This window comes from Amycolatopsis sp. cmx-8-4 (assembly GCF_046548675.1).
GTDB lineage: Bacteria > Actinomycetota > Actinomycetes > Mycobacteriales > Pseudonocardiaceae > Amycolatopsis.
Genome location: NZ_JAEBDZ010000025.1, coordinates 1 through 54,001 on the forward strand (window position 1 = coordinate 1; position 54,001 = coordinate 54,001).

Sequence of the window (54,001 nt, forward strand, 5' to 3'; positions counted from 1 at the left end):
GCAATGCCTTGGTGGGTCCGGACAACGGCGCGGCGGGACGCAGGCGGTGGATCCGCACTCGCAGGTAGTCGGCGATCACGTGCGCGTCGCCGGGGTCGGATTTCGCGCCGGAGAGAACCTCGGCCTCGCGCCAGGACTTGATCGCGGTGGGTTTGACCGGCAGCACCGGGTATCCGGCCTCCAGCAGTGTGTCGAGCAGGCGGCCGTCCGGGCGTTCGATCGCGACGGGGATCTGCTCGGGCTGGGCGAGCTTGCCCAGCCGGGTGGCCAGCCGACTGAATCCGGCGGCGGTGTGGTCGATGGTGAACGCGGAGATTTTCCGGCCGGTCTGGTCGAGTACGCACACGGCGTGCTCGGTGGCGGCCCAGTCGATCCCGACGAAGAACAACGGCTTGTCATGTTGCGGCAACGATGTCACCTTCCCACTCGCGATTACGGGCAGGGGTCAGGCGCTGGCGAGGGGACCGAGGGCGCAGTGGTCACTAACCGGCGCTCTGGGGCGCGTCCCTTTGTCATCGCTTCACGGTTCCGGGGAAGCCGGGGGCGGCAGTGTCATGCAGGCCCACGAAGGGCTACCGCACCAGGCCGTCACCCCGGCTTCCGCCTGATTCCTACCACAAGCCCCATCCAAGGACTCGCAGAGAAGAGGGTGCACTAGTGACCGCGGTCGACGTGCTCGCCGAACCGGACTGGCTGGCCCGGGAGGCGGCGCACGCCGACCGGGTGCGCCGGTGGACGGTCCCGCACCAGGACCGCAAGTCCCGAGGTGAGAAGCACCCGGTGCTGGACTTCCTGTTCACCTACTACTCGCACCGGCCGGGCCACCTCGAACGTTGGCAGCCGGGCCCTGGCGTCGCGCTCGCCGGGCCCGCGGCGCGGCGCTTCCTCGACCGGAAGGGCTACGTCGAGACGAGCGATGGCGTCGTCCTCGACCCGGCCGGGTTCACCGAGCGCAAGGCGCAGACGGCGGAGTTTGTGCTCGGCCTGCTCAGCGCGACAGCGTCCCGCGCGCCCCGGCTGAGCTGCTTCGGGCTGCACGAGTGGGCGATGGTCTACCGCGAGCCGGCGGATTCCGTGCGCCACGACCAGGTCCCGCTGCGGCTCGGGTCGACGGGCACCGACGCGGTCGTCGAGTCGCTGGACATCCGCTGCGGGCACTTCGACGCGTTCCGGTTCTTCACCCCGCCGGCGCGGCCCCGCAACGAGCTGGAGCCGACGCGGGCGACGCAGGTCACCCTCGAGCAGCCGGGCTGCCTGCACGCGAACATGGACTTGTTCAAATGGGCGTACAAGCTCGACCCGTACGTCCCCTCAGAGCTCGTCGCCGACTGTTTCGAGCTCGCGGCCGAGATCCGGGAGCTGGACATGCGGGCGAGCCCGTACGACCTCGCGGCTCTCGGCTACCCGCCCGTGCGGATCGAGACCGCCGAGGGGCGGGCCGAGTACGCTCGCGCGCAGGCCGGGTTCGCCCGCCGTTCGGCACCCTTGCGTGCTCGCCTGATCGCGCACTGCCATAGCCTGGTCAGCCCAGCTGGGCGGCCTCCGCGAGCGTGACACAACTGTGAGTTAGATTATTCCCGGCCCGTTGCTCACCTGTTAGGGTGATAACGGTTTGATTGCATAGCAGCGCGTGCTTGACGTGCTCTTTAGGCCGAAAGGATGACGATGGGGCGACACGCCCGGCCCGACGAGCCGGTGCCACACCCGCTGGACCGCGCCGGGGCGAAGCGTGCCCCCGCCGAGGGTCCGGGTGCCGTCCCGCAGCGTCCGAACCCGGCCGAAGCCCCCGCGTCCCGACGGACCGGGCGCGGCGAGCCGGCCGGTGCCGCCCGGCCGGGCCGGCGCGGCAGCACGAGCGCCCCCCGAGCCGCCGGCCCCACCGAAACCACCACCGTCATCCCGGCCACCGGCGCCACCCCTGTTCCCTCCCCGGCCTCCGGCCAGAGCGAAGATTCCGGGTGGTTCCGCAAGCCGACCGAGGATTCCGGGGCGTTCCGGACCGCCGCGCGGACCGAGGCCCCTGGAGCCCCGCGCGCTCCCCGCCGCGGCGAGAACACCGGCGCTTTCCGCAGTGAAACCCCCGAGCCGCCGCGTCCCCCCGGCCGCGGCGAGGATTCGGGCCGGTTCCGCACTGCCACCCGCCGCGGCAAGAACAGCGGCACCTCCCCCGCTCCCGACGGAACGGAAGCGCCCGGGCCCCCCGGTGCCACCCGTCGCGGCGAGGATTCCGGCATGTTCCGCGCCGCCGCCCGTCGCGGAAAGAACAGCGGCACCTTCCCGGCCCCCGACGAAACGAACGCGCCCGAGGCCCCAGGCGCCACCCGCCGAGGCGAGGACTCCGGCATGTTCCGCGCCGCCCGCCGCGGGGAAAACACCGGTTCCTTCCGCGCCACCGGCCGGTCCGAGACCACCGGCACCTCCCGCGTCCCCGGCCGGAGCGAGAGCACCGGCCCGCACCGGAGTGACGACACCGGCTCCCACCGGACCGCCGCCCGGAGCGAGGACACCGGCACCCAGCGGACCCTCGGCAAGATCGCCGAGGCGACCGGCTCGCACCGCATCGTCGGCAAGAAGGCCCCGCGTCGCAAGATCGCGGGCTGGCCGATCGCCTGTCTCGTGCTCGCCGCCCTCATCGGGCTCGGCATCGTCGGCTGGAACTGGGCCGACAGCGAGCTCAACAGCCGCGCCGAGGCCCAGGCCGCCAGCTGCTCCAGCGGCACGTCGCACATGCGCGTGATCGTCACCCCGAGCGTGCAGAAGCCCCTGGCCGCCGCGGCCGACCGCTGGAACCAGGCCGCCACCGTCGTCCACGGCCAGTGCGTGAACGTGACGATCGAGGCCAAGCCCTCGGCGCGGGTGCTCGACGCGCTGGTCGGCCGGGCCAACCTGGACTCGATCGGCGGGCTCCCCACCGCGTGGCTGCCCGAGTCGACGTACTGGATCAGCGAGCTGACCACCAAGAAGCCCGAGATGATCGGCTCCCCCGCCCAGTCGGTCGCCACCGCGCGGTCGGCGGACTACCCGTTCGTCGGGCTGACCGGGCCGGGCATCGACGACACCCTGCTGCGCGCGGCCCAGACGTTCCGCGAGTACCTCGAGCAGCCCGCCCAGCAGGCCGACTTCACCGCCGCCGGGATCAAGACCGCCTGATCCTCAGGCCGGGCCGACGCGCGTGCCGTTGTCGAGCTCGGCCAGCACGGCCAGGTCGTCGTCGGCCAGCTCGAAGTCGAACACCCCGAAGTGCTCCCGGGTCCGGGTCGTGGTGGCCGAAGCCGCCACCGCGACCGTGCCGCCCTCCAGGTGCCACCGCAGGACGATCTGGGCCGGGGTCTTGCCGTACTTCGCCGCCAGCGCGGTGACCGTCTCGTCGGACAGCAGCGCGCTGTTCGCGGCCGGGCTCGACGCGACGGTCAGGATGCCGTGCGCGTCGTGGAACTCCCGCAGCGGCAGCTGCTGCAGCCACGGGTGCAGCTCGACCAGGTTGACCGCGGGGACGGTGCCGGTGGCGTCGATCAGCCGGCGCAGCTCGGCCGCGCTGAACCCCGCCACGCCGATCGCGCGGGCCCGGCCGTCGGCGCGCAGCCTCGACAGCGCGCGCCAGGTGTCGGTGAACGCGCCGTTCGTGCCGGCCACCAGGATCAGGTCGACGCGGTCGGCCTGCAGACCGGCCAGCACCTGGTCGGCCGCGCGGCGGGCGGCGTCGTACCCCTGCACGGGGACCTTGACGCTGACGAACACGTCCTCGCGCGGCACGTCCGACGCGGCGAGGACCGCGCCCACGGCCTCCTCGGTGCCCGGTGCGGTGTCGATGCCGCGGTAGCCGGTGTCGAGGGCGATGCGGACGGCGCGGCCGGTCTCGGAGGCGCTCAGGCCGGTGACGCCGAACAGCAGCTGGGGGATGCGGACTCCGTCGGACAGGGCTAGCGAAGGCGGAACGGCCATCAACCGGTGATCCTCACTTCGGGTGCTGCGCGGGGATCTCCATCATTCCACCCGGGTCGCCCGCTCGCGCAGGTACGCGGCCGTCGCCGGGTCGGCCGGGAAGAACGACTCGATCACCAGTTCCGCCACGGTGACGTCCAGCGGGGTGCCGAACGTGGCGACCGTGCTGAAGAACGTCAGGTCGGTGCCCTCGTGGCGGAAGACCAGCGGCACGAAGATGTCACCCGGTCCGGGGACCTCCACCTCGGGCACCGGCTGGTCGCAGGGGTAGCCGCGCAGCTCGGCCAGCAGGTCGGCGAGGCCGGTGTCCGCGGTCTGGCCGACCTGGCGCCGCAGCCGGCCGAGCAGGTGGGCGCGCCACTCTCCCAGGTTCCGGATGTGCGGCGCCATGCCCCGCGGGTGCAGGGTCGCACGCAGCACGTTGGCCGTCAGCTCGGGCGCCAGCCCGGCGACGAACAGGCCGGTGGCGGCGTTGGCGTCGACGAGGTTCCAGTTCCGGTCCACGACGGCGGCCGGGTACGGCTCGTGCCCCGCGAGCAGCTGCCGCACGGCCTGGCGGACGGCGGTCATCTCGGGATCCCCCAGCGCGCTCTCGGTGTAGGCGGGCGCGAACCCGGCGGCGAGCAGCAGCCGGTTGCGGTCCCGCAGCGGCACGTCGAGGTGCTCCCCGAGCCGCAGCACCATGTCCCGGCTCGGCCGCGACCGCCCGGTCTCCACGAAGCTGAGGTGGCGGGTGGAGATGTCGGCGGAGATCGCCAGGTCGAGCTGGCTGATCCGCCGCCGGTCGCGCCATTCCCGCAACAGCTCACCCACCGGCCGCTGCCGCGCGGCCGCCTGCACCGAAGTCGTCACGGGACCGACGCTACGACGATCACCGCGGCGCTGCCATTACTTCGGGGGTAATGCGCTGCGGTAAAGGCCGTGCCGGTGCGGGAGTCGCCTGCCGCGATCGGTTCACGACCGCCGGTTCCGCTCGCCCTGGCCGACGACATCCGAGTCGTCGCGCGCCTCGTCCGACACCCCTCCGTGGCACGGGGTGGTCGGTCTGCGCCGGGCGGCCGCCATGGCATTACCTCGCGCGTAATCGACGCGCCGCCGCCCGGGCGCCACAGTGGATCTCAGCGACGGACGACGACAACCCGTTGTCCCCCAACGAAAGGGAGCATCCCATGACCGACGTGCGGACCATTGTGGAGCAGTACATCGCCGTGTGGAACGAGACCGACGCGGACAAGCGGCGGGCGCTCATCGCCGACGTCTTCACCGAGAGCGCCGGCTACACCGATCCGCTCGGCGCCGTCCGGGGACACGACGGGATCGACCACTTCGTGGCCGGGGCGCAGGCGCAGTTCGGCGGGCTCACCTTCAGCCTGCCCGCCGAACCCGACGCCCACCACGACCTCGCCCGGTTCCAGTGGTACCTCGGCACCCCCGGCGCCGAGCCGGTCGCGATCGGGTTCGACGTCGTGGAACTCGAAGACGGCAAGATCGCCGACGTCCACGGCTTCCTCGACAAGATGCCCGGCTGAACGCGCAAAAGGGCGGGCTCCCCCGCGAGGAGGAGCCCGCCCCGGCCCGGCTCAGCTCTTGAGCGCGCCCCGCCAGCGGACGGTCGGGCGCAGCTTGTCCATGTTCACGCGGTGCTTGTTGGCCCCGACGATGTCGAACATCGACTCGATGAGCGTGTCCGACAGCAGGTGCGGCTCCAGGCCGAGACCGACCAGGCCGGTGTGCTTGACGTTGTAGTAGTGCTCCGGGGCCTCGGTCCGCGGGTTCTCCAGCTGCTCGATCTGCACCGGGCCGGGGAACCGCTCGGCGACGAGGTCGGCGATGGCGGCGACCGACATGCTCTCGGTCATCTGGTTGAAGACGCGGAACTCGCCCGCCTCGGCCGGGTTCTCCACGGCGAGCCGGATGCACTCCACGGTGTCGCGGATGTCGATCAGGCCGCGGGTCTGGGCGCCCTTGCCGTACACCGTCAGCGGCTGCCCCAGCACCGCCTGGATGACGAACCGGTTGAGCACCGTGCCGAACACGGCGTCGTAGTCGAAGCGAGTGGCCAGGCGCGGGTCCAGCGCGGTCTGCGGGGTCCGCTGGCCGTACACGACGCCCTGGTTAAGGTCCGTGGCCCGCAGCCCCCAGGCGCGGCACGTGAACTCGATGTTGTGCGAGTCGTGGACCTTGGTCAGGTGGTAGAACGAACCGGGCCGTTTCGGGAACAGCACGCGGTCCTTGCGGCCGTTGTGCTCGAGGTCGAGCCAGCCTTCTTCGATGTCGACGTTCGGCGTGCCGTATTCACCCATCGTGCCCAGTTTGACCAAGTGGATCGACGGGTCGATTTCGGCGATCGCGTACAGCAGATTCAGGTTGCCGACCACATTGTTGTGCTGCGTGTACACCGCGTGCTCGCGGTCGATCATCGAATAGGGCGCGGACCGCTGCTCGGCGTAGTGCACGACGGCGTCGGGCGCGAAGTCGCGGACGGCGTCGAAGAGGAAGTCCGCGTCGAGCAGGTCACCTTCGTAGCTGGTGATGCGCCGTCCGGACACCTCCTCCCACGCGGCGATCCGGTCCGGGAGCGTCTCGATCGGGACCAGGCTTTCGACACCGAGCTCGACGTCGTAGCCACGGCGGGCCATATTGTCGAGAACGGCCACCTCGTGGCCTTTGTCCGATAAGTGCAACGCGGTGGGCCAGCCCAGATAACCGTCACCGCCGAGAACCAGCACTCGCATTGTGCCGCCTTTCCTGCTCGTTTACGCGGCAAGCATGCTGATTCCACTCAGTAGCAGAGGCTTGCAAGAACCCGACGCTATCGATCACGTGCTGATGAGCACCTGGCAATGAGCTGTGAATCTCCTATGCATAGGGGGGTCGGACGGCGGCGCGCGCGACCCGCGGGGAGGATGGGGGCATGACGACCGTAACCGGCGATGTGCGCCAGCGCACAGCGGAGACACCGACGCGACGCCGGGGCTGGGCCCGGCTGGGCCGCGCCGCGGTGACGTCGGTCGCCGCCACGGTCCTCAGCCAGGTCGTCCTGCTCGCCGTGCTCGCCACCGGCGGCGTGCCGGTGCTGGCCAGCACGCTCGCCTGGGCCGCCGGCGCGGTGCTGAACTTCGTCGTCACCCGCCGCTGGGTGTGGGGCCGCACCGGACGCCCCCGCGTGCGCCGCGAGCTGCTGCCCTACCTCGGCGTGATCGGCCTGGGCGGCCTCGCCTCGGTCGGCCTGACCACGCTCGCCGGCTCGCTGCTGACCCCGCTGAACCTGCCGCACGTGTGGTGGGTCGTACTGGTCGACGGCGCGTACGTCGCCAGCTACGCGCTGGTGTTCGTCGTGAAGTTCACGCTGCTCGACCGGCTCGTGTTCGGCCGCGACGCAGCTCGAACGGCCGCCACCGCGTCCGCGTCGTAACCGGCGGGTCGGTCCGGTCCCCCGCACCAACCCCGTGTCGTCCCCCTGATCACGCGTGTCGACCCTGCGATCACGCGCGTCGTCCGTCGGAGTACGCATGTCGTCCGGCCGGCACCGTGATCAGAACGCCGACACTCGTGATCAGAGTGCCGACACGCGTGATTGAACGGACGACACGCGTGCCTGGGCGGACGACACGCCGTGGGCCGAACACCGTTCGACCGCGACGTAGCCAACGGCTACGCGTTCGTGCCCACCCCGCTCGACAGGCCCGTCTTCCGGCCGCGGCGCAGGACGTAGCCCCGCCACCACGTCCCCGTCATGACCCTCGCGTAGTTGGCGCCGTAGACGACGCTGCCGCCCTTCTTGCTCTTGCCCGCCTTGCGCAGCCGCATGCTCATCGGCAGCTCCACGACCCGTGAGCCGCGCGCGGTCACGCCCAGCAGGAGTTCCGACGACTGGTACTGCGGCTCGTTGAGCGGGACCGAACAGGCCAGGTCGGCGCGCATCGCCCGGAAGCCGAACGACGTGTCCGTGATCCGACGGCGGGTCAGCACCGACGCCAGCACCGCGAACACCCGGACGCCGAGCCAGCGGACGCGGCTGTCCGCTTCCTCGTGGCCCAGGCGGCGGGAGCCGGTGACGAAGTCCGCCGTGCCGTCGACGACCGGGCCGACCAGGGCCTCGAGCTCGCTGTTGTCGTACTGGCCGTCGGCGTCGGTGGTCACGATGTACTCGGCGCTGGACTCCGCCGCGAGGTGGTAGCCGAGGCGCAGCGCGGCGCCCTGGCCGCGGTTGCGCGGTGCGACGCAGACGTACGCGCCGTGGTCCTCGGCGATGGCGGCCGTGTCGTCCGTGCCGCCGTCGACGACGACGAGCACGTCCACCGGCCGGCCCAGGCACTCGTCCGGCATCCTCTCCAGCACCCCGCCGATACCGCCGGCCTCGTTGTAGGCGGCGATGACCACGACCAGTGACGACAGCCGCAGGTCGGGGTGGCGGCCGCGGAAGCCGTCGAGCGCGCCCGTGTCGACGTCGTCGGGGAAGGCGGCCAGGCGCTTCCGGCTGGCCGAAGTCAGAGTCGTGAAGCCGAGCGCGCCCGCGACGGGCAGCAGCACGAGCGCCGGGATCTGGTAGCGCCACGAGAACTGGAACACGGCCGAGGCGAACAACAGGACCAGCCCGCTCGTCGACGCCAGCAGCGCGCCTGCCCGCGCCGCGTCCAGCGGCCGTTTCCGCCGGACGACCGTCAGCAGCCCGAGGAGCGCGCCGATGCCGAGCACCGCACCCGGGACGTAGCCGCCGTTCAGCTGGTAGTCGCGCAGGAAAGCGGCCAGTGGATCGTCGACGCTCGCGACGACGCCGTCGTTCTGCTGCGTGACCAGGTCGATCAGGGACTGGTCGGCCCACTGCGGATAGGTGAGCTGGAACTGCCAGCGGTCGAGCGGGACGTCGGTCGGGTCCTGCTCGCGGGTCCAGGCGAAGCTCTTGGCGAAGTCGTTCAGCATCGCGCCCGCGACGTCGCCGGGCTGGGCCTCGAGCACCTCGATCGCGAACTGGTGCGCGAGCGCCGCCTTGTCCGCGCCGGGCGGCAGCGGGCCGGGCCAGTTCGGGTCGAGGTCGGCGTGCGTGTAGTTGTCCACGAGCCGCGTCTCGCGCGGTTCGGCGGGGCAGAACACCTGCAGTTCGGGCGCCAGGTGCAGGTTCGCGCAGTCGGCGACGGCGGCGGCGCGGCCGTAGAGCATGTTCCCCGACGGCCCGGTCAGGCCCCACTTGCCGGTCTCGGCGTGCACCCGCGCGGAGTACGGCAGGATGACGACGAGGATGCCCAGCAGGCCCACGCCCGCGCGGCGCCAACCGGCCCAGTGCCGCCACGCGCCCCCGGCGGCGACCAGGTAGATCAGCAGCGGCAGGGCCAGCGAGATCCCGATCAGCCGCACCAGCACGGCGAACCCGACGAGCAGGCCGGCGATCCCGGCGCGCTGCCAGCCGGGGGCACCGCGGCCGAGCAGCACCCACAGCAGCCCGAGCAGCACCGCCTCGAAGACGACCTCGGACATGATGTTCTGCTCGATCTGCAGCTGGTAGGCGTCGAGCAGCACCGGGGCCGCGGCGAGCGCGCCGACCCACGGGCGGCCACCGAGGCGCAGCACCAGGGCGTAGACACCGATCGCGATCAGCAGGCCGCCGACGTGCTGCACCGCCGCGACCCACGCCAGGCCGCCGACCGCCAGCAGCGGGCGCAGCACCAGGTCGTAGCCGATCGGGTCGAGCTGGTCGGCGCGCAGTGCGTGCAGGTTGTCGATGTAGCGGAACGAGTCGATGTAGAGCAGGGCCGGCCGGTAGGCGAGCCAGGTGAGCACCCGCAGGACGATCGCGGGGAGCAGCAGCAGGAGCAGGAGCCAGTGGCGGCGGAGGAAACCGGACACGCCCGCGGTCACTCCGTCGCGTTCGGACGCTCGAGACCGGAGAAGTACTTCCACGCCGTGGCGAGCCCGTCGGTCAGCGACGTCGACGGCCGGTAGCCGATCGTCTCCGCGCTCCCCGAGACGTCGACGACCACCGCGGGCATCTCCCCCGCCGGCGCCTCGATGTGCTCCACCGGCAGCTCGGCGCCGGTCACCTCGCACACGGCTTCGACCATCTCCAGCACCGAAACCGACTTCCCGGCGCCGACGATCGCGGTGCCGGAGTAGCCGCTGCCGACGGCGAGCGTGATGGCGTTGACGACGTCGTCGACGTGCACGAGGTCGCGCCGCTGCTGCCCGTCGCCGTAGACGCGGACGCCGGTGCCGGTCAGCGCCGCGCGCATCATCCGCGGCACGAAACTGTCCTTGTGGGACATTCCCGGACCGTAGACGTTGGTGAACCGCAAGGCACACGTCTTCATCCCGTACGCGCCCGCGTAGCCGGACAGCAGCATTTCGCACGCCGCCTTGGTGGCGCCGTAGGGCGTCAGCGGCCGCGGCGGCAGGTCCGGCGTGATGGTCGCGCCGCCGACGTTGCCGATCACCGCGTTCGTCGACGCGAGCACGAAGCTCGGCACTTCGAGGCGCCGGGCCAGCTCCAGCAGTTCCTGCGTCACGAGGACGTTGTCGGCGAAGGTCTGCTCCGGCAGTTCGACCGAACGCAGCACGGAAGTCAGCGCGGCGAGGTGCACGATGGCCGCCGTTTCCGACGTCACGGCCTCTTCGCGGACGGCGGCGTCGAGCAGCTCGCCGGTGACCACGCGGACGCCGGCCGGCTCGTCGGGGAACGGGACCCGGTCGACGACGGTCACCGGAACGCCTCGCTCGCGGAAGGCACGCACGACGGCGCGGCCGATGAAGCCGCTGCCCCCGGTCACGACCACGGACGTCCGATCCGGACCACTGCCACTCGCCATGGCGCCAACCTACCTCCCGCCCCTGTGAGGCCGGCGCAAGCCCGGACCTAGGCGAACGCCTCCGGCGGCGGGCACGAGCAGACCAGGTTCCGGTCGCCCGCGGCGCCGTCGATGCGGCGGACCGGCGGCCAGATCTTCGCGCCGCCGGTGCCGGCCGGGAACACCGCCGTCTCGCGGCTGTAGGGGCGATCCCACTCGCCCGTGACGCAGCGCGCGGTGTGCGGCGCGTGCCGCAGCGGTGAGTCCGCCAGGGCCCACTCCCCCGCCGCGACGCGGTCGATCTCGCCGCGGATCGCGATCATCGCCGCGCAGAAGCGGTCCAGCTCGGCGAGGTTCTCGCTCTCGGTCGGCTCCACCATGAGCGTGCCCGGGACGGGGAACGACATCGTCGGCGCGTGGAGCCCGTAGTCCGCCAGCCGCTTGGCGACGTCGTCGACCGTGACCCCGGTGGCCTTCGTCAGCGGGCGCAGGTCGAGGACGCACTCGTGGGCGACGAGTCCTTCGTGGCCGGCGTAGAGCACCGGGTAGTGCTCGCCGAGCCGCCGCGCGACGTAGTTGGCGTTCGCCACGGCCACCAGCGTCGCCCGGCGCAAGCCTTCGGCGCCCATCATCCGGACGTAGGCCCACGAGATCGGCAGGATCGACGCGCTGCCCCACGGCGCCGCGCTGACCGGGCCGACGCCGGTCGCCGGGCCGGCCGCGGGCTGCAGCGGGTGGTTCGGCAGGAACGGCGCGAGGTGCGCGCGGACGCCGATCGGGCCGACCCCCGGCCCGCCGCCGCCGTGCGGGATGCAGAACGTCTTGTGCAGGTTGAGGTGTGAGACGTCGGCGCCGAACCGGCCGTACTGCGCCACGCCGATGAGGGCGTTGAGGTTGGCGCCGTCGACGTACACCTGGCCGCCCGCGTCGTGCACCAGCGCGCAGACCTCGCCGACGGTGTCCTCGTAGACCCCGTGCGTCGACGGGTAGGTGATCATGATCGCCGCGAGGTCGGCCCGGTGCTCGTCCACTGTGGACCGCAGGTGCGCGAGGTCGATGTCGCCGCCGTCGTCGCACCGGACGACGACCACGCGCATGCCCGCCATCACGGCGCTCGCCGCGTTGGTGCCGTGCGCGCTGGCCGGGATCAGGCAGACGTCGCGCTCGCCCTCGCCGCGCGAGCGGTGGTGGGCGCGGATGGCCAGCAGCCCGGCGAACTCGCCCTGGCTGCCGGCGTTGGGCTGGAGGGAAACCGTTGCGTAGCCGGTGATCCGGGCCAGCCAGGCTTCGAGGTCCGCGATGACCGCGAGCAGGCCGGCCGCGTCCTCGGCCGGGGCGAACGGGTGCAGCCCGGCGAACTCCGGCCAGGTGACGGGCTCCATCTCCGCCGCGGCGTTGAGCTTCATCGTGCAGGAGCCGAGCGGGATCATGCTGCGGTCGAGCGCGACGTCCTTGTCCGACAGCTCCCGCAGGTAGCGCAGCAACGCGGTTTCGGAGCGGTGGGCGTGGAACACCGGGTGGGTGAGGAATCCGCTCGTGCGCCGCAGCGGCACCGGGAGCGCGTCCGCCGTGTCCTCGTCCAGGCCGTCCACATCGGACACCGAGACGCCGAAGGCCTTCCACACCAGCGAAAGCCGTTCGCGGGTGGTCGTCTCGTCGCAGGCGACGCCGACGTGGTCGTCGTCGATCCGCCGCAGGTTCACGCCGAGGTCGCGGGCCGCCGCGACGACCGCGGCCGCGCGGCCCGGTACCGCCGCGGTGATGGTGTCGAAGAACTCGCCGTGCACGACCTCGACGCCGCCCTCGCAGAGGCCGGCCGCGAGCACGGTCGCCATCCGGTGGGCCCGCAGCGCGATCTTCCGCAGGCCGTCGGGGCCGTGGTGGACCGCGTACATCGAGGCCATCACCGCCAGCAGGACCTGCGCGGTGCAGATGTTCGACGTCGCCTTCTCGCGGCGGATGTGCTGTTCGCGGGTCTGCAGCGCCAGCCGGTACGCGGGCGCGCCGTCGGCGTCCTTCGAGACGCCCACCAGCCGGCCGGGCAGCTGCCGCTCCAAGCCCCGGCGGACCGCCAGATACGCCGCGTGCGGGCCGCCGAAGCCCATCGGGACGCCGAACCGCTGGGTCGAGCCGATCGCGACGTCGGCGCCGAGTTCGCCGGGCGGCCGCAGCAGCGTCAGGGACAGGGGATCCGCGGCGATGATCACCGCAGCGCCGTGCTTCTTCGCGTCGGCGATGGTGAAGTCGAACTCGCGGACCGCGCCGGACGCGCCCGGGCACGACAGCAGGACGCCGAAGTAGTCGCCGCCGAGGCCGAGGCCGGTCAGCCCCTGGGACAGGTCTTCGACGACCAGCTCGATGCCCAGCGGCTCGGCGCGGGTGCGGAGCACGGCCAGGGTCTGCGGCAGGGTGTCCTCGTCGACGACGAACCGGTTCGACGCCGACTTGCCGGCGCGGCGCACGAGGGTCATCGCTTCGGCGGCCGCGGTGGCCTCGTCGAGCAGGGACGCGTTCGCGACGGGCAGGCCGGTCAGGTCGGCGACCATGGTCTGGAAGTTGAGAAGCGCTTCGAGCCGGCCTTGCGAGATCTCCGGCTGGTAGGGCGTGTACGCGGTGTACCAGGCCGGGTTCTCGAGCACGTTGCGGCGGATCACCGGCGGGGTCACGGTGTCGTGGTAGCCGAGGCCGATCATCTGGGCCATCGGCCGGTTCCGCGCGGCCAGCGCCCGCAGTTCGGCGAGCGCCTGGGCTTCGGTGGCGGGCGCCGGCAGGTCGAGGGGCGCGGCGGACGCGCGCAGCGACCCGGGCACGGCCCGCTCGGCGAGTTCGTCGAGCGAGGCGACGCCGATGACGTCGAGAATCGTGCGGAGTTCCGCCGGACCGGGCCCGATGTGCCGGTCGGCGAAGGGAAAGCCCTGTTCCAGGGAGGCGAGTGACGGCTGCACGATGGCCTCCTGCGAACGGCGGCGTCTTGGCCCACTTAACCGGATGCCACGGGCGAAGACGACCACGGCGGGGGTCCGGGGGCGGAGCCCGCCGGGCGGGGTGTGGGGTTGCACCCCACAAAAACCAGGAAGGCGACGGGCGAGCCTGCGAGCCCTGAGCCGGACCCCAGGGTGCCTGAGAGGTTCCGGGGAGGACTTGCTCCTTCGGCGCCGGACTCGAGGTTGTGGTCCGGACTCTCCCGCGCGGTTTCGTCGACTGCGTGGATCACCTTACTCCGGCTGCCGCGGAGATGATCACCCGGTACGGCGGGCGTTGCGGCGCTGGGTCAGCTCGTCCGGCTCGTGCGCTTCGACGATGCCGCCGTCGGCACGTTCGGCCGGGAACTCGTGGATGGTGCCGCTGATTTCCTGCATCGCGCCGCTGACCGCGATGCCGAACACGCCCTGGCCGCCCTGGAGCAGATCGACGATCTCCTCCGGCGACGTGCATTCGTAGACCGTGGTGCCGTCGGAGAACAGCGTGACCTTGGCGAGGTCACGGACCCCGCGGACGGACAGGTGGTCGACCGCGACCCGGATGTTCTGCAGCGAGACCCCGGTGTCCAGCAGCCGCTTGACCACCTTCAGGACCAGGATGTCCTTGAACGAGTACAGCCGCTGGGAGCCGGAGCCGTGCGCGGTGCGGATGCTGGGCGCGATCAGTTTCGTGCGAGCCCAGTAGTCGAGCTGACGGTAGGTGATCCCGGCGATCTGGCACGCGGCCGGACCCCGGTAGCCGACGAGCTCGTCAGGCAGCGAGTCGTCGGGGAACAGTTCACCCTGCTCACCAGCCGCGACCTGAACAGGCTGCTTCTCGGAACCAGCCTCGACCACGCAAGCCTCCCCTCGCCCGACCAGGCGGCCGGCGAATGACAGCCGGACAGGACCCAGAACGGGTCCCACCGGAGATCAACCGCCACGATCCGGCCCCAGACCGTGAATCACATCGTGGCGATTTACCTCCTCCGACGGTAAGCGCCCAGGCAAGGCCGGTCAACGCGACGCGCGGCAAGCCTCAACGGTCGGATGAGCGTTTGAGCCGTTCGCCGTACCCCGGAGGCAGTGGTTCAAACCTCCTGGACACTTTTACTCAGTCGTGTTAATTTTTACTCATGCAAGTAAACACCGAACTCATGGCCGAGCTGGGCCTCAGCGTGACCGAGGCCGCCCGCCGCGCGCAGATCCTCGGCGCGACGATCGGCGTCATCAACGACCTCGGCTACCGCAAGGCCACGTTCGCCAAGATCCGCGAACGCGCCGGGCTGAGCAGCACCCGGATGATCTCCTACCACTTCACCAACAAGGCCGGGCTGATGCAGGCGGTGCTCAGCACGGTCGTCGAGACGAAGGCCGAGTTCCTCAAGGAGCGCACCGGCGGCGACCTGGACCCGGCCGACCGCGCCGGCTACCTGCGGGCGCACATCGAGACGTCGATCGCGTTCCTGCGGGCCTACCCGGACTGCGTGCGGGTGCTGACGGAGATGGCCGCCAACACCGACGACGCCGAGGGCTGGGTGATGACGAAGGTCCTGGTCGACGACCTGCGGGTGCACGGCCTGGCCCGCCAGCTCAAACAGGGCCAGGCCGAGGGCACGTTCGGCGCGTTCACGCCGGAGGTGATGGCGATGTCGATCGCCCAGGCGATCGACGGCGTGGCGGCGGCCTACGCGGCCGACCCCGCGCTGGACCTGGAGCTCTACGGCCGCGAGGTCGCGGACACGTTCGTCAAGGCCACCGCACCCTGAGCGGCGAGAGCCCGGTCGAGGCGCTCTTCGAGCCGGGCCTTCGGCTGCGCGCCCACGACGGTCAGGACGGGCTCACCGGCGCGGAACAGGATCATCGTCGGCAGTGACATCACCTGGTACGCCCGGGTCGTCTCCGGGTTCTCGTCCGAGTTGATCTTGCGTACCGACAGCGCGCCGGCGCGCTCGCGGGCCAGCTCGGCCAGCACCGGCGCGATCATCCGGCACGGCGGACACCAGGTGGCCCAGAACTCGACCAGCACCGGGACGTCACCGCCGAGCACCTCGGCGGTGAACGTCGTATCCGTGACTTCGGCGACTTCGGCGACTTCGGGGATTTCGGACATGACTGAGCTCCTTCAGAGACGTTCGGGGACGACGCACGGATCGGGGGCGCAGCCGGGGTCCTGCCTGGCCAGCGCGTCGGCGAGCTTCCCGGCGAGGTCCGCGCGGATCGCGCCGAGGCGGGCGAGGACGGCGTCGGCCTCCGCGAGCTTGCGCCGGTACATCTCGATCGAGCTCGGGCAGGCGTCGCCGGTCTCGTGGCCGCTGCGCAGGCAGTCGACGAACGGCCGGGTCTCGTCGAGGGACAGGCCGACGGTCTGCAGCTTCAGGATCTCCGTGACCAGCTGGAGGTCGTCCTCGTCGTACTCGCGGTAGCCGTTGGCCGCGCGACGGGCCGCGAGGAGGCCCTGGTCCTCGTAAAAGCGAAGCGCACGGGTAGTGGTACCCGTGCGCTTGGCCAGCTCTCCGATCCGCATGCCCCGACGGTAGACGTTGACGTCGGCGTCAAGGCAAGCCGCGGCACCCGTTACGTGTCGGCGCCGCGGAAGTCTTCCGGGGAGACCGAGTCGAGGAACTCGCGGAACTTCTCGACCTCGTCCTCCTGCTCGTCCGGGATGATCAGGCCGGCCTCTTCCAGCACCGCGTCCACGGCGTGGATGGGGACGCCGATCCGCAGGGCCAGCGCGACCGAGTCGCTCGGCCGGGCGGACACCCGGATGTCACCGTCGAACACGAGCTCGGCGAAGAACGTGCCTTCCTTGAGGTCGGTGATCACGACCTGCTCCAGCTCGCGGCCCAACGCCCCGATGACCTCTTTGAGCAGGTCATGGGTGAGCGGGCGGGCGGGGCGGACCCCTTGCTGCTCCAACGCGATGGCGGTCGCTTCGACCGAGCCGATCCAGATCGGCAGGTACCGTTCGCCCTCGGTCTCCCGCAGCAACAAGATCGGCTGATTCGCGGGCAGCTCGACCCGCACACCGACGACGCGCATTTCGCTCATCGGGCTTCGCCTCCCTCTCGTGCACACGGGCTTCAGCGCTGGAACCGCCTCGCGCCGTTCACCACCGACGCTACCCGTCATCCGTGCGCTGTGCTCGCTGTCGGACACTCTCGGCTCGCCTACCGCAAACCGTTGTTCTCACGGTACGGCATGAGGTGCCGAACATTCAGTCATTGACATGGGACCGCAAAGAGGATCTCACCGTCCCGTTACGCCTCAACAACCCGTGGCGCCACGGATCCCGGCCTTCACGAGGAGCGTGTGCAGGGTTACCGACAGCGCCGCGAGCTCTCGCACCACCTCGTCGGCCCGTGCTTTGGCCTCCGGGTCACGATGCCGGTACACCGGGGTCACGATCTGCTCCAGCAAGCCGACCTCGCGGTCGGCCGCGGCGCGGAAGGCGCGCAGGTGTCTCGGCTCGATACCGAATTCGGTCATCGCCTTCACCGTGCGCGCGACCAGCACCGCGTCGGGGTCGAAGAACCCCGCGGGACCGGACCGGACCAGGCTGTACTGCTGCAGCTCGGCCAGCTCCGCCGCGTCGATGCCGGCTTGCTCCAGGAGCTCCTCCTGGGTCAGGCGCAGCTCCCGGCCGGCGGCGAAGTCGTCCGCCACCGGCAGGCCGACGTTGTCGGCGACCCCGTCGATCGGCACCAGGCGGCGCGGTGGGCGCGGCATGGCCGCGGCGGGCTCGGCACCCGAGTCCGCCGCGTCCAGCTGCTCCTTGATGACCTTCAACGGGAGGTAGTGATCCCGCTGGGCGGCCAGGACGAACTTGAGCCGCTCCACGTCCGCCGCGGCGAACTGCCGGTAACCCGAGGGCGTCCGGCCCGGTTGGACCAGGCCTTCCGCCTCGAGGAACCGGATCTTGGAGATGGTGACGTCGGGGAAGTCGTGGCGCAGCTGCGCCAGTACCGCCCCGATGCTCAACCCGTCCCGTTGTGGCCGCCCGGCCGCCGTCACTGCGCCCCCTGGCCCCCGTGCCCCGGGCCGGTCAGGAAGACCAGGCGGAACTTCCCGATCTGGACCTCGTCGCCGCCGGCGAGAACGGCCTGGTCGACCGGCTCGCGGTTGACGTAGGTGCCGTTGAGGCTGCCGACGTCGATGACGACGAACTCCCCGCCCTCACGGCGGAACTCGGCGTGCCGCCGCGAGACCGTGACGTCGTCCAGGAAGATGTCGCTGTCCGGGTGGCGCCCGGCGCTGGTGGTGTCGCGGTCGAGCAGGAAGCGCGAGCCCGCGTTCGGGCCCCGCTTCACGACCAGTAGAGCCGAACCCGCGGGCAGGGCGTCGACGCCCTGGACCGGGGCTTCGGCGGCCGGGGCGGGCTCGTGGCCTTCGGCTTCGGCCAGGAAGTCGGCCCGGAAGACAGAGGTCCGCTCCGGAGACTGCTCCGGGGGAACGCCGCCCGGCCCGTCGTTCGTGCTCACCTGAGCTCTCCTCCACACATGCTGTGTTACCAGTACTTCAAGAACGTGTAGCTGCCAACCTACCGTGCCTGATCGCTTCTCCGGGCCCCGGTACCGGCGAACCGTGAGCAGATCGCTCCCATCGGCCGGATTCCGAGGTCGGACGGGGTTTCAGCCCTTGATCAAAGCGCCGTACGCCTCGGCTTCGAGCAGCGCTTCGAGCGCCGCGGGGTCCTCGAGCCGGATCTCGATCAGCCAGCCCTCGCCGTAGGGGTCGCTGTTGATCAGCTCGGGCGAGTCGGCGACGGCGTTGTTGACGGCGACGATCTCGCCGTCGACCGGCGCGAACAGCTCCGAGACGCTCTTGGTCGACTCGACCTCGCCGAAGACGTCGCCCGCGCCGACGTGGCGGCCGGCCTCGGGCAGGTCGACGAACACGACGTCGCCGAGCTGGTCCTGCGCGTACTCGGTGATGCCGATCCGGACGAGGGTGTCCTCGCCGCGGGTCGCGACCCACTCGTGTTCCTCGGTGTAGCGAAGCTCTTCAGGAACGGACACCGCCGGTCCCCTTTCATGCCCTCACTGGCGAAATGTGCTGGGCGAAGTCTTACACCCACACGGCGCAGCCGCCCGGAACGACCCGGCGGAACGGTCGCGCTCAGTCGTCGCCGGCCCCGCGCAGCGCGGTGCGCGCCTGCACGACGTAGAGGACGCCGGACCAGACGTAGAGGACGCCGCCCCAGATCGTGAAGGCGTAGCCGATCGGCCGGGCGATCGCGGCGATGTCCGAGCCACCCTGGGTGAGCAGCAGGAACGGGAAGGCGTACATCAGGACGAAGGTCGCGCCCTTGCCGATGTAGGTGACCTCGGGCGGGGCGAAGCCGCGGCGGCGCAGCGTCAGGACGCACACGCCGAGCACGGCCTCGCGGACCAGCAGCGGCACCACGACCCACCACGGGATGATCTCGCGGAGCAGGAACGCGACGAGCGTCGCGAGGATGTAGAGCCGGTCGGCCGCCGGGTCGAGCAGCGAGCCGAGCCGCGACATCTGGTTGAGCCAGCGGGCCAGCTTGCCGTCGAGCCAGTCGGTGAGCGCGCCGAACATCAGCACCGCGAGCGCCCAGCCGTCCTCCTTGGGGCCGAGCAGCAGCCAGAGGAAGACCGGCACGCCGGCCAGCCGCAGCAGCGACAGCATGTTGGGGACGTTGAAGGCCTGTCGCAGCAGCGACGGCTCGGCGCTCGGGGTGTTCGCTTGAGCTGGTTCGGGTGCGGCTGTGCTCACTCGCCCACCCTAGAGCTCACGGCTCAGCACGCGCGGCGGTGGCTCCAGCCGCGTCGCTGCAGTTCGGCGCTGCTCAGCGCCTCGGGACGGCCGCGGCCGTCGGTGCCCACCCAGCGGGCCCGGCCGGGCCGGGACTCGAGGACGTAGGGGCGGCCGCAGCACCAGATGACGGTGTTGGGGACGGTCGGCGGGCGGGACGGTTCTTCGGTGCTGGTGACGGCGTTCATCGCTCTCACGGGGTCGGGGCGGGGTTGTCGGGGACGGGAAGCTCGCCGGCTTCCACCTCGATCGTCGGCAGTCCGGGCCGGGTTGTTAACGGCCGCGGCGGGAATTAGACCGATCGATTCTTGATGGCAGCCTTGTGTATCGGAGCGTGAACAGGAGGTTAACCGTCCATTGTGGACACACAAACGGGAGCCACCGGACACGCCCGCCACCCGGCTGGAGTAATCTCCGGCACACCCCTGGGCGCGTCGATCCACGGGGCCCCGGCCCGGGATGGGCCAGAACGACCTGGCCGGCCCGACCGGGGAGGAAGGATCGCGGTGCCCCACCCGACCACCACGAGGATGTGGCGGCTGTTGCTCGCGGCCTGCCTCGCCGTGCCCGCGCTCGCCGCCTGTTCCGGCGACCCGGCCCCGTCCGCCGCTCCCCCGCCGCAGGCTTCGACGTCCGCCGCACCGGCGTCCACGACGACCGGGACGCCGCCACCGCCGCCCGCCACGAGCGGCTCGTCCGTGCCCGGCCCGGCGTCGAAGCCGGCCGCCGTGCCGCCGACCGTGCCCGGCGCGTGCGGCGCCATCACCGCGGCCAGCGGGCTGACCCTCTACGTCTTCGACAGCGGTTCGAGCGGCGTCAGCTGCGTCGCGGCGACCCAGCTGGTCACCGACTTCCACCGCAAGATCGCCGGGCGCCAGGGCGCCGGCTCGAACGACGCGGTGAACGAGACGGTGAACGGCTGGCTGTGCACTTCCGGGCCGCCCGCCGCGCAAGGCGGCACCACCTGCACCAAGGGCGAGCAGACGGTGTTCGCCGCCGTCGTCCCGTCCGAATGAGTTCCCGTCCCGTCCGCTTCTGAAGGGCCCATGAAGACACTCGCCTACCCCCTGCTGCTCGTCGCCGCGACCGCCGTCCTGGCCGGGTGCGGCGGCGCCGACCCGGCGCCCGCGGCGCCGTCCGCCTCGAGCGCGGTCCCGGCCGAGGCGGCCGCGGCGGCGTCCACGGCGCCGGGCGTGCCGTGCGGCGACGTCACCGGATCGGGCGGCGCCAAGACGGCGGTCGTCGCGCACGGCAAGGTCGACTGCGCCGCGGCGACGACGCTGCTGAAGGACTATTTCGCGAAGCTGACCCCGGCCGAGGCGGCCTCGGCCGACGGCCCGGGCCCCGTCGTGCTGGACGAGTGGACGTGCGGCAGCGGCGCGAACGACCCGGTGACGGTCTGCTCGACCGAAGACGGCCGCCAGATCGAGGGCACGCGCGCCTGACCGCCCCATGCGCCCCAATGTGGCGTTGGGTGCGTCCAACGCACCCAACGCCACATTGGGGCGCATGAGGAGCCGAGTCAGCCCTTGAGGTCCGGGAAGTCCTCTTCGCGGAACTCCGTGCCCGCGCCGCGCGCCGGGTCGCTCTCGCGGCCGCGCAGCTCGACGCGGCGGATCTTGCCCGAGATCGTCTTCGGCAGGTCGGCGAACTCGAGCCGCCGGATCCGCTTGTACGGCGCCAGGTGCTCGCGGCAGTACGCGAGAATGGCCTTCGCCGTGTCCGCCGTCGGCTCGTGGCCGGCGGCCAGCACGACGTACGCCTTCGGGACAGCGAGCCGGATCGGGTCGGGGGCCGGGACGACCGCCGCTTCGGCGACCGCCTCGTGCTCGATGAGCACGCTCTCCAGCTCGAACGGCGAGATCCGGTAGTCCGACGCCTTGAAGACGTCGTCGGTGCGCCCGACGTAGGTGATGTAGCCGCGTTCGTCGATCGAACCGACGTCCCCGGTGTGGTAAAAGCCGTTCGAGAACGCCGTCGAGGTGCGCTCGTCGTCGCCGGCGTAACCCGTCATGAGGCCGACCGGGCGGTGGTCGAGGTCGAGGCAGATCTCGCCCTCCTGCGCGCGTTCGCCGCTGACCGGGTCGACCAGCGCCACCACGAACCCGGGCAGCGGGCGGCCCATCGAGCCCGGCACGACGTCCTGGCCCGGCGTGTTGGCGATCTGGACGCTGCTCTCGGTCTGGCCGAAGCCGTCCCGGATCGTGATGCCCCAGGCCTTCTCGACCTGGTCGATCACCTCGGGGTTCAGCGGCTCGCCCGCCCCGACGACCTTCTTCGGCGGCGTCTTCAGCGCCGTCAGGTCGGCCTGGATGAGCATCCGCCAGACCGTCGGCGGCGCGCAGAAGCTCGTGATGCCGCAGCGGTCCATCTGGGCCATCAACTTGCCCGCGTCGAACCGGGTGTAGTTGTAGAGGAACACCGTCGCTTCGGCGTTCCACGGCGCGAAGACGTTGCTCCACGCGTGTTTCGCCCAGCCCGGCGAGGAGATGTTGAGGTGGACGTCGCCCGGCTCCAGGCCGATCCAGTACATCGTGGACAGGTGCCCCACCGGGTACGACACCTGCGTGTGCTGCACCAGTTTCGGCTTCGCCGTGGTGCCGGAGGTGAAGTACAGCAGCAGCGGGTCGGCGGCTTTCGTCGGACTGTCCGGGGCGAACTCGGGTGATTCGGCGAACGCGGTCGCGTACGGGTGCCAGCCCTCGACCGGCTCCCCCACCGCGATCCGGGTGTAGTCACCGGCGACGCCGGTGAACTTCTCCGTGTCCGCCGAGCGGATCACGACGTGCTTGGCCGCGCCGCGCTCGACGCGGTCGGTCAGGTCGGCCGGGCCGAGCAGGGTGGACGCCGGGATGATCACCGCGCCGAGCTTGATCGCGGCGAGGATCGTCTCCCACAGCTCGCCCTGGTTGCCCAGCATGAGGATCAGCCGGTCACCGCGGCGCACACCGAGGCCGCGCAGCCAGTTCGCCACCTGGTTGGACCGGCCCGACATCTCGGGGTAGGTCCAGCGGTTCTCGGTGCCGTCCTCCTCGACGATCCACAACGCGAACCGCTCGGCGTTGTCCGGGTCGTGCGCGACGACGTCGAACCAGTCGATCGCCCAGTTGAAGTGGTCGAACTCCGGCCAGGCGAAGTCGCGGTACGCCGTGTCGTAGTCCTCGCGGTGCTGCTGCAGGTAGTCCCGCGCCACGCGGAACGCGTGGTGGACTTCCGAAGCTCCGTTGCTCACCCTGCCTCCTTTGCTATTCGCCCGTGAACTCCGGCTTCCGGCGCTCCATGAAGGCCTGCACCGCCTCGCCGAGGTCCTTGCTGGGCAGGAACGCCGAGTTCCACGCCGCGACGTACCGGAGACCGTCGGCGACCTGGCGCTCGGTGTTCGCCGCCAGTACCTGCTTCGTACCCTGCACCACGAGCGGCGGGTTCGCAGCTATCTCACCGGCCAGTTCCCGCGCGGCCTTCAGCAGCGCGTCCTGGTCCGGGTAGACGTCGTTCACGAGGCCGATCTTCTCGGCGCGGGCGGCGTCGATGTCCTTGCCGGTCAGCGCCAGCTCGCGGACGTGGCCCTCGCCGATGATCGGGGAGAGCCGCTGCAGGCTGCCGATGTCGGCGACGATCGCGACGCGCACCTCGCGGACGCTGAACTTCGCGTCCGCACTGGCCAGCCGGATGTCGGCCGCGGTGACGACGTCGACGCCGCCGCCGATGCACCAGCCGGAGACGGCCGCGATGACCGGTTTGCGGCATTCGGCGATGGAGCTGACGGCGGCCTGCAGCCGCCGGACCTCGGTGTGGAACTCGCTGCGCGGGCCGGCCAGCGCGTCGCCGGCCAGCAGCGGCGCCCAGCCGCCCATCATCGCGGGCAGGTCGAGGCCGTAGGAGAAGTGCGCGCCGCTGCCGGTCAGCACCACGGCCCTGACCTGCGGGTCCGCGTCGAGGGCCCCCATCACCAGCGGCAGCTCGCGCCAGAAGTCCGGGCCCATCGCGTTGCCCTTCGAAGGGCCGAGGAGCGTCACTTCGGCGACGTGGCCTTCGATGTCGACCTTGAGGGAGACGAGGTCGGGCAGACTGTCAGCAGTAGCGGTCATGAGGTCATCTTGACCCATCCCCGCGACCACCCGCCATTGGCACGGTGTCAATTGAACTGTGATCCCGTGCGGTCCGCCACTGTGCCAACGTGGTCAGGGGATGCTTTCCTGGAGGAAGGTGACCACGACACGGGGAGGACGGTGGGACATGAGCCCGGCCAGCAGCGCGACCCTGATCGAGCCGGAGCCCCCGGCCCCGCCCGCACGGCGTTCGTCCCGTCCGATCGAGCTGACCGGCTCGTTCGACCACGAGGGGCACCGGCTCTGGTACACCGAGTTCGGCAGCGGCGACAAGGTCGTCGTGCTGACCCACGGCATCATGCTCACCCGCCGGATGCACGCGCCCCTCGCGCGGCGGCTGGCCCGCGCCGGGTTCCGGGTGGTCACGCTCGACCTGCTCGGCCACGGCGACTCGGACCGCCCGACCGAGTCGTGGCGGTACTCGATGCCGTCGTTCGCCGAGCAGACCCTGGCGCTGCTGGACCACCTCGAGGTCTCCGCCGCCGTGATCGGCGGGACGTCGCTGGGCGCGAACGTCTCCCTGGAGGTCGCGGTGTCGGCCCCCGAGCGGGCTCGTGGGCTGATCGTCGAGATGCCGGTGCTGGACAACGCGATCGTCGCGGGCCTGTTCACGTTCGCGCCGCTGCTGATGGCGGCCCGGTTCCTGCCGGTGACGGTGCAGGCGGTCGCCTTCGGGGCCTCGCTGGTCCCGCACGGCAACCAGTGGGTCGACGTCATCACCGACACGCTCTCGCAGCGCCCGGCCCCGATGGCGGCCCTGCTGCACGGGGTCCTGTTCGGCCGGATCGCCCCGCCGAAGTCGGTGCGCCGCGAGATCACGACCCGCGCCCTGGTGATCGGCCACCAGGGCGACCCGATCCACCCGTTCGGCGACGCCGACACCCTGGCCGTCGACATGCCGGACGCGGAGTTCGTCCAGGCCCGCAGCCCGGTCGAGCTGAGGTTCGACCCGACCCGCCTGTCCGACGCGATCCGCGACTTCGCCGCGAGCTGCTACGAGGACTGAGGCTGGGCCAGACCCGCCACCGGGCCGATCACGATCACCGCGGGCGGGCGGACTCCCGACGCCGCCGCGTCGGTGACCACCGTGTCCAATGTGGACCGCAGGGCGCGCTGGGTGCGCATCGTGCCGTCCTCGACGATCGCCACCGGGGTGTCGGCCGGGCGGCCGCCGTCGAGCAGGGCCTTGGCGAACTGCGGGAGCCGCTCGACGCCCATCATCAGCACGATCGTGCCGCGCATCCGGGCCAGCAGGTCCCAGTCGACCAGCGAGCGGTCGTCGCCGGGTGCGACGTGGCCGGAGACGACCACCACCTCGTGGGCGACACCGCGGTGGGTCACCGGGACGTCGGCGACCGCCGGGACCGCGAACGCGCTGGTGATGCCCGGGACCATCGTCACCGGGACGCCGGCCTCGGCGCAGGCCAGCACCTCCTCGAAGCCGCGGCCGAACAGGTACGGGTCGCCGCCCTTGAGGCGGACGACGAACTTGCCCTCCTTGGCGCGGTCGATGAGCGTGCTGTTGATGACGTCCTGGCTGGCGGCTCGGCCGTACGGGATCTTCGCCGCGTCGACGATCTCCACCTCGGGCGCGAGTTCGTCGAGCAGCTCCCGGGGCGCCAGCCGGTCGACGACCACGACGTCGGCGCGCGCGAGCAGCCGGCGGCCGCGGACCGTGATCAGCTCCGGGTCGCCCGGGCCGCCACCGACCAGCGCGACGCCGGGCAGGGTGCCGTCCGGGTGCGGGTGGCGGCCGTCTTCGACCGTGCCCGCGTGCAGGCCGTCCAGGATCGAGTCGCGGACCGCGGCGGACCGCAGGGGCTCGCCGCCGGAGAGCACGCCGAACAGCAGCCCGCCGTGGCGGCCGGACGCCGGGGTCACGGCGCTGCCGGACTCGCCCTCGTCGGCGCGGACGCAGAACACGCGCTCGCGCTCGGCTTCGGCGCAGATCGCCGCGTTGACCTCGGCGTCGTCCGTGCAGGCCAGCGCGTACCAGGCGTCTTTCAGGTCGCCTTCGGAGTAGCGGCGTTCGTGCCAGACCAGCTCGCCCGCGTCCACCATGCCCTGCACCGACGGTGTCGTGTGCGGGGACACCAGTTCCACGCGCGCGCCCGCGCGGATGAGCCGGGGCAGCCGGCGCTGGGCCACGGAACCGCCGCCGAACATCACGACGCGGCGGCCCGTCAGCTGGAGGCCGGAGAGGTAGTGCGGGTCGTCCATGCCGCGAATCTAACAGCGGCGCGGAGCGCCTCCGTTGAGGGCGGTGGCGGGGAGGAAGGCGGAATTTATTAACGCACCGGCGCCGCACCAGCCGGGCGTGCGAAGAGTCACCGTTCGAGCAGTGCGAGCAGGTCGGTGTTGCCGAACATCTTGGCCGTGTCGATCGCGGACGGCTGCCCGGCGCGCGGGTCGGCGCCGCCGTCGAGCAGGGCGCGCACGACGGCCGGCTCGTTCTTGAAGACGGCGCCCGCCAGGGGGCTCTGGCCGCGGTCGTTCTCGCGGTTCGGGTCGGCGCCGCGCTCGATCAACGCGGCGACCGTCTCGGCGTGGCCGTGGTAGGCGGCCAGCATGACCAGCGAGTCGCCGCTGTCGTTGGTGAGGTTGGCCGGGATTCCCCGGTCGACGTACGCGGCCAGTTCCGCGGTCCGGCCCTCGCGTGCGAACCCGAAGATCTTGGCCCACAGCGCCAGCATCTCCGGGGTGATCTCGTCGTCACTCATGCTTTGAGGCTCTCACGAAACCCGGAACACCGGCCCGCGCGCGACGAACGGCAGCCGGGCGCCCCGGGGCACCAGGTACGCGTGCTCGCGCCGCGGCCGGACGTGGTCGCACAGCGCGTCGGTGATGATCAGGATCGGCCCGTCCGGCGGGAAGTCCGGGGCGCGCTGCAGCAGGTCGACGCCGGGCTGCAGGATCGTGCCGCCGCGCCCGCGCACCTTGACCCGCCCCGCGATGTCCTCGACGGCGAGGTACCCGGCGTCGTAGGCGACGGCGTCGCAGAACACCACCCGCGCCGCCGGGACGTCACGGGCGGCGGCGTACGACGCGATCGCGCCCAGCGCCTTGCCGAGCAGCTCGACGTCCATCGAGCCGGACGTGTCGAGGACGACGCCGAAGGTGACACGCCGGTCGAGCTGCTCGGGCCGGACCTTGCCGGGACGCGGGATGTCCGGCGTCGACGACTGCCGGCGCGACGCCCGCGCGTAGCTGCGCACCGGCAGCTCGACGCGGACGTGCTCGTCGAACCAGCGGGCGAGCTGCGCGTCCCACGGCAGCGGCGGGTGCTCCAGGGACCGGATCTCCTGCTCCAGCCCGGCCGGCAGCAGCCCGCGGCCCTGGTTGTGGTGGTAGGTCAGGCCCTGGGTGAGCGCGCGGCGGTAGAACTCGTCGAGGTCGACGCCCTGGACGCGGTCCGTCCACGGCATCGGCCGCGGGTCGGCGCGCCGGGACGACCGGCGCTGTGTTGCTTCGGGCTGCGAAAGCCAGTCGCCCAGGACGTCACCAGCCTCACGGCCGCCCAGGGTGCGCAGCTTGCGGGCGCGCCGGAGGTCCGTGGTGAGCGTGTCGTAGACCGACTCGGCGGACAGGCCCGTCAGCTGCGGGTCGTGCAGGGCGTCCTCGGGCAGCACGCCGACGGCCATCGCGACGAGCCAGCCGTTGATCACGTAGTCGCAGGCGACGTTCCACAGGTACGGCTCGCGACCGAGCGCGCGGCGGTCGTGGCGCAACGCGGCGTGCAGCATCTCGTGCGCCAGCACGAACCGCCACTCCCCGGCGGTCAGCGGCGCGTGCGGGTTGACGTAGATCTCGCCGTGCTCGGCGTCCACCGCGGCCACGGCGATGTCCCAGGCCCGGACGACCTCGGCGTCGGCGATCAGGGTGAAGCCCGCGGCCATCGCGCCGAGCAGCGGGAACGACGAGGTGAACCAGGCCAGCGCGCGGTCCCACTCCCCCAGTGCCCGCCGGTGCCGGGTCTGCCCGCGCGCGTCCGCGGCGCGTTCCATGGCTTCGGTGGCCGCCGCGATCAGCCCGCGGGCGAACCGCTCGGTCCACGGCTCGGGCTTCCCGTTGTACTGGAGGTGCCAGCGGCTCTGGGGTGGGCCGAGCCGCAGGCACGGCCGCGCTCCACCGGTGCCGAGCCCCGTGAACGGCCCGGGGACGCCGGTTTCGCGCCACGTGCGGGTCAAGGAGAACTCGTCGCCGCCCGGGAGTTCCGGGAGCAGCACGGTGGGTTCGCCGACGTGGACCGCCTCGGCGAACCGGTGGACGGCCACGCAGCAGGCAGCGCCGTAGGACGCGTCGATCTCCCGGCCGGGCGTGACGGCCTCGGCGTCGGTCAGCGTCTCCTCGTCGAGGTGGCCGAGGCCGAGGTGCAGCAGCAGGTGCGCGAAGACCCACGCCCACTCCGCGGGCTCGGCGTCGCGGGCGCGGTTGGCCGTGATCACCCCGCGCTCGCTGACGACGGCCCAGCTGCCGACGCCGGTCAGGCTGTCCTGGCCGAGGCTCGCGCCGCGCGTCAGGTGGTCGAGCACGGTGTGCTCGCGGGCCAGCGCCCAGCCGGCGTCGATCGCCTTGGTGCGGCGTTCGCGGCGCTTGGCCTCGGCCTGCGCGGTGCTCACGCGCGCGCGTCCACGAGCCGCGGCAGGTCGCGGGCCGCCTCGACCAGGAACCACGACGGCAGGCGGGGGTGGCCCGCCTCGTCGTCGGCGATGACCAGCTGGGCCATCTCCAGGGAGATCTCGGCCAGCTCGACGAGCAGGCCCTTCGCGCGGAACGCGAACTGGCGCACCGCGGCCGACGCGTGCCGCTTGTCGGCGGGCAGGTCCTTGACCAGCCGCGCGCGGAACGTCTCGGCCAGGAAGTACAGCAGGTCACGATCGCCCGGCTCGGCGGGCCAGCGGGCGTCGCCCTTGAGGATGGCTTCGAGGTCGAAGGCGTGCCGGGCCGCCTTGAGGTACGCGCGGAACGAGCCGGCGTGCTGCGGGGTGAGCGTCGCGTAGGCCAGCAGCGCGATCGTCTCGTCTCCGGCGGCGTCGCCGTAGGAGTGCAGGAGGTCCGAGAGCATGTGCCACGAGCGCGGCGTCGAGAACGGCTCTTCGGTCTTCGGCGGCGGGCTCCACAGGTGGTCCGGGCGCTGGGTCAGGTAGTCGACGACCGACGGGTGGATGTCGTGGCTCATCGCCCAGGTCAGCCAGTCGGCGGGCGAGGCGCGAAGGTGCACGTGGACGAGCCGGTTGACCAGTGCGGACGCCATCGGGCGCGCGAGGGCCTGGTCGGTGGCGCGGTTGCCGGCGCCGATCACGACCGAGCCCGCGGGCAGCTCGTACGAGCCGATGCGGCGGTCGAGGATGAGCGAGTAGAACGCCTTCTGGACGTCGGGCGCGGCGGCGTTCAGCTCGTCCAGGAACAAGCAGTACGGCTCGTCGCGGGCGATCTGCTCCGGCGGGCAGAACCGGCTGCGGCCGTCGACGATCTGCGGGACGCCGATCAGGTCCTCCGGCGCGAGCTGGGTACCGAGCAGCGAGACGCAGTCGAGGCCGAGCGACGCCGCGAACTCCCGGACCAGGGACGACTTCCCGATACCGGGCGCGCCCCACAGGAACACCGGCCGCACGACCGCGGCGGCGAGCAGGACTTCGGGCAGCTGGGCGGGCGTGACCGTGAGCTGGGCGTGCACTACGTGGACCTCCTGATGTCAGGACATCCCGTGTGACGCCCCCTTTCGCAGGCTCATGATCGCGCGCCCGCCCAGCCGGCGCACCTGGTTTTCAGCTGGCGCGTCCCGAAGCGGGGTAGGGCAACAGGGCCATCTCCCGCGCGTTCTTGATCGCCGTGGCGACCTGTTTCTGTTGCTGCGGTGTCAAACCCGTCACCCGGCGGGCCCGGATCTTGCCGCGGTCGGAGACGAACTTCCGCAGCAGATCGACGTCCTTCCAGTCGACGTGGGTGATCCGGTGCGCGTGCAGCAGGTTCACCTTGCGCTTGCCGGGGCGGTCCCGGGTCGGCTTCGGCATCCGGCTCACCAGCTCGACTTCGTGACGCCGGGCAGCTCGCCGTGGTGGGCGGCCTGGCGCATCTTCACCCGTGACAGCCCGAACTTGCGCAGATATCCGCGCGGGCGGCCGTCGGCCGCGTCCCGGTTGCGGATCCGCGTCGGGCTCGCGTCGCGCGGCAGCTTCTGCAGCGCGACGACCGCCGCTCCCTTGTCCTCGGCGGACGACGACGGCGCGGCGATGACGGCCTTGAGCGCGCGACGGCGTTCGACGTACCGGGCCGCGATCACCTTGCGCTGCTCGTTCTTCGCGATCTTCGACTTCTTCGCCATCAGCGCTCTTCCTTGAACTCGACGTGCTTGCGCGCGACCGGGTCGTACTTGCGCAGGACCATCCGGTCCGGGTTGGTGCGGCGGTTCTTCTTCGTGACGTACGTGTAGCCGGTCCCCGCGGTGGACCGCAGCTTGACGACCGGCCGGATGTCGGTGCTCTTCGCCATCAGAACTTCATCCCCTTCGCCTTCAGTTCGGCCACGACGGCCTCGATCCCGCGCTTGTCGATCGTCTTCATCCCCTTGACGGAGACGCGCAGCCGCACCCAGCGGCGCTCGCTGGGCACGAAGTAGCGGCGGTTCTGCAGGTTCGGCTCCCACCGCCGGGACGTACGGCGGTGCGAGTGCGAGACCTGCTTGCCGTACCCCGGCTTGCGGCCGGTGACCTGGCACACGGCGGACACGGACCCTCCCGAGTTGATAGTGATTGTCGTTTTCATCTACTCTACGCACCGTACCCCGCCCGTATTCCTGGAGCTCTCGTGACCCCTGATCCCCGTGTCCCGCTCGTGCTCGTCAGCGGCCTCGCCCCGGGCGCGAACGCCACGCTCGCCGAGCTGCTGCGCGTCGCCGAGCCCGGCACCGCCGTCGTCCACCACGACCTGCGCGACATCCACTCCGGCGTCGTCCGCCGCCGCCTGCGCCTCGAGCAGCGCGACCAGCTGACCGTCCTCGAACTGGCGCACGGCTGCGTGTCCTGCACCCTGCGCGAGGACCTGCTCCCGCTGCTGCGGCGGCTGGCCCGGATGCCGCAGGTGCGCCGGATCGTCGTCCGGCTCGACGAGGCCATGGAGCCCGAGCCGGTGAGCTGGGCGATCCGCAACGTCCTGGTCGGCGACCACCCGGTGCACGACGACGTCGACCTGCGCGCCGTGCTCACGGTCGTCGACTGCGCGACCTGGCTCGGCGACGCGACCGGCGACGATGCCCTGGCCGAGCGGAACCTGCAGGCCAGCCCGGAGGACGACCGGACCGTCGCCCAGGTGGCACTGTCCCAGGTCGAGTTCGCCGACGTCCTCGTGCTGGCCGGCGCGGCGACCGACGCGTGGCACGCGGCCAAGGCGTCCGCCGTGCTCGATCGCGTCGCACCGTCGGTCCCGCGGGTCGAGCTGAGCCGGGTGGACGGGCACAGCGTGCTCGACGCCGTCCCGGCCGACGCGCGGCGCGGCGAGGTCACCGACATGCACGGCGCGCTGCTGCGCGGCCAGCCGCCGCTGCACGCCGACTGCGGCATCGGGCTGGTCACCTTCACCGCCGAGCGGCCGTTCCACCCGCAGCGGCTGCACGACGCGCTCGACGTCCTGCTCGACGGCGTCGTCCGCACCCGCGGCCGGGCCTGGGTGGCAAGCCAGCCGGACGTCGCGTTCTGGATCGAGTCGGCCGGCGGCGGGCTGGGCATCGGGCACGCCGGGCCGTGGCTCGCCTCGCCGGACGGTCCGGAGTGGACGGACGTCTCCCCCGAGCGCCGCACCCTGGCGTCCCTGCGCTGGCACCCCGTGCACGGCGACCGCGCGCAGGAGCTGGTCGTGGTGACGGACCAGACAACGCCCGGCGAGATCGACGCGGCCCTGCGCGGCGCTCTACTGACCGACGAGGAACTGAGGGCCAGCCCGGAGGCCTGGGAGCGCTATCCCGATCCGTTCGGCGACTGGCACGAAGAACCCTGCGAAGACACCGAACCCGACCCGGCGCGGCGCGACGCGACCGCGGCGAACCGAAAGGAAGACCAGTGAAACAAGGCATCCACCCCGATTACCACCCCGTGGTCTTCAAGGACTCGTCCACCGGCGACGCCTTCCTGACCCGCTCCACCGCCACGTCGGACAAGACGATCGAGTGGTCCGACGGGCAGACCTACCCCCTGGTGACGGTCGACATCAGCGCGTGGTCGCACCCGTTCTGGACCGGCACCCAGCGGATCATGGACAGCGCCGGCCAGGTCGAGAAGTTCCACCGCCGCTACGGGAAGCGGGGTACGCGCTGATGGCCGTCCCCAAGCGCAGGAAGTCCCGCAGCAACACTCGCGCCCGGCGGTCCCAGTGGAAGGCCGCCGCGGTGGACCTGGTCCCGATCAAGGTCGACGGCGAGACGAAGCTCGTCCCCCGCCGGCTGGTCCGCCACTTCCACGCGTGAGCGTCCCGGTCACCGTGCTGTCGGGCTTCCTCGGCGCGGGCAAGACGACGCTGCTCAACCACATCCTCGCCAACCGCGACGGCCTGCGGGTGGCGGTGATCGTCAACGACATGAGCGAGGTCAACATCGACGCCGCGCTCGTGCGCTCGCAGGAGCGCCTCGTCGAGCTGACCAACGGGTGCATCTGCTGCACCCTGCGCGAGGACCTGCTGGACGAGGTGGCGGCGCTGTGCGCGGACGACCGGTCGACCACGTGCTCATCGAGTCGAGCGGGATCTCCGAGCCGATGCCGGTGGCCGCGACGTTCACGTTCCTGGACGAGGTGGCCCGCCTCGACACCATGGTGACGGTCGTCGACGCGGCCAGCTTCGCCCGCGAGCTGGCCGCCGGCGACTCCCTCGTAGAGCGCCGGCTGGACCAGTACTCGGACGACGAGCGGACGGTGAGTGACCTGCTGATGGACCAGGTCGAGTTCGCCGACGTGCTGCTGCTTAACAAGACCGATCTCGTGTCGCCGGACGAGGCCGCGCTGCTGGTGGCGGTGCTCCGGCGGCTCAACCCGGCCGCCGACGTCGTGACGAGCAGCTTCGGGAAGGTGCCACTGGACCGCGTCTTCGGCACCGGCCGCTACGACGTCGGCCGCGCGCAGGAGGCCCCGGGCTGGGTCGCCGAGCTGAACGGCGACCACGTGCCGGAGACCGAGGAGTACGGCATCTCGAGCGTGGTGTTCCGCGCGTCCCGGGCCTTCGACCCGGCGCGCCTGTGGGACTTCGTCGCCCGGCGCCTCGACTCCGGCGAGTTCGGGACGGTATTGCGCTCCAAGGGGTTCTTCGCCCTGGCGTCCCGCCCCGGGGTGACAGGCCTGTGGTCTCAAGCCGGGACGGTGGCGCGATTCGAACCCCAGGGCGTCGCGGACGAGCCACGGCAGGAGCTGGTGTTCATCGGCGTCGACCTGGCGGGCGACGCGCTGCTCAGCGCGCTGCGGGAGTGCCTGGGTGACGTGGCGAGCGGCCCGGACCCGTTCCCGGACTGGGAACCCGTCCACGGCCACTAAGCCTTCTGCCGCGGCTTGTCGTGAGTGTTTAGGGCGGTTCTAACCGCCCTAAACACTCACGACGGGGCGGGCGCGGCGGGTGCGTCAGTGGTCGTCGTAGTGGTCTTCGTGCGGTGCGTGGCGGTGGCCGTCGTGGAGGTAGTCGACGTGCTCGCCGTGCGGGACCGCGACGTGGCCGCAGCCTTCGCCGTGGGTGTGGTCGTGGCCGGTGTGCGGCACGTGGCCGGCGATCTCGCACTCGTCGAAGTGCCCGTCGTGCGCGCGGTGCAGGTGCCCTTCGTGCGCGTAGTCGACGTGGTCGCCGTGCGGGACCGCGGCGTGCCCGCAGCCTTCGCCGTGGACGTGGTCGTGACCGGCGTGCTCGACGTGCGGGATCGTCATCGGCGGGTCCTCCGGGAATGCGTTCGGCGGCATATGTCCACTTCGGACGCTAACACCGGGTGACCACGGCGACCGGGCGAAAGCTCCCGGCTCACCCGATAGGTCCGAGTTGATCAACCCAGGTTTATCAGTCTAGGTTGACGAATGTGACGGACGAGGAGCTGCTCCAGGCGAGCACCGACCTGCGCGTCGCCCTGGGCCGGCTGGTCCGGCGGCTGCGCCAGGGCTACGTCGTCGGCGAACTGACCCTGCCCGAACGCTCGGTGCTCTCGCGGCTCGACCGGGAGGGCCCGGCCACGCCGGGATGCCTCGCCGACCTCGAACGGGTCAAGCCGCAGGCCATGGGCGTCACGCTCGCCGGACTGGTCGAACGCGGCCTCGTCGTGCGCCGCAAGGACGACAGCGACGGCCGCAAGGTCCTCATGTCGGTGACCGACGCCGGCGTCCAGCTGCTCACCGACCGGCGGTCGGTGACCACCGAGCGGATGGCCACCGCGCTGGCCGAGCGGTTCACCGCGGCCGAGCAGCGCAAGCTGATCGCCGCGATCCCGCTGATCGAGCGGCTGGCGGACGCCCTGTGACCGGCACCGGAACCCCGGACCGCTACAAGTGGGTCGCGCTGTCGAACACCACGCTCGGCGTGCTGATGTCGGCGCTCGACGGCTCGATCGTGATCATCTCGCTGCCCGCGATCTTCCGCGGCATCGGCCTCGACCCCCTCGCCCCGGGCAACATCGGCTACCTGCTCTGGATGATCCTCGGTTACCTGCTGCTGCAGGCCGTGCTGGTGGTGACGCTCGGGCGGCTCGGCGACATGTTCGGCCGGGTCAAGATATACAACCTCGGCTTCGTCGTCTTCAGCATCGCCTCGGTGGCGTTGTCGTTCGACCCGTTCCACGCCGGCGGCGGCGCGCTGTGGCTGATCGGCTGGCGGGTGGTGCAGGCCGTCGGCGGGTCGATGCTGACGGCCAACTCCGCGGCCATCCTCACCGACGCCTTCCCTGCCGAACAACGCGGCATGGCGCTGGGCGTCAACCAGATCACCGCGCTGGCCGGGCAGTTCTTCGGCCTGGTCGTCGGCGGGCTGCTGGCCGAGATCGACTGGCGCGCGGTGTTCTGGGTGAGCGTCCCGTTCGGGCTGCTCGGCACGATCTGGTCGATCCGCAGCCTCCGCGAAGTCGGCACGCCGAAGCGCGCGAAGGTCGACTGGGGCGGCAACATCACCTTCGCCGCCGGCACCGCGATCCTGCTGGCCGCGATCACGTACGGCATCCAGCCCTACGGCGGCGCCGCGACCGGCTGGGGCAACCCGCTGGTGCTGGGCGGCATCGGCGCCGGGGCGCTGCTGCTCGTGGCGTTCGGCCTCATCGAGACCCGCGTCGCCGCGCCGATGTTCCACCTCGGGCTGTTCCGGATCCGCGCGTTCGCCGCGGGCAACATCGCCGCGTTGCTGACGTCGGTGGCGCGGGGTGGCATGCAGTTCATGCTCATCATCTGGCTGCAGGGCATCTGGTTGCCGCTGCACGGCTACGACTACGAGCGGACGCCGTTGTGGGCGGGCATCTACATGCTGCCGCTGACGGTCGGGTTCCTCCTCGCCGGCCCGGTGTCGGGGTACCTGTCCGACCGGTTCGGCGCCCGGCTGTTCTCCACCGGCGGGCTGCTGCTGGTCGCGGCGGCGTTCCTGGGCCTGCTGGCGCTGCCGGTGAACTTCCCGTACCCGGCGTTCGCCGCGCTGCTCGTGGTCAGCGGGATCGGCCAGGGCATGTTCTCGGCGCCGAACACCTCGGCGATCATGAGCAGCGTCCCGACCGAGCAACGCGGCGTCGCCTCCGGCATGCGGGCGACGTTCCAGAACTCCGGGACGTCGCTGTCGATCGGCGTGTTCTTCTCGCTGATGATCGCCGGGCTCGCCGGGTCGCTGCCGCAGACGCTGACCAGCGGCCTGCAGGCCGCTGGCGTCGCGGCGGACGTCGCCGACGGCGTCGCCCAGCTGCCGCCGGTGAGCACGCTCTTCGCGGCGTTCCTCGGCAGCAACCCGGTGGGGCACCTGCTCGGCCCGGACGTCCTTGCCGGACTGGCGCCGGCCGACCGGGCGACGCTGACCGGCGGGGACTTCTTCCCGCAGCTGATCTCCGGGCCGTTCCACCACGGTCTCGTGATCGTGTTCACCGCCGCCGCGGTGATGGCCGTCGTCGCCGCGATCGCCTCGGCGTCGCGCGGCTCCCGTTACTTCCACCCGACCGCAGACGCAGTTAAGGAGAACAGATGACCGACGAACTCATCGCCGGAACCGTCACCATCACCGGGAACGGCGGCGACGAGATCGAGGCCTACGCGGCCAGGCCCACCGACGCCGCGACGCGCGGCGGGGTCGTGGTGATCCACCACATGCCCGGCTACGACGCGTCGACGAAGGAGATGGTGCGCCGCTTCGCCGCCGAGGGCTACAACGCGATCTGCCCCAACCTCTACGCCCGCGAGGCCCCGGGCGCGGACCCGGACGACGCGGCCGCCACGGTCCGCGCGGCCGGCGGCGTCCCGGACGACCGCCTGGTGGGCGACGTCTCGGGCGCGGCCGACTACCTCAAGGCCCTGGAGAACGCGAACGGTCGCGTCGGGGTCATCGGGCACTGCTCGGGCGGCCGTCAGGCGTTCCTCGTCGGCTGCTCGATCGACGTCGACGCGGCGGTGGACTGCTACGGCGCGTTCGTCGTCAACGACCCGCCGGAGGCCATGAAGTTCATGAAGCCGTTGCTGGGCAAGGCATCGGAGCTGTCCTGCCCGCTGCTGGGCATCTTCGGCGCCGACGACAAGTTCCCGAGCCCGGACGAGGTCGCCGTGCTCGCGGCGGAGCTGGAGAAGCTCGGCAAGGAGCACGAGTTCCACACGTACGCGGACGCCGGCCACGCGTTCTTCGCCGTCGACCGGCCGAGCTACCGGCCGGAAGCCGCGAAGGACGGCTGGGAACGCATCCTCGACTTCTACGCCCGCACGCTCAGCGCCTGAGAGGACTCGCCATGTGCACCTACCTCACCGAGAAGTTCGCCCTCGAAGGCAGCGGCAAGGGCGCCCGCGGCTGGTTCCGCCTGAACGAAGGCACGGTCTACGTCGATCACCCGGTCCACGCGCCGTACGCGCACACGGTCAACATCGACTTCCGCAACCCGGACCTGGGCGCGTCAGCCCGCGTCGCCTTGGAACTGACGGAAGAAGACGCCCTGGCCCTGGCCGACGCCATCGTCGCGGCCGTCAAGTCCGCCCCCGCGGGCCTCGCTTCCCGCAACCAGTAGCCCAAAGCCGTGAAGGCCTCCTTACCGGCTCTTATGGCTGGTAAGGAGGCCTTCACGGCTTTCACGGCGTGTAAAGGGCGCCGAGGAACTCCAGGAGCAGGCGCTCGCGCAGGGGTGCGGGGGCTGTGGCGAGGAGCGCGTTGATCGGGGCCATCCGGTCCGGGAGGCCGGAAGCGCCGCCGAGGCCTGCCGCGGCCAGCAGGCCCGCGAACTGGTCCGACGTCAGCGTCGCCGGGTCCAGGGCGGCGACGAACTCCGCCACCGCCGGGTCGATCAGCACCGGGCCCGACGCGCGGGCCGCGTCCACCGACGCCGCCAGGTCCGTGAGGAATTCCTTCTCGCTGCCGTTATTCGCCGCCGTGACCGTGAGGTGCAGGTTCGCCGGGGACGACAGATGCGCGAACTGCGGCTGGACGTACCAGCAGCGTGTCTTCATCTCGTCGGCCACCGTGAACAGGTCGAAGCCGTCGTCGCCGGTGAACGCGATCAGCGTCGACACCGGATCGCCCAGGATCCGCAGGCCTTCGATGTCGGCGACCCCGGCCCGGATCCGCGACACCGCTTCGCGCGTCGAGGAAGCCAGTTGAAGGTAGCCGTCTTCGCCGAGGTGGCGGACCACCGCCCACGCCGCGGCCAACGGGCCGCCCGAGCGGGTGCTCTGGATCGTCGTGTTCAGCATCGTGTAACCCGGCCAGCCCGCGCTCGCGAAGTAGTGCGTCCGCCGCAGCTCCGCCGACGCGTGCAGCAGCACCGACGTCCCCTTCGGGCAGTACGCGTACTTGTGCAGGTCCACCGAGATGCTCGTGACGCCCGGGACGCGGAAGTCGAACGGCGCGACGTCGGCGCCGAGGCGAGCGAAGTACGGCAGGACCCAGCCGCCGATGCAGGCGTCGACGTGCATCCGGACGCCCCGGGCAGCCGCCGCGGCCGCGATCTCGGCCACCGGGTCGAGCACGCCGTGCGCGTACGACGGCGCGCTCGCCACCACCAGCACCGTCGAGTCGTCGATCGCCGCGGCCATCGCGGCCGGGTCCGCGCGGAACGTCACCGGGTCGACCGGGACGTCGATCCGGCGCAGCCCGAACAGGTGCGCGGCCTTGTGGAACGCCGCGTGCGCGGTGGTTGGCAGCACGATCGACGGCGCGGCGATCTCCGGGTGCGCGTCACGCGCGGCCAGGACCGAGAGCAGGCACGACTCCGTGCCGCCGGACGTCACCGAACCGACGACGCCCGGGACGTCGCCGAGCAGCCGGGACGCCGCCGCGACGAGGTCGTTCTCCATGCGCAGCAGGCTGGGGAACGCCGTCGGGTCGAGGCCGTTGGCCGACGACGCCAGCGCGTGCGCGGCGGCCCCCAGCGAGTCCACTTCGGACAGTCCGCTGTCGTAGACGTAGGCCAGCGTGCGGCCGCCGTGCGTCGGCAGGTCACCCGCGCGCAGCTCCCGGAGCGCCGCGAGGACGTCCTCAGGCGGGTTCATGACGCGGCTCCAGCACCGAGCGTCGCAGCAGCGGCAGGGCCAGCGCGATCAGCACGCCGGGGATGATCGACGAGCCGAGCAGAATCGCGACGATCGCGCTGTGCGGCTGGTCGGTCGTCGCGTCGGTGCTCGAGACGTACCCGCCGAACGCCAGGATCGCGCTCCACAGCCCGGCGCCCAGCGCGAGGCCGAGCGTCTCGCCCGCGGTCCACACGCCGGCCGCGATGCCCGCGCGGGTCTCGCCGGTGCGCTCCTCCTCGGCCGTGATCAGGTCCGGCAGGATGGCGAGCGGGAACACCGAGATCCCCGCGTAGCCGACGCCGCAGAGCGCGACGAACACGAGGATGATCACCAGCGGCAGCGACTGGGCGAGGATCAGGCCCAGCAGGCCGATCGCGAAGGCCGCCGTGGCGATGCGGAAGCCGTTGAGCTTGCCGACGCGGGCGCCGAGGCGCGGCCACAGCGGCATCGTCAGCAGCGCCGGGCCGACGAAGATCACGAAGATCACCGTGCCGTAGCCCTCGCTGCCGAGGATGCGCTGGGCGAAGAACGGGATGGCCGCCAGCACCGTGCCGATGCCGAGGGCCTGGATGAAGTACGTGCCGAGCAGCCAGCGGAACGGCCGCCACCGCGCGATGGTCCGCGAGAGGTCCTTGAAGCTCACCGTGTTCGGCCGCAGCGACCCGACCGGCGCGCCCTTGAGGCCGAAGTACACCAGCAGCGTCGCGGCCAGCACGATCAGCCCGATCACGATGGCCATCACGCGGTAGCCGGCGACCCCGCCGATGCCGGAGGTGATCGCCGGGGCGCCGCCGCCGCAGATCAGGATCGTCACGGCCAGGACGCCGATGCGCACGCTGGTGAGCTTCGTCCGCTCGTCGGCGGACTCGGTCAGCTCGGCCGGCAGCGCGTTGAACGGCACCTGGAACACCGCGTACGCGGTCGCGCAGGCGGTGAACAGGATCGCCACGTACAGCGCGTCCGGCAACGGCGACCCGAAGCCCGGGTGGGCGAACATCAGCGCGAAGAGGATCGAGACGCCGATGCCGCCGATCAGCAGGAACCGGCGCCGGCTGCCGGTCTTCAGCAGGTTCGCGTCGGACATCCGCCCGGCGATCGGGTTGAACAGCACGTCCCAGGCCTTCGGGACGAACACGATGACGCCCGCCGCGGCGGCGGGCACGGCCATCGTGTCGGTGAGGTACTTGACCAGGATCAGGCCGGGGACCGTGCCGAAGGACCCGGTGACGAACGAGCCGAGCGAATACCTGAACCGCGTCCGGCCGGACAGCGTCGTCATGGTCCTCCTCGAAAAGCGGATTCCGATGAGGCGATCAGTAGTGGATCTCGGCCAGCACCGGGTAGTGGTCGGAGGGAATCGTGCCACCGTCGTAATGCACCAGCTGTACCGGCCCGACCTCGGCGCGTCGCAGCGAGCCGACGTAGTCCAGCGAATCGCGGTAGGTCGCCGGGACGGACTTCGCCGCGTCCGGGTTGGTGACGGCGTCGAAGCTGTACTCCCCCGCGCCCGCGGTCCGCAGCGTCCCGCCGAGCACCGCTTCGCCCTGCTCGGACTGGGAGCGGCCCAGTGCGTCGCGGCGGCCCTGCCCGGCCCAGTACTCGATGTTGAGGTCACCGGCGATCGCGACCGGGTCCGCCGCCGGGACGTGCGCGGCGGCCAGGTCGCGCAGCTCGCCGAGCTGCGCCATCCGGATCTGGTGCGCCTTCGGCAGGGTGTCGGGGGCTTCGTCGGCCTGCAGGTGCGTGCCGGCCAGCCAGAGCGCCTTGCCGTGGGCGAAGATCCGGACCAGCGCCGCGCCCTTGTTGGACAGGTAGTCCGCGGTGCCGGAGTAGGAGTTGCGGTAGACGAGCTGGTGCTTCTCGGTGATCGGGTACTTGCTCAGCACCGTGACGCCGCCGTTGACGACGATCGGCGAGTTCGAGCAGTTGCCGGACACCGTCGTCCAGCCCGGCGACGTCGAGCAGGACTGCCCGACCAGCGGCGTCTGGAACGGGTAGGCGTCGACGAGCCGGTCGCGCAGCCCCTCGGCCTGGGCGCTGAAGGCTTCTTCGAGCACGACGACGTCGGCGGCCTTGGCCCGGATGACGCGTTCGGCGGCCTGGGCCCTGGCTTCTTTGTCCGACGTGTTCGGATTGGCGATCCACGGCAGCTGCCACAGGTTGAAGCTCAGGACGGACACGCTCGCGGGCGCGGCCTGAGCGGGCGCGGTCACGAGGGCGAGGAAGGCGCAGACGACAGCGGCGAGAATGGCGGTTCTTCGCACGACAGCGGTCCTTTCGGGATGGCGGGTTCAGGAGACGACGAAGGCGCGGGAGGTCCCGCTGAGCTGGGCGATGGCGCCGGTCAGGCCGTGCTTCCAGGCTCCGTAGTGGACGACGCGGAACTTCCCGACCGGCGTGTTCGCCGGAATGTCCCAGGTGACCTCGGCGCGCGACTCGGACACGAACGTCCGGGTCCAGCGGAACTTCGTCGCCCAGTCACCGTCGTCGGCGTAACGGACCCAGCGGCCGTCGACGTACTGCTGGATCTCCAGGAACGTGCCGTCGCGGCGCAGGTCGTTCTTCGGGTGTCCGGTCACGAACGCGACCGACACCTGCTCGCCGCGCCGGTAGCTGCTCTTGGCGTCGGTGACGACGTCGCCGAAGCTCTTCAGCAGCGGCGCGCTGTCGAAGACCACGCCGGGCTGGAAGTTGATCAGCTTGCCGCGCAGGTCGCGCGGCACCGGCCCGTGCGGGACCGCGGCGCCCGCCTTCATCGCCGCGGCGAGCTTCCCGAACTCCTGCTGGTACGCGGGCAGCGTGTAGCGGCCGAAGAGCGTCGACGCGCCCTCGTACTGCTGCGAGTCGTACTCCTCCGGCGTCGTCACGTACTGGCTGTAGGCGTTGGAGTAGCCCTGCATCAGGACGTTCTCCAGCGGGACGCCCAGCTCGGCGGCGACCGTCTGCCGGATCCGCAGCCCGGCGACGATCGTGTACTCGGCGGGACCGGCGACCAGGTGCAGCTGCCCGATCCGGACGATCTGCAGCGGCAGCACCTCGGGCGCCCACGGGTAGGGCTTCATCGCGCCGAACGGCACGGCGACGACCTTCGGCGCCTGCGCGTCGGCGAGGGCCTGAGGGATCGGCGCGTCGATGCCCCCGAGCCAGTCGATAAACGGGTTCTTCACGCCCTCGGGCAGCGGCAGTCCCGGACCGTCTTCGGTGCTGCCGGCCAGCATCGAGACGCCGATGGCCGCGGTGCACGTCCGGTGCGGACGACCGTCCGGGGTGAACTCCGGGTCGACGTCGACGGCGGACATGTCCACGTAGGTCATGCGGTGGTCGACGCCGCCGGTCACGGACTCGCTCGCCGCGTCGAACGCGCGTTTCGCCGCCTGGAACTGGAGTTCGCCGATGCGCTGGGTGTTCAGGAACTCCGTCTCGGGCGTGCCCGGCTGAAGGTTCAGGTTCGGCGTCATGTCGCCGGAGTTGGTCTGGGCGAACGCGGCGACGAACCCGGGCGGACCGTCGAGGTAGCGGACGCCGGCGTGGTCGTGCTCCCACGTATAGGCGGCGTAGCCCTTGTTGTCGCTGCTGATCAGGTGGTTGCCGTTGCTCATCGACGTGCCGTGCGTGGCGAACCAGGTGATCGCGCCGACGTCCCGGCCGCCCTGGCGGAACCGCAGCACGGTGACGGCCGGGTCGATCGAGAGCGGGAAGTGGTCCTTGTCGGGGTTGAGCTCGAAGGCGACCCTCGATCGGTTGGCACTCGCCTCGGTCAGCTCGGTCCGGCCGAGGGTGAGCTCGCCGGGCGCGAGGGTGTCATGCGCGTGGCCGATGGCCTCGACGATCCCGGCGACGACGGCGTCGTAGGTCTGCTGCTGGAACCCGAGGATCGACAGGTCGTAGGCCGCGTAGTGCGAGTCGCCGCCGCACGCCGAGTGCGTGTGGGTGGCGTTGAGCAGCACGTTCTGCTCGGTGTAGGTGTTCCCGTACTTCCGCGCCAGCTCACGCAGGACACCCTGGTGGACCGACTGGAACAACGCGCCCAGCTCGGCGGTGACGAAGACGATCCGGTTCTTACCGTCGTCGACGACGTACGCGCGCGCCCGGGTCCGCAGGTGGATACCGGCCGTCTGCTGCTGCGGCAGGGAGTAGCCCATCATGCCGTTCTCGGCGGCAGGCCCGGTGACGTCGCCGAGCCCGACGCCGACCCTGAGCGTGGCCTCGGCGGCCGCGGCCGGTCTGGCCACGGCGGCGGCGAAGGGCAGCGCGGCGGCTCCGGCCAGGACGTGACGACGACTCACCCGCATACGATCTCCCGACTAACGTGAACGTGATTCGCGTTAGTTCGGGACCGTACGTGACCCCCGCCACCACGGCAACCCGGCAGAAGTGCCGCCACGGAAAGCCGTGAAGGCCTCCTTCCCGGCCGTAAGAGCCGGGAAGGAGGCCTTCACGGCTTTTCAGCCCAGCGCGTCGGCGATCTTCTCGAGGGTCGCCGCGTCGCCGCGCAGCAGCAGCTGCGTGACGACGGTGTCTTCCCACGCCTTCAGCTCTTCGCGGATCTTCGCCGCCGGCCCGATCAGCGACGTGTCCTCCACCAGGGACGTCGGGATCGCCGCGACAGCCTCCTCCTTGCGCCCGGCCAGGTACAGCTCCTGGACCTTGTCCGCGACGTCCTCGTAGCCCAGCCGCGCGAAGACGTCGTGGTGGAAGTTCACGCTCTTCGCGCCCATGCCGCCGATGTAGAGCGCCAGCGACGGCTTGATCCAGCTCGCCGCCTCCTCGACGTCGTCGTGGACGATCACCGGGACCGACGCGGGCACCTCGAACGTCTCCAGGGTGTGCCGGGCGCCCGGCCGCGCGAAGCCCTCTTCGAGCGCGGCCTTGTAGAAGTCGTTGCTCTTGGGCGAAAAGAACAGCGGGAGCCAGCCGTCGCAGATCTCGGCGGAGAGGGCGACGTTCTTCGGGCCCTCCGCGGCGAGGTGGATGGGAACGTCGGCCCGCAGCGGGTGCACGGTCGGCTTGAGCGCCTTGCCCAGCCCGGCGCCGCCCTTCAAGGGGAGCTGGAAGTGCTGTCCGTCCAGGGTCACCGGTGCCTCGCGGGCCAGCACCTGCCGCACGATGTCGATGTACTCGCGCGTGCGCGCCAGGGGTTTCGGGTACGGCTGGCCGTACCAGCCCTCGACGACCTGCGGGCCGGACGCGCCGAGCCCGAGCACGAACCGGCCGCCGGACAGGTGGTCCAGGGTCAGCGCGCTCATCGCCGTCGCCGTCGGGGTGCGCGCGGCCATCTGCACGATGTTGGTGCCGAGCCGGATCCGGCTGGTCGACGAGCCCCACCAGGCCAGCGGCGTGAACGCGTCCGAGCCGTAGGCCTCCGCCGTCCACACCGAGTCGAAGCCGAGCTCCTCGGCCTTGAGGACCGCCTCCAGCGCACCCGGGGTGGGCCCGCTGCCCCAGTACCCGACGTGGAATCCCAGCTTCACGAAGACCTCCTAGATGTTCGGCGCGTAATGCTCGGGTTTGCCGCGCTCGGACAGCGGCGGCAGGTTCCTGGGTGGAGTCTCGACCACGGCGGCGTCCGGAGCCACCTCGCCGCGGACGCGGCGCCAGCCGGCCCGGGCCCGCGGGTGGTAACGGCGGTCGTGCGGCACGAGCTTGAACACGGCGTTGATCAGCTTCCCGACCCGCCGGTGGCGGCGCGCGTCGCGCTCGGACCAGCGCAGGCCGAGCCGGTCGCGGATCTCACGGTCGTACAGCCCGGTCGTCAGCCAGACGAAGGTGCGCGCGACCAGCACGCTCACCGGCCGCCAGAGCGCGTCCGGCAGCCAGGGCAGGAACGGCGGCTTCGCGATCCCGGCGAGGTCGAGGACGTCCCGGGTGGCCTTGTTGTCCTCCAGGACGTCGGCGCACATGTGTTTCCAGTAGCGCTGGAAGTCCGCCCAGCTCTCCGGCACCGGCCGCATGCTCATGTCGTACATCCGCCACCAGGTGACGTGCTCGTCGAACAGCCGCCGCTTCTCCGCCTCGCCGATGCCGCCCATGAAGTGGTCGGCGATGAGGATCGTGCTGACGAAGAACGTCGAGTGCGCCCAGTAGTAGGTGTCGGGGTCGAGCGCGTGATAACGACGGCCCAGTGCGTCGATCCCCTTGATCCGGTCGTGGTAACCACGGACCTCCAGGGCGGTCTGGTGCGCACGCGGGCCGTCGTAGACGACCCCGCCGATCGGGTAGAGCGAGCGGAAGAGGCGCTGCCAGCGCTCCTCGAAGAACCGCGAGTGCTGCTCGACCCCGGCGCCGAGGCCCGGGTGCATGTTCTGCATCGACCCGGCCCAGAGCGCGATCAGCAGGCCACGCCAGTCGCCGAAGTACCTCCAGGTCAGCGAATCCGGACCCAGTGGTTCGGGGTTCATCGGCGGCTCCTCGTCGAGTCTCAAACTGACTACGTGTGTTGTCAGGCTAGAATCTGACAACACACGTAGTCAATCGAGGAGCGGATATGCCGGGCCGGACCTGGGCGGGCACGACGCTGGACGACCGGAAGGCGCTCCGGCGCGAGCAGCTCGTCGCCGCGGGCCTCGCGCTGCTGGGCACCAAGGGCTCGGCCGCCACCAGCGTGCGCGCGGTCTGCCGGCACGCGAAGCTCACCGAGCGTTACTTCTACGAGAGCTTCGCCGACCGCGAGGAGCTCGTCGCGGCGGTCTACGAGCACGTCGGCGAGCAGGCGCGCCAGGCCCTGGTCGACGCGGTGCGGGACGCGCCGAGCCCCACCTCGCGCGCCGAGAACGCCGTGCGCGCGTTCGTCGAGCTGATCGTCGACGACCCCCGCAAGGGCCGGGTCCTGCTGCTCGCCCCGCTGACCGACCCCGCGCTCACCCGGCGCGGCCTGCACCTGCTGCCGGTGTTCGCCGCCGTCGTCGGCGAGCAGCTCTCCCGCGGCGACGAGACCGAACGGCAGCTGGTGGCCGTCGGGCTGGTGGGCGCGCTGAGCAACGTCTTCATCGCCTACCTCGACGGCTCGCTGAAGGTCTCGCGCGAGCGGCTCGTCGCGCACTGCGTGAAACTCGTGCTCGGCGCCGACGACCTGGCCCGCTGACGCCACCGGCCTCACCTCCGCCCGCTGACAGTCCCGCGAAGATCGGGCACACTCAACCCATGCGTACCGCTGGGCGGAACGACGGCGCGAGCGGCGACGGTCTCGTCGCCGCCCGGCTCGCCGCGCTCCTCGAAGCTTTCCGGCCGGGCGACGAGTCACTCGGCGTGTCCGAGCTGGCCCGGCGGACCGGGCTGGCGAAGACGACCGTCCACCGCCTCGTCGGTCACCTCGCCGAGACCGGCCTGCTGACGCGCGAGGACGGCGCCGTGCGGCTCGGGCTGCGGCTGTTCGAAATCGGCCAACTGGCCTCGCCCCGGAGAGGACTTGTCGAAGCGGCCCGGCCGTACCTCGCCGACCTCCGGGAGGCGACGCGCAACACCGTCCACCTCGCGATCCTGGAGGGCACCGAAGTCGTCTACCTCGACGTCCTGCGCGGGCCGGACGCGCCGACGCTGCCGTCGCGCATCGGCGGCCGGTTCCCCGCGCACGCCACCGGCGTCGGCAAGGCGATCCTGGCGTTTTCCGCGGAATCCGTCGTGAACAAGGTCATCGACGCCGGATTGCCCCGCCTGAGCCCGAAGACGATCACCGCGCCCGGGCTGCTGCGCCGTCAGCTCACCCGGATCCGCGAAGACGGGATCGCGTTGGAGCGTGAGGAATCGGGCGTCGGCGTGGTGTGCGCGGCCAGCCCGCTGCTCGACGCGCGCGGCGTCGCGGTGGCAGCCGTGTCGATTTCGGGCTGGGCCAACCGGATGCGGACCGAACGGGTTGCTCCCGCCGTCCGCACGGTCGCACTGGCGTTGACCCGGACACTGTCGGCCGCCACAGCGGACAGTCGGAAATAATCTTGCAGGACAAGGCTTTTTGATCTCCGCGAAGATCTCTAGGCCGTCCGGATGACGTGACCTCCCCGAGCTGTACGGGCCATCCGCGGCGACTACGATCCGTCCAATGGCCCAGCACAGCTGGGGGACGACGTTCTCGGGCCGCTCCCCCGCGACCCTTTCCGAGCAGCCCGGCACGCGTGCCTCGGCCGCGCACCGCCTGCTGTCCCTCGACATCGTGCTGGCGCTGCTGGCCCTGGCCGGCGGCCTCCGCGTGCTCTACCTGGCCGCCACCGCACCGGCCCTGCCGTCCGAGGCCGCGACCGTCGCCCACGCGTACGCGCTCGGCCACCTCACGCCGTTCACCGACGCGGGCGGCGCCGGGCTCAGCCGGTTCGGCTGGCTGCAGCTGTCCGCCTACACGATGGTCTCCGACGCGTTCGGCCGCTCGGCCACGGCACTGGCGGCGGTCCGCGAGACGATGCTCGTGGCGGCCGTCATCGGCACGGTCCTGCTCTGGTTCCTGGCGCGCCGCCTCGGCCTGACGCGCTGGGCGGCCACGGCCGCGGTGCTGCTGGTCGCCGTGTCGCCGCTGGCCCTGGGCCTGCAGCGGCTGGTCGTCGTCGAGCACCTGGCGGCGGTGTGGGCGCTGGGCGCGCTGGTGCTGATCACCACCCCCGAGGCCAAACTCCGCCACGACGTCCTGGCCGCGGTGTGCCTGCTCGCGGCCGTGCTCACCTCCCCGCTGGCCCTGTTCCTGCTGCCCGCCGCCGGCTGGCTGCTCATCCGCCGGTCGCCGGTCCGGGCGGCGCTGGTGGGCGTGCTGCTCAACCTCGGGCTGGGTGTCGCGTTCGGCCCGGCCGCCGCCGTGCTGCGGCCCCACCTCGCCGCCGCGAGCCGCCCGTCCGTCGCCGACTGGGTCGCCCTGGACCCGGCGTGGGCGGTGCTGTCGGCCTTCGCGCTCGTCGCCGCGCTGGCGGTCGCCGCGCTGCGGCCGTTCGCCGTGTCCGGCCTGCTGCTCGTCGCGATGCTGCTCGTCCCGGGCGTGCCCGACACGGCGGTGCTCGCGCTGCTGCTGCCGGTGACCCCGCTGCTGGTGGCCGGGATCGCCCAGGCCGTCACCCGGCAGCGCCGGGCCGCGCACCACGCGTCGGGCGGCAGCCGGACCGGGCTCGTGGTGGCCGCCACCGCCTTCGTCCTGGTCGTGGGCGTCGGCTGGGCGTACGGGTTCACCGAGCTGAAGCCCGCCCCCGACCGCAGCGGACCGCTGACCGACGCGCGGGGATGGTTGCGGGACAACGCTTCCGGCGCCCGGCTGCTCGTCGACGACGCGGCCTGGGCCGAGCTCGCGAACGCGGGCTGGCCCACCGGGATGATGGCGGCACCCGCCGCGTGCGCGGCCGTCTGCCCGACCGCCGAGTGGGCGGTCTTCGCCGGGGACGCCGCCGAGCTCCGGCAGCGCTACCCCGCTCTCGACGGCGCACTGACCGACGCCGGGACGGTGGCCGTGTTCGGCTCCGGCGACCAGCGGGTCACGGTGTCGCGCCTCGACCTGCCCCCGGCCGACCCCGGCGCGTCGTCGGAGGACTCGGCCCGGGCCCACGCCGGGGCCGCGCTGGCCGCGTCCACCCGGCTCGCCGTCAGCCCGGACGCCGCCGCCGTGCTGCGCGCGGGCCGCGTCGACCCCCGGCTCATCGCCACGATCGCCGCGCTGGCCGCCCTGCAGCCGGTGCGGATCACGGCGTTCCCCGAAGTCCCCGGCGAAGAATCCGCCGGACAGCCCCGCCGCCGCGTGCAGTTCGCCGGCGGCGAGGACGGCGTGGCCGCTTTCTACGCCGGCCAGCGCGACCTGTTCCGCCCCTCGTCCGTCGCCCGGACCCGCGACGGCGTGCTCGTCACCTATCCGCTGTTCGCGCCCTCGGGACTGCTCGTCCCGTTCTCCTCTCCCTGAATCCCCTTCGAAAGGTCCAGTCATGCGCACCAGGCTCCTGCTCAGACCCGCCGGGCTGATCGCCGCGGCCCTGCTGATCGGCGCGCTGACGCCCCTGCCCGCGTCGGCCGCCGCCACCACGCCCGGTCCGGGCGTCGGCTGGATCCGGGTCGGGCACCTGTCCCCGAAGGTGCCGCCCGTGGACATCTACTTCGCGCCGTTCGGGCAGGCCGAGAAGGTCGTCATCCGCAAGGCCGGCTACGGCGCGGTCACCCCGTACTCCTCGCTCGCCCCCGGCAAGTACACCCTCTCGATGCGCGCGGCCGACGCCGCCTCGACCACCCCGCCCGCGCTGTCGGCCACCATCGACGTCGCCGAGCGCAACGCCTACTCCCTGCTGGTCTTCGCGAACGGCCCGGACGGCACGCTGCACGGCCAGCTCGTCACCGACGACCTGACCCCGCCCGGGCCGGGCCAGGGCCGGGTCCGCGTCGTCGAGGGGTCGGCGGCCATCGCGCCGGTCACCGTCGACGGCCCGCAGGGCATGGCGATCGCCAAGGACGCGGCGTACGGCATGACGTCCAACTACGTCGACGTCCCGCAGGGGCGCTGGCCGCTGCAGCTGAGCGGCGGCTCGGTGAAGTCGACCGCCGACGTCGACGTCAAGGCCGGGACGTCCACGACGCTGCTGGTCACCGAGGACGCCGGGGCGCTCAAGGCGAACCCGATCTCCGACGGCGCGTCGCTGCCCGACCCGCCGAAGTTCGGCGTCGAGACCGGCGGTGGCGGCACTGCACCGATGTCCACCGGCTCGCCGTTCTGGCCGGCGGCGTCGGTGGTCGCGCTCCTGGCCGCGCTCGCGGCGTGGCCGGTGCTGCGGCGGCGCCGGGCGGCTCGTGCGCGCTGAGCTCGGCGCGCTGCTCGTCGCGGCGCTGGTGGTCGCGGGCTGCTCCACGGCGGCCCCGGCCACCCCGCCGCCGACGGTGACGTCGTACTCCACCCCGGCGGCCGCGGCCGGGCCGCAGCCGCTGCCGACGGCCCCCGAAATCCGCCCGGTGCACCTGCGGATCCCGGCGATCGCCGTCGACGCGCCCGCGCTCGTCCCGCTCGGGCTCGGCCCCGACCACCAGCTCGAGGCGCCCGCGAAGTTCGAGGACGTCGGCTGGTACGCCGCCGGCCCGGTGCCGGGCGACCCCGGCCCCGCGGTGATCGCCGCGCACGTCGACTCGCGAGCCGGCCCGGCACCGTTCTTCCGGCTGCGCGACCTCAAGGGCGGCGACGAAGTGTTCGTCACCCGCTCCGACGGCCAGGAGACGCGGTTCGTCGTGGACCGCGTCCAGCGCTACCCGAAGAACGCCTTCCCCACCGACGCGGTCTACGGGCCCGCGCCGGGCAGCGCGCTGCGGCTCATCACCTGCGGCGGCAGCTTCGACGCGGCCAAACGCTCCTACCGCGACAACATCGTCGTCTACGCCTCGACCAGCTGGAGCTAGAGCGCGGCGACGTTGCGCTCGGGGTGGGATGGGCGGTGCAGCGCCGGGACGCCGGCCAGCAGGCCGCGCCGGGCCAGCTCCGGCCGGACGCCGTCGCCGAACCAGTACGCCTCCTCCAGGTGCGGGTAGCCCGACAGCACGAACTCGCTGACGCCGACCGAGTGGTACTCCTCGATCAGGTCGGCGACCTCGTTGTGGCTGCCCACCAGCGCGGTGCCCGCGCCGCCGCGGACCAGGCCGACACCGGCCCACAGGTTCGGGTGGATCTCCAGGCCGCGGACGCCGCCGTCGGTGCGGCCGCCGTGCAGCGCGACCATCCGCTGCTGCCCGACGGACTCGCTCGCGGCCAGCTGCGCCTGCGCCTTCGCGACCTGCTCCGGGCTCAGCGCGTCCAGCAGCTTCTGCGCCTCCGCCCACGCTTCGGCCGACGTGTCGCGCGAGATCGTGTGCAGCCGGACGCCGAACCGGATGTCCCGGTCACCCGCCAGCGCGCGCACCTTGGCGATCTTCTCCGCCACCTGCGCGGGCGGCTCGCCCCAGGTCAGGTAGACGTCGGCGTGCTTCGCGGCGACCGGCAGCGCGGCCGGGGACGAGCCGCCGAAGTAGATCGGCGGCGCCGGGTCCGGCGCGGCCAGCGTCGTCGCGCCTTCGACCTTCAGGTGCTCGCCTTCGAAGGTGAACGGCTTCCCCGACCACACGCCGCGGACGATGGTCAGGAACTCGTCGGTGCGCGCGTACCGGGCGTCGTGGTCGTGCCAGTCACCGAACCGGCGCTGCTCGACCGCGTCGCCGCCGGTGACGATGTTCAGCAGCACCCGGCCTTCCGACAGCCGCTGGAACGTCCCCGCCATCTGCGCGGCCAGCGTCGGCGAGATGACGCCGGGCCGGAAGGCGACGAGGAACTTCAGCTTGGTCGTCTCGCGGATCAACGCGGCCGTGGTCAGCCAGGCGTCCTCGCACCACGTGCCGGTCGGCGTCAGCACACCCTCGAAACCCTGCCGCTCGGCCGCGCGGGCCACCTGGGCGAGGTAGTCGAGATCGGGGTCGCGCTGCGCCGCCGGACCGGCGGACCGGTTGGCGTGGAAGCGTTCCACGATCGTGCGGCCGTCGCCGCTGGTGGGCAGGAACCAGTGCAGCTTGATGCTCATCCGTTGCTCCTAGCCGTTTCGAGGTCGGGGCCGAACCGCCGGTCGGCGTACGCGGCGAAGTCCACCTTCCCCGGCAGAGTCTTGTCGTCGGTGAAGGCGTCCGCGAGCTGTTGCTCCGATTTCACGATCGAGTCGTCCAGCGGGGTCGGCAGGTCCCGGCCCGCGTCGACGGCCTTCTGGGCCACCTCGAGCTTCAGCCCGGTCTCCTTCGCCCACGCCGCCGCCCACTCCGGACGGTGCGCGTCGGCCCACTTCTGCGCCTTGACCACGCGGACCACGAAGTCCCGGATGGCCGAGTTCTTGCCGGGATCGGCCAGCGCCGCGGTGCTCGCGGTCTGGAAGCTCAGGCCGTTGGACGCGCCGCGGCCGTCGGCGAGCACCCGCGCCTTGGCCTCGATCTGGGCCTGCGCGGTGTAGGGGTCCCAGATCGCCCACGCGTCGATCGTGTGCTGGGTGAACGCGGCGTAGGCCTCGGCCGGCTGCAGGAACGTCACCTTGACGTCCTTGGTCGACAACCCCGCGTTGTGCAGGGTGTTCAGCAGCTGACCGTGAGCGGAAGAGCCCTTCGCCACCCCGACCGTCTTGCCCTTCAGGGACGCGACGTCCTTCAGCGGCGAGTCGTCCGGGACCAGGATCGCCTCGCGTTCGACGTTGCTCTTCGAGACGCTCACGACGGCGATCTTCGCCTTCGCGGCGGCGGCGAAGATCGGCGGTGTGTTGCCGACGCGGCCGATGTCGATCGCGCCCGCCGACGCCGCCTCGAGCAGCGGCGGCCCGGAGGTGAACGTCGACCACTCGATCTTGTACGGCAGGTTGTCGAGCCCCTTCGCCGCGGTGAGCAGCGACTTCACGCCGCCCTTCTGGTCGCCCACCTTGAGCGTCACCTTCGCCAGGTCGGCCGCGCTCACCGCCTGCGGCACCGCGGCCGGCCCGGGGTTCGCCCCGGTGGCCGAGCCGCACCCGGCCAGGACCAGCACCGCCGCGATGACGGCAATTCCCTTATACAGGCGCATCTTCGGTCACTCCCAGGTCCGCCAGCACGCGGCGGCGGACGTCGATGTGGTCGGCGGGGTTGCGTGGCCGGGAGCCGCCCGGCCGGTGTTCGGCGATGATGCGGCCACCGTCGAGGACGAGGACGCGGTCGGCGAGCAGCAGCGCCTCGTCGACGTCGTGGGTCACCAGCAGGACACCCGGCCGGTGCCGGCGCCAGAGGTCCTCGACCAGCCGGTGCATGGCGATCCGGGTGAGCGCGTCGAGGGCGCCGAACGGCTCGTCGAGCAGTAGCAGGTCCGGCTCGCGCACCAGGGCGCGGGCCAGCGACACGCGCTGGGCCTCACCACCGGAGAGCGTCAGCGGCCAGTCGTCGGCGTGCTCGGCGAGGTGGACCTCGGCCAGTGCCTTGTCGGCCAGCGCCCGGTTGCGGGACTTCGAGACGCCGTCCTGGCGCAGGCCGAGGACGACGTTGTGCCAGACCTTCCGCCACGGCAGCAGCCGCGGCTGCTGGAAGGCGACCGAGACGGTCCCGTGGACGTCGGCCTGCCCTTCGACGGCGCCGTCGAGGCCGGCCAGCACCCGCAGGAGCGTCGACTTGCCGGAGCCGCTGCGGCCCAGCAACGCGACGAACTCGCCGCGGCCGATGGTCAGGTCGAGTCCACTGAGGACGGTCCGGTCGCCGAACCGCTTGGTCAGGTTCGCGACGTCCGCTACCGGGTTCGCCACCGCAGCACCTTCCGTTCCAGCAGCCGGACCAGCGCGTCGGTGACCAGGCCGAGCAGGGCGTAGAGGATCAGGCCGACGACCACGACGTCGGTGCGCAGGAACTCCCGCGCGTTGTTGATGAGGTAGCCGACGCCGGCGTCGGCGTTGACCGTCTCGCCGACGATCAGCGCGAGCCACGCCAGGCCGAGCGACTGCCGCAGCCCGACGAGCGCCTGCGGCAGCGCTCCGGGCAGCACGACGTGCCAGAGCCGTTCCGCGCGGCTGAACCCGAGCGCCCGCGAGGCTTCGACGAGGTTCGGGTCGGCGCCGCGGATTCCCGAGTGGACGTTCAGGTACAGCGGGAAGGCCACGCCGAGCGCGACCAGCACGATCTTCGTCTCCTCGCCGATCCCGAACCACAGGATGAACAGCGGGATGAGACCGAGGAACGGCAGCGTGCGCAGCATCTGCACCGGCGGGTCGACGAGCGCTTCGCCCCAGCGCGACAGCCCGGAGACGATGCCGAGGACGACCCCGACGATCGCGCCGATCGCGAACCCGGCCCCGACGCGGCCGAGCGACACGACGAACGCGTCGCCGAGTTCGCCGCTGCGCGCCACTTCCACGCCGGCCTGCAGGACCGTCCACGGTGAACTGAGCTTGTCGGGTGGCAGCAGGCCGGTGCCGCTGGCGATCTGCCACACGGCGACCAGCACCACCGGGCTGATCCAGCGCCGCAGGTCGGGGCGGCGCCGGGTGGGCGTCTTGCGAGGCGGCCCTTCGGCGGCCGGTTCGGCGCGCGCCAGCACGCCCGTGGTGGAAATCGACACGGATTTCTCCCGGGAACTTCGGTATTCGGGCTTTCGCGCGGGGCTCAGGCGAACGGACACACCGCGCTCGCCTGCCGCCGGAGATCGACGTGCCGGCGGCGCACGAGAAGCGCGTCCTGTTGCATGGTCCCGAGCTTCGAGCCACGAACGGGTGAAGTCAATCCGTGGACGCCCGGTCTCAGTGAGTGAAATCCGGGCGTTCCAGTGCGTGGAACGACGACGTCAGCCGCCGAACATGACCTTCCACTCGTCGAGCGAGCGCGGCCGGTAGACGAAGTTGGTGCGCTTCACCTCCGACAGCGCGGCCGACGCTTCGGCCGAGTACTGGTGCCCGGGGTAGACGACGGGATCGCCGGCCAGCCCGGCGAGGGCCTGCAGGCTGCGGTAGATCTCCTCGGCGTCCCCGCCCGGGAAGTCGGTGCGGCCGCAGCCTTCGAGGAACAGCGTGTCCCCGGAGACGAGCTTGTCCTCGACGAGGAAGCACTGGCTGCCCGGCGTGTGCCCAGGGGTGTGCAGCAGCCGGATCGGGATGGAGCCGACCTCGAGGACGTCGTTGTGGTCGTGCGCGCGCAGGTCGGTCGCCGACACGCCGGTAACCCGCCGCACCCACTCGGTCTCGGCGCCGTTGACGTGGATCGGCACCTGCTCGACGGCGAGCAGCTCGGCGATCCCGGGCAGCGAGAAGCCCATCATCTCGCCACCGACGTGGTCCGGATGGTGGTGCGTCGCGAGCACGCCGGTGA

The 54,001-nt window shown here is 71.8% G+C and carries 59 protein-coding genes, 1 pseudogene and 1 riboswitch (1 of these 61 cut by a window edge); of the genes and pseudogenes, 21 read left to right on the plus strand and 39 right to left on the minus strand.

From position 1 onward, the window contains the following. Positions 1-409, minus strand: a 409-nt coding sequence (locus ACLJQZ_RS37185; RefSeq protein ID WP_410625011.1) for an IS110 family transposase, incomplete at its 3' end; no start/stop codon positions are given. Positions 410-657: 248 nt separating this feature from the next. On the opposite strand from ACLJQZ_RS37185, the gene ACLJQZ_RS37190 reads away from it, so the two are divergent. Beyond that, positions 658-1,554 (plus strand): 3-methyladenine DNA glycosylase, encoded by an 897-nt coding sequence (locus ACLJQZ_RS37190; RefSeq protein ID WP_410625012.1) that lies wholly within the window; start codon positions 658-660, stop codon positions 1,552-1,554. 678 nt (positions 1,555-2,232) lie between these two features. Next, the gene (locus ACLJQZ_RS37195; protein WP_410625014.1) at positions 2,233-3,150 is read left to right on the plus strand and encodes a hypothetical protein; all 918 of its coding nucleotides are present in this window, start codon (positions 2,233-2,235) and stop codon (positions 3,148-3,150) included. Between the two features lie 3 nt (positions 3,151-3,153). Here ACLJQZ_RS37195 and ACLJQZ_RS37200 read toward each other — a convergent pair whose 3' ends face one another. Together ACLJQZ_RS37200 and ACLJQZ_RS37205 are read right to left on the minus strand one after the other, a co-directional pair. After that, the gene (locus ACLJQZ_RS37200; RefSeq protein WP_410625016.1) at positions 3,154-3,942 is read right to left on the minus strand and encodes an aldo/keto reductase; all 789 of its coding nucleotides are present in this window, start codon (positions 3,940-3,942) and stop codon (positions 3,154-3,156) included. 42 nt (positions 3,943-3,984) lie between these two features. Beyond that, positions 3,985-4,794, minus strand: coding sequence for a helix-turn-helix domain-containing protein (locus ACLJQZ_RS37205; RefSeq protein ID WP_410625018.1), 810 nt, complete (start codon positions 4,792-4,794; stop codon positions 3,985-3,987). A 317-nt stretch (positions 4,795-5,111) separates the two neighbouring features. Between ACLJQZ_RS37205 and ACLJQZ_RS37210 the strand changes: the two genes are divergently transcribed. After that, the gene (locus tag ACLJQZ_RS37210; protein WP_410625020.1) at positions 5,112-5,471 is read left to right on the plus strand and encodes a nuclear transport factor 2 family protein; all 360 of its coding nucleotides are present in this window, start codon (positions 5,112-5,114) and stop codon (positions 5,469-5,471) included. A 51-nt stretch (positions 5,472-5,522) separates the two neighbouring features. On the opposite strand, the gene ACLJQZ_RS37215 is transcribed toward ACLJQZ_RS37210, so the two are convergent. Next, positions 5,523-6,677, minus strand: coding sequence for an NAD-dependent epimerase/dehydratase family protein (locus ACLJQZ_RS37215; RefSeq protein ID WP_247051964.1), 1,155 nt, complete (start codon positions 6,675-6,677; stop codon positions 5,523-5,525). A 179-nt stretch (positions 6,678-6,856) separates the two neighbouring features. Here ACLJQZ_RS37215 and ACLJQZ_RS37220 point away from each other — a divergent pair, with 179 nt between their 5' ends. Then, the gene (locus tag ACLJQZ_RS37220) at positions 6,857-7,357 is read left to right on the plus strand and encodes a GtrA family protein (protein ID WP_410625022.1); all 501 of its coding nucleotides are present in this window, start codon (positions 6,857-6,859) and stop codon (positions 7,355-7,357) included. A gap of 239 nt (positions 7,358-7,596) precedes the next feature. Here ACLJQZ_RS37220 and ACLJQZ_RS37225 read toward each other — a convergent pair whose 3' ends face one another. The 4 genes from ACLJQZ_RS37225 to ACLJQZ_RS37240 form a co-directional block, all read right to left on the minus strand. Next, positions 7,597-9,786, minus strand: coding sequence for a glycosyltransferase (locus ACLJQZ_RS37225; RefSeq protein ID WP_410625024.1), 2,190 nt, complete (start codon positions 9,784-9,786; stop codon positions 7,597-7,599). A gap of 8 nt (positions 9,787-9,794) precedes the next feature. Further along, positions 9,795-10,742: an NAD-dependent epimerase/dehydratase family protein gene (locus tag ACLJQZ_RS37230; protein ID WP_410625026.1), complete on the minus strand. Its 948-nt coding sequence runs from the start codon at positions 10,740-10,742 to the stop codon at positions 9,795-9,797. A 47-nt stretch (positions 10,743-10,789) separates the two neighbouring features. Then, a complete protein-coding gene (gcvP, locus tag ACLJQZ_RS37235; protein ID WP_410625027.1) occupies positions 10,790-13,666 on the minus strand; it encodes an aminomethyl-transferring glycine dehydrogenase in 2,877 nt (958 codons plus the stop codon). 159 nt (positions 13,667-13,825) lie between these two features. Then, a riboswitch (glycine riboswitch) is annotated at positions 13,826-13,918 on the minus strand. Between the two features lie 42 nt (positions 13,919-13,960). Beyond that, positions 13,961-14,539, minus strand: coding sequence for a MerR family transcriptional regulator (locus ACLJQZ_RS37240; RefSeq protein WP_328454885.1), 579 nt, complete (start codon positions 14,537-14,539; stop codon positions 13,961-13,963). 278 nt (positions 14,540-14,817) lie between these two features. Here ACLJQZ_RS37240 and ACLJQZ_RS37245 point away from each other — a divergent pair, with 278 nt between their 5' ends. Next, positions 14,818-15,450 (plus strand): TetR/AcrR family transcriptional regulator, encoded by a 633-nt coding sequence (locus ACLJQZ_RS37245; protein WP_410625029.1) that lies wholly within the window; start codon positions 14,818-14,820, stop codon positions 15,448-15,450. On the opposite strand, the gene trxA is transcribed toward ACLJQZ_RS37245, so the two are convergent. From trxA to ACLJQZ_RS37285, 8 genes are all read right to left on the minus strand, one after another. Then, complete coding sequence (gene trxA / locus ACLJQZ_RS37250; protein ID WP_410625031.1) at positions 15,402-15,794, minus strand: thioredoxin; 393 nt, start codon at positions 15,792-15,794, stop codon at positions 15,402-15,404. The genes ACLJQZ_RS37245 and trxA overlap by 49 nt on opposite strands. A gap of 12 nt (positions 15,795-15,806) precedes the next feature. Beyond that, complete coding sequence (locus ACLJQZ_RS37255) at positions 15,807-16,208, minus strand: MerR family transcriptional regulator (protein ID WP_328648267.1); 402 nt, start codon at positions 16,206-16,208, stop codon at positions 15,807-15,809. 50 nt (positions 16,209-16,258) lie between these two features. After that, positions 16,259-16,732, minus strand: a complete 474-nt coding sequence (locus tag ACLJQZ_RS37260; protein WP_009078856.1) for a bifunctional nuclease family protein — start codon at positions 16,730-16,732, stop codon at positions 16,259-16,261. 216 nt (positions 16,733-16,948) lie between these two features. After that, positions 16,949-17,695, minus strand: coding sequence for a MerR family transcriptional regulator (locus ACLJQZ_RS37265; protein WP_410625034.1), 747 nt, complete (start codon positions 17,693-17,695; stop codon positions 16,949-16,951). Beyond that, a complete protein-coding gene (gene garA, locus ACLJQZ_RS37270) occupies positions 17,692-18,162 on the minus strand; it encodes a glycogen accumulation regulator GarA (protein WP_247051972.1) in 471 nt (156 codons plus the stop codon). The genes ACLJQZ_RS37265 and garA overlap by 4 nt, the downstream gene beginning before the upstream one ends. Positions 18,163-18,312: 150 nt before the next feature. Beyond that, a complete protein-coding gene (gcvH, locus tag ACLJQZ_RS37275) occupies positions 18,313-18,699 on the minus strand; it encodes a glycine cleavage system protein GcvH (RefSeq protein WP_410625036.1) in 387 nt (128 codons plus the stop codon). A gap of 100 nt (positions 18,700-18,799) precedes the next feature. Beyond that, on the minus strand, positions 18,800-19,423 hold the full coding sequence (locus ACLJQZ_RS37280) for a CDP-alcohol phosphatidyltransferase family protein (RefSeq protein WP_247051974.1): 624 nt from the start codon (positions 19,421-19,423) through the stop codon (positions 18,800-18,802). A gap of 23 nt (positions 19,424-19,446) precedes the next feature. Then, complete coding sequence (locus ACLJQZ_RS37285; RefSeq protein ID WP_247051975.1) at positions 19,447-19,650, minus strand: hypothetical protein; 204 nt, start codon at positions 19,648-19,650, stop codon at positions 19,447-19,449. Between the two features lie 318 nt (positions 19,651-19,968). On the opposite strand from ACLJQZ_RS37285, the gene ACLJQZ_RS37290 reads away from it, so the two are divergent. Both ACLJQZ_RS37290 and ACLJQZ_RS37295 read left to right on the plus strand, forming a co-directional pair. Beyond that, positions 19,969-20,478: a hypothetical protein gene (locus ACLJQZ_RS37290; RefSeq protein ID WP_410625038.1), complete on the plus strand. Its 510-nt coding sequence runs from the start codon at positions 19,969-19,971 to the stop codon at positions 20,476-20,478. 30 nt (positions 20,479-20,508) lie between these two features. After that, positions 20,509-20,907 carry a hypothetical protein gene (locus ACLJQZ_RS37295; protein ID WP_410625040.1) on the plus strand — a complete coding sequence of 133 codons (399 nt, stop codon included), beginning with the start codon at positions 20,509-20,511 and terminating at the stop codon, positions 20,905-20,907. A gap of 77 nt (positions 20,908-20,984) precedes the next feature. On the opposite strand, the gene ACLJQZ_RS37300 is transcribed toward ACLJQZ_RS37295, so the two are convergent. Further along, positions 20,985-22,694 carry an AMP-binding protein gene (locus ACLJQZ_RS37300; RefSeq protein ID WP_410625042.1) on the minus strand — a complete coding sequence of 570 codons (1,710 nt, stop codon included), beginning with the start codon at positions 22,692-22,694 and terminating at the stop codon, positions 20,985-20,987. Positions 22,695-22,707: 13 nt separating this feature from the next. Further along, entirely contained in the window at positions 22,708-23,550 is an 843-nt protein-coding gene (locus ACLJQZ_RS37305; protein WP_410625044.1) for a crotonase/enoyl-CoA hydratase family protein, read from the minus strand. 148 nt (positions 23,551-23,698) lie between these two features. Between ACLJQZ_RS37305 and ACLJQZ_RS37310 the strand changes: the two genes are divergently transcribed. Beyond that, entirely contained in the window at positions 23,699-24,577 is an 879-nt protein-coding gene (locus tag ACLJQZ_RS37310) for an alpha/beta fold hydrolase (protein ID WP_410625046.1), read from the plus strand. Here the strand turns inward: ACLJQZ_RS37310 and cobA are convergent. From cobA to rpmB, 8 genes are all read right to left on the minus strand, one after another. Next, the gene (gene cobA / locus ACLJQZ_RS37315) at positions 24,565-25,791 is read right to left on the minus strand and encodes a uroporphyrinogen-III C-methyltransferase (RefSeq protein ID WP_410625048.1); all 1,227 of its coding nucleotides are present in this window, start codon (positions 25,789-25,791) and stop codon (positions 24,565-24,567) included. The two genes, ACLJQZ_RS37310 and cobA, sit on opposite strands and share 13 nt — an antisense overlap. Before the next feature lie 107 nt (positions 25,792-25,898). Then, on the minus strand, positions 25,899-26,291 hold the full coding sequence (locus ACLJQZ_RS37320; RefSeq protein ID WP_410625050.1) for an ankyrin repeat domain-containing protein: 393 nt from the start codon (positions 26,289-26,291) through the stop codon (positions 25,899-25,901). Between the two features lie 12 nt (positions 26,292-26,303). Continuing rightward, positions 26,304-28,190, minus strand: a complete 1,887-nt coding sequence (locus ACLJQZ_RS37325) for a DUF2201 family putative metallopeptidase (RefSeq protein ID WP_410625052.1) — start codon at positions 28,188-28,190, stop codon at positions 26,304-26,306. Further along, a complete protein-coding gene (locus ACLJQZ_RS37330) occupies positions 28,187-29,248 on the minus strand; it encodes an ATP-binding protein (RefSeq protein WP_410625053.1) in 1,062 nt (353 codons plus the stop codon). The genes ACLJQZ_RS37325 and ACLJQZ_RS37330 overlap by 4 nt, the downstream gene beginning before the upstream one ends. 91 nt (positions 29,249-29,339) lie before the next feature. Continuing rightward, a complete protein-coding gene (gene rpsR, locus ACLJQZ_RS37335; RefSeq protein WP_326949783.1) occupies positions 29,340-29,594 on the minus strand; it encodes a 30S ribosomal protein S18 in 255 nt (84 codons plus the stop codon). After that, complete coding sequence (gene rpsN, locus ACLJQZ_RS37340) at positions 29,591-29,896, minus strand: 30S ribosomal protein S14 (RefSeq protein WP_410625056.1); 306 nt, start codon at positions 29,894-29,896, stop codon at positions 29,591-29,593. The genes rpsR and rpsN overlap by 4 nt, the downstream gene beginning before the upstream one ends. After that, positions 29,896-30,063 carry a 50S ribosomal protein L33 gene (gene rpmG / locus ACLJQZ_RS37345; protein ID WP_410625058.1) on the minus strand — a complete coding sequence of 56 codons (168 nt, stop codon included), beginning with the start codon at positions 30,061-30,063 and terminating at the stop codon, positions 29,896-29,898. The genes rpsN and rpmG overlap by 1 nt, the downstream gene beginning before the upstream one ends. Next, the gene (gene rpmB / locus ACLJQZ_RS37350) at positions 30,063-30,299 is read right to left on the minus strand and encodes a 50S ribosomal protein L28 (protein ID WP_247051987.1); all 237 of its coding nucleotides are present in this window, start codon (positions 30,297-30,299) and stop codon (positions 30,063-30,065) included. Before rpmB ends, rpmG begins: the two co-directional genes overlap by 1 nt. A 78-nt stretch (positions 30,300-30,377) precedes the next feature. Between rpmB and mrf the strand changes: the two genes are divergently transcribed. The 4 genes and pseudogenes from mrf (at position 30,378) to ACLJQZ_RS37370 (ending at position 33,082) form a co-directional block, all read left to right on the plus strand. Then, on the plus strand, positions 30,378-31,628 hold the full coding sequence (gene mrf, locus ACLJQZ_RS37355) for a ribosome hibernation factor-recruiting GTPase MRF (protein WP_410625060.1): 1,251 nt from the start codon (positions 30,378-30,380) through the stop codon (positions 31,626-31,628). Then, positions 31,625-31,879 carry a type B 50S ribosomal protein L31 gene (locus tag ACLJQZ_RS37360; protein WP_326953155.1) on the plus strand — a complete coding sequence of 85 codons (255 nt, stop codon included), beginning with the start codon at positions 31,625-31,627 and terminating at the stop codon, positions 31,877-31,879. Before mrf ends, ACLJQZ_RS37360 begins: the two co-directional genes overlap by 4 nt. After that, a complete protein-coding gene (rpmF, locus tag ACLJQZ_RS37365) occupies positions 31,879-32,028 on the plus strand; it encodes a 50S ribosomal protein L32 (RefSeq protein ID WP_410625062.1) in 150 nt (49 codons plus the stop codon). The genes ACLJQZ_RS37360 and rpmF overlap by 1 nt, the downstream gene beginning before the upstream one ends. Next, positions 32,025-33,082, plus strand: a pseudogene (locus ACLJQZ_RS37370) (GTP-binding protein). The gene rpmF and the pseudogene ACLJQZ_RS37370 overlap by 4 nt, the downstream one beginning before the upstream one ends. An 84-nt stretch (positions 33,083-33,166) precedes the next feature. On the opposite strand, the gene ACLJQZ_RS37375 reads toward ACLJQZ_RS37370, so the two are convergent. Then, the gene (locus ACLJQZ_RS37375) at positions 33,167-33,463 is read right to left on the minus strand and encodes a hypothetical protein (RefSeq protein ID WP_410625064.1); all 297 of its coding nucleotides are present in this window, start codon (positions 33,461-33,463) and stop codon (positions 33,167-33,169) included. Positions 33,464-33,609: 146 nt separating this feature from the next. Here ACLJQZ_RS37375 and ACLJQZ_RS37380 point away from each other — a divergent pair, with 146 nt between their 5' ends. Genes ACLJQZ_RS37380 through ACLJQZ_RS37395 form a run of 4 tightly spaced genes read left to right on the plus strand, consistent with a single transcriptional unit; the run spans position 33,610 to position 36,756 of the window. Further along, positions 33,610-34,044: a MarR family winged helix-turn-helix transcriptional regulator gene (locus ACLJQZ_RS37380; RefSeq protein ID WP_410625066.1), complete on the plus strand. Its 435-nt coding sequence runs from the start codon at positions 33,610-33,612 to the stop codon at positions 34,042-34,044. Then, a complete protein-coding gene (locus ACLJQZ_RS37385; RefSeq protein WP_410625069.1) occupies positions 34,041-35,735 on the plus strand; it encodes an MFS transporter in 1,695 nt (564 codons plus the stop codon). The genes ACLJQZ_RS37380 and ACLJQZ_RS37385 overlap by 4 nt, the downstream gene beginning before the upstream one ends. Beyond that, entirely contained in the window at positions 35,732-36,472 is a 741-nt protein-coding gene (locus ACLJQZ_RS37390; RefSeq protein WP_328454813.1) for a dienelactone hydrolase family protein, read from the plus strand. The genes ACLJQZ_RS37385 and ACLJQZ_RS37390 overlap by 4 nt, the downstream gene beginning before the upstream one ends. 11 nt (positions 36,473-36,483) lie before the next feature. After that, on the plus strand, positions 36,484-36,756 hold the full coding sequence (locus ACLJQZ_RS37395) for a DUF6295 family protein (RefSeq protein WP_326949793.1): 273 nt from the start codon (positions 36,484-36,486) through the stop codon (positions 36,754-36,756). 61 nt (positions 36,757-36,817) lie between these two features. Here the strand turns inward: ACLJQZ_RS37395 and ACLJQZ_RS37400 are convergent, their stop codons facing one another. The 6 genes from ACLJQZ_RS37400 to ACLJQZ_RS37425 form a co-directional block, all read right to left on the minus strand. Then, positions 36,818-38,233: a pyridoxal phosphate-dependent decarboxylase family protein gene (locus tag ACLJQZ_RS37400; RefSeq protein WP_410625072.1), complete on the minus strand. Its 1,416-nt coding sequence runs from the start codon at positions 38,231-38,233 to the stop codon at positions 36,818-36,820. Continuing rightward, positions 38,220-39,533: an MFS transporter gene (locus ACLJQZ_RS37405; RefSeq protein ID WP_410625074.1), complete on the minus strand. Its 1,314-nt coding sequence runs from the start codon at positions 39,531-39,533 to the stop codon at positions 38,220-38,222. The genes ACLJQZ_RS37400 and ACLJQZ_RS37405 overlap by 14 nt, the downstream gene beginning before the upstream one ends. Positions 39,534-39,567: 34 nt before the next feature. Further along, positions 39,568-40,518 (minus strand): sphingomyelin phosphodiesterase, encoded by a 951-nt coding sequence (locus ACLJQZ_RS37410; protein WP_410625075.1) that lies wholly within the window; start codon positions 40,516-40,518, stop codon positions 39,568-39,570. A gap of 27 nt (positions 40,519-40,545) precedes the next feature. Next, a complete protein-coding gene (locus tag ACLJQZ_RS37415; RefSeq protein ID WP_410625076.1) occupies positions 40,546-42,546 on the minus strand; it encodes a neutral/alkaline ceramidase in 2,001 nt (666 codons plus the stop codon). 153 nt (positions 42,547-42,699) lie between these two features. Continuing rightward, complete coding sequence (locus ACLJQZ_RS37420) at positions 42,700-43,725, minus strand: LLM class F420-dependent oxidoreductase (RefSeq protein WP_247052000.1); 1,026 nt, start codon at positions 43,723-43,725, stop codon at positions 42,700-42,702. Positions 43,726-43,734: 9 nt separating this feature from the next. Next, a complete protein-coding gene (locus ACLJQZ_RS37425; RefSeq protein WP_410625078.1) occupies positions 43,735-44,652 on the minus strand; it encodes an oxygenase MpaB family protein in 918 nt (305 codons plus the stop codon). Between the two features lie 86 nt (positions 44,653-44,738). Between ACLJQZ_RS37425 and ACLJQZ_RS37430 the strand changes: the two genes are divergently transcribed. The 5 genes from ACLJQZ_RS37430 (at position 44,739) to ACLJQZ_RS37450 (ending at position 49,582) form a co-directional block, all read left to right on the plus strand. Continuing rightward, positions 44,739-45,335, plus strand: a complete 597-nt coding sequence (locus tag ACLJQZ_RS37430; protein ID WP_410625080.1) for a TetR/AcrR family transcriptional regulator — start codon at positions 44,739-44,741, stop codon at positions 45,333-45,335. Between the two features lie 59 nt (positions 45,336-45,394). Further along, positions 45,395-46,180: an IclR family transcriptional regulator gene (locus ACLJQZ_RS37435; RefSeq protein WP_410625081.1), complete on the plus strand. Its 786-nt coding sequence runs from the start codon at positions 45,395-45,397 to the stop codon at positions 46,178-46,180. 106 nt (positions 46,181-46,286) lie between these two features. After that, positions 46,287-48,110 carry a glycosyl transferase gene (locus ACLJQZ_RS37440; RefSeq protein ID WP_410625083.1) on the plus strand — a complete coding sequence of 608 codons (1,824 nt, stop codon included), beginning with the start codon at positions 46,287-46,289 and terminating at the stop codon, positions 48,108-48,110. 22 nt (positions 48,111-48,132) lie between these two features. After that, positions 48,133-48,996, plus strand: a complete 864-nt coding sequence (locus ACLJQZ_RS37445; RefSeq protein ID WP_410625085.1) for a DUF4397 domain-containing protein — start codon at positions 48,133-48,135, stop codon at positions 48,994-48,996. Beyond that, on the plus strand, positions 48,986-49,582 hold the full coding sequence (locus tag ACLJQZ_RS37450) for a class F sortase (protein ID WP_410625087.1): 597 nt from the start codon (positions 48,986-48,988) through the stop codon (positions 49,580-49,582). The genes ACLJQZ_RS37445 and ACLJQZ_RS37450 overlap by 11 nt, the downstream gene beginning before the upstream one ends. Here ACLJQZ_RS37450 and ACLJQZ_RS37455 read toward each other — a convergent pair. The 6 genes from ACLJQZ_RS37455 to ACLJQZ_RS37480 form a co-directional block, all read right to left on the minus strand. After that, entirely contained in the window at positions 49,579-50,730 is a 1,152-nt protein-coding gene (locus ACLJQZ_RS37455) for an LLM class flavin-dependent oxidoreductase (protein WP_410625089.1), read from the minus strand. The genes ACLJQZ_RS37450 and ACLJQZ_RS37455 overlap by 4 nt on opposite strands. Next, positions 50,727-51,743, minus strand: a complete 1,017-nt coding sequence (locus ACLJQZ_RS37460) for an ABC transporter substrate-binding protein (protein WP_410625090.1) — start codon at positions 51,741-51,743, stop codon at positions 50,727-50,729. Before ACLJQZ_RS37460 ends, ACLJQZ_RS37455 begins: the two co-directional genes overlap by 4 nt. Next, positions 51,730-52,449: an ABC transporter ATP-binding protein gene (locus ACLJQZ_RS37465; RefSeq protein ID WP_410625092.1), complete on the minus strand. Its 720-nt coding sequence runs from the start codon at positions 52,447-52,449 to the stop codon at positions 51,730-51,732. The genes ACLJQZ_RS37460 and ACLJQZ_RS37465 overlap by 14 nt, the downstream gene beginning before the upstream one ends. Continuing rightward, positions 52,434-53,258 carry an ABC transporter permease gene (locus tag ACLJQZ_RS37470; protein WP_247052010.1) on the minus strand — a complete coding sequence of 275 codons (825 nt, stop codon included), beginning with the start codon at positions 53,256-53,258 and terminating at the stop codon, positions 52,434-52,436. Before ACLJQZ_RS37470 ends, ACLJQZ_RS37465 begins: the two co-directional genes overlap by 16 nt. Positions 53,259-53,302: 44 nt before the next feature. Next, positions 53,303-53,383 carry a putative leader peptide gene (locus ACLJQZ_RS37475; protein ID WP_410625167.1) on the minus strand — a complete coding sequence of 27 codons (81 nt, stop codon included), beginning with the start codon at positions 53,381-53,383 and terminating at the stop codon, positions 53,303-53,305. A 97-nt stretch (positions 53,384-53,480) separates the two neighbouring features. Next, positions 53,481-54,001, minus strand: partial view of an MBL fold metallo-hydrolase gene (locus ACLJQZ_RS37480; RefSeq protein ID WP_410625094.1) — the 3' portion only. 190 nt of this gene lie beyond the right edge of the window; the window shows 521 of its 711 coding nt (coding positions 191-711); the start codon falls outside the window, past its right edge; the stop codon is at positions 53,481-53,483.

Excerpts from the sequence above, each read along its gene's own strand:
- ACLJQZ_RS37255 (WP_328648267.1), bottom strand. The coding sequence starts at position 16,208 with ATGCGGATCGGAGAGCTGGCCAAGCGCACGGGTACCACTACCCGTGCG.
- ACLJQZ_RS37475 (WP_410625167.1), bottom strand. The coding sequence starts at position 53,383 with ATGCAACAGGACGCGCTTCTCGTGCGCCGCCGGCACGTCGATCTCCGG.
- ACLJQZ_RS37195 (WP_410625014.1), top strand. The coding sequence starts at position 2,233 with ATGTTCCGCGCCGCCGCCCGTCGCGGAAAGAACAGCGGCACCTTCCCG.
- ACLJQZ_RS37215 (WP_247051964.1), bottom strand. The coding sequence starts at position 6,677 with ATGCGAGTGCTGGTTCTCGGCGGTGACGGTTATCTGGGCTGGCCCACC.
- ACLJQZ_RS37285 (WP_247051975.1), bottom strand. The coding sequence starts at position 19,650 with ATGAACGCCGTCACCAGCACCGAAGAACCGTCCCGCCCGCCGACCGTC.
- ACLJQZ_RS37405 (WP_410625074.1), bottom strand. The coding sequence starts at position 39,533 with ATGACGACGCTGTCCGGCCGGACGCGGTTCAGGTATTCGCTCGGCTCG.
- rpsN (WP_410625056.1), bottom strand. The coding sequence starts at position 29,896 with ATGGCGAAGAAGTCGAAGATCGCGAAGAACGAGCAGCGCAAGGTGATC.
- ACLJQZ_RS37320 (WP_410625050.1), bottom strand. The coding sequence starts at position 26,291 with ATGAGTGACGACGAGATCACCCCGGAGATGCTGGCGCTGTGGGCCAAG.
- ACLJQZ_RS37220 (WP_410625022.1), top strand. The coding sequence starts at position 6,857 with ATGACGACCGTAACCGGCGATGTGCGCCAGCGCACAGCGGAGACACCG.
- ACLJQZ_RS37305 (WP_410625044.1), bottom strand. The coding sequence starts at position 23,550 with ATGACCGCTACTGCTGACAGTCTGCCCGACCTCGTCTCCCTCAAGGTC.
- rpmF (WP_410625062.1), top strand. The coding sequence starts at position 31,879 with ATGGCCGTCCCCAAGCGCAGGAAGTCCCGCAGCAACACTCGCGCCCGG.
- ACLJQZ_RS37230 (WP_410625026.1), bottom strand. The coding sequence starts at position 10,742 with ATGGCGAGTGGCAGTGGTCCGGATCGGACGTCCGTGGTCGTGACCGGG.
- ACLJQZ_RS37395 (WP_326949793.1), top strand. The coding sequence starts at position 36,484 with ATGTGCACCTACCTCACCGAGAAGTTCGCCCTCGAAGGCAGCGGCAAG.
- ACLJQZ_RS37400 (WP_410625072.1), bottom strand. The coding sequence starts at position 38,233 with ATGAACCCGCCTGAGGACGTCCTCGCGGCGCTCCGGGAGCTGCGCGCG.
- ACLJQZ_RS37295 (WP_410625040.1), top strand. The coding sequence starts at position 20,509 with ATGAAGACACTCGCCTACCCCCTGCTGCTCGTCGCCGCGACCGCCGTC.
- ACLJQZ_RS37375 (WP_410625064.1), bottom strand. The coding sequence starts at position 33,463 with ATGACGATCCCGCACGTCGAGCACGCCGGTCACGACCACGTCCACGGC.
- ACLJQZ_RS37425 (WP_410625078.1), bottom strand. The coding sequence starts at position 44,652 with ATGAACCCCGAACCACTGGGTCCGGATTCGCTGACCTGGAGGTACTTC.
- ACLJQZ_RS37245 (WP_410625029.1), top strand. The coding sequence starts at position 14,818 with ATGCAAGTAAACACCGAACTCATGGCCGAGCTGGGCCTCAGCGTGACC.
- rpmG (WP_410625058.1), bottom strand. The coding sequence starts at position 30,063 with ATGGCGAAGAGCACCGACATCCGGCCGGTCGTCAAGCTGCGGTCCACC.
- cobA (WP_410625048.1), bottom strand. The coding sequence starts at position 25,791 with ATGGACGACCCGCACTACCTCTCCGGCCTCCAGCTGACGGGCCGCCGC.
- ACLJQZ_RS37445 (WP_410625085.1), top strand. The coding sequence starts at position 48,133 with ATGCGCACCAGGCTCCTGCTCAGACCCGCCGGGCTGATCGCCGCGGCC.
- ACLJQZ_RS37200 (WP_410625016.1), bottom strand. The coding sequence starts at position 3,942 with ATGGCCGTTCCGCCTTCGCTAGCCCTGTCCGACGGAGTCCGCATCCCC.
- ACLJQZ_RS37390 (WP_328454813.1), top strand. The coding sequence starts at position 35,732 with ATGACCGACGAACTCATCGCCGGAACCGTCACCATCACCGGGAACGGC.
- ACLJQZ_RS37455 (WP_410625089.1), bottom strand. The coding sequence starts at position 50,730 with ATGAGCATCAAGCTGCACTGGTTCCTGCCCACCAGCGGCGACGGCCGC.
- ACLJQZ_RS37260 (WP_009078856.1), bottom strand. The coding sequence starts at position 16,732 with ATGAGCGAAATGCGCGTCGTCGGTGTGCGGGTCGAGCTGCCCGCGAAT.
- ACLJQZ_RS37210 (WP_410625020.1), top strand. The coding sequence starts at position 5,112 with ATGACCGACGTGCGGACCATTGTGGAGCAGTACATCGCCGTGTGGAAC.
- ACLJQZ_RS37430 (WP_410625080.1), top strand. The coding sequence starts at position 44,739 with ATGCCGGGCCGGACCTGGGCGGGCACGACGCTGGACGACCGGAAGGCG.
- ACLJQZ_RS37460 (WP_410625090.1), bottom strand. The coding sequence starts at position 51,743 with ATGCGCCTGTATAAGGGAATTGCCGTCATCGCGGCGGTGCTGGTCCTG.
- ACLJQZ_RS37310 (WP_410625046.1), top strand. The coding sequence starts at position 23,699 with ATGAGCCCGGCCAGCAGCGCGACCCTGATCGAGCCGGAGCCCCCGGCC.
- trxA (WP_410625031.1), bottom strand. The coding sequence starts at position 15,794 with ATGTCCGAAATCCCCGAAGTCGCCGAAGTCGCCGAAGTCACGGATACG.
- ACLJQZ_RS37440 (WP_410625083.1), top strand. The coding sequence starts at position 46,287 with ATGGCCCAGCACAGCTGGGGGACGACGTTCTCGGGCCGCTCCCCCGCG.
- ACLJQZ_RS37435 (WP_410625081.1), top strand. The coding sequence starts at position 45,395 with ATGCGTACCGCTGGGCGGAACGACGGCGCGAGCGGCGACGGTCTCGTC.
- ACLJQZ_RS37415 (WP_410625076.1), bottom strand. The coding sequence starts at position 42,546 with ATGCGGGTGAGTCGTCGTCACGTCCTGGCCGGAGCCGCCGCGCTGCCC.